The sequence below is a fragment of the Brevibacillus sp. M2.1A genome (assembly GCF_013284355.2).
In the GTDB taxonomy this organism is placed as follows: domain Bacteria; phylum Bacillota; class Bacilli; order Brevibacillales; family Brevibacillaceae; genus Brevibacillus.
The window spans coordinates 4,053,601-4,111,271 of the sequence record NZ_JABSUY020000001.1 but is presented as its reverse complement, the minus strand read 5'-3'; the positions used below and the strand labels follow the sequence as shown (position 1 = coordinate 4,111,271).

Sequence of the window (57,671 nt, the reverse complement as noted above, 5' to 3'; positions counted from 1 at the left end):
TCGAGACCGTCGTTGCAGCAGTCGAGCAATTATTGGAAAAGGTGTAATCGTTTCAACCGCCTGTAGCCAGTCGAAGGGAAGACTGGCTTTTTCTTTTTCTTAAAACCGAATTCAAAATAATTAGACAATTTGTACAAAATAAGAGTCTATACACGATCTGTTTTTCGCCATACCGTCTGATTTGTTTCGTCTGCACTTGCGTTATCATGGTAGTGTGATAAAGCAAAGGCGTTTCCTGGTGTATGGAATCGAATGGAATCAAAGGGGATGGTCTCGATGAGAAAGAGGATAAGCTTTATTTTGAGCAGTTTCTTATTACTTCAAGTTTTAGCGGGATGTAGTACAAGTGAAACGGGGGTAACGAACAAACCGAATGAGCAGGCATCTCAACCAACGAAGCCAACGGGAAAAGAGATGGTATTGAATTGGAATGCTGACGGTGGAGAGCCTCCGACAGCAGATCCCGGACTAGCTTCCGATGGCACTTCCTTTGATGTGATTACTGCCTGTTTTGAAGGACTGACTCGCTATGGACCGGATGGGAAAATAGCCAACGCGATTGCCGACAGTTATACGGTATCCGAGGATTTGACGACGTACACGTTCAAATTGAAAACTAATGCGCAATGGAGCAACGGAGATTCGGTAACCGCCCATGACTTTGAGTTCGCCTGGAAAAGAAATCTCGACCCCAAGACAGCGTCCGAATATGCCTATATGCTTTATTTCATTAAAGGGGCAGAGGAGTTTAACACTGGGAAAGGATCACATGAAGACGTAGGGGTAAAAGCACTAGACGATTTTACATTAGAGGTCAAGCTCAATTCGCCAGCTCCGTTTTTTTACGAGCTGACGGCTTTCCCGACACTGTTTCCTTTACATAAAAAGACCTTGGAGGCACATCCGAACTGGGCAGCTTCTCCAGACAACTACGTAGGCAACGGCCCATTCAAAATGGAGCTGTGGGAGCATAAAAACAAAATGGTCCTTGTGAAAAACGAGAAGTATCATGACAAAGATGCCGTGAAGCTCGACAAGATCGTCTGGAGCATGATTACTGATACCAACACCGCTCAAGCGTTGTTTGATTCTGGTGATTTGGATTGGGGAGGGCATCCTACCTACGTGTTGCCCGTCGATGTGATCCCTGCTTTGCAGGAGGAAGGAAAAATCGTGATGGCACCATATCCGAACACGGTTGCAGTTACCTTTAACACAACGGTGTCCCCTTTTACGAATAAAAAGATTCGACAAGCCTTCTCGTATTCGATCCAACGGCAGCCTCTTGTAGATGGAATCGTGCAGACAGGGGTGCCTGCGGCTTTTGCGTGGGTTCCGCCCTCGATGCAACTCAGCGGAAATGACTATTTTCAAGAGGATGTAGACAAAGCCAAGCAGTTGTTGGCTGAAGGGTTAAAGGAGCTGGGGCTTTCGACATTGCCTGACGTGACCTACACATATGGTTCGGGTGACGATCGTCAGAAAAAACTGGCTGAAGCTCTTCAGGATCAATGGAAAAGAAACCTGGGTGTAGATGTGAAAATCAGTGGCTTGGAGGAAAAAGTTTTTTTACAAAACAAGCGCTCCAAAAACTATCAATTTGCCTACCGAAATTGGGGTGCTGATTTTAACGACCCTATCAATTTCCTGGAAATTTTCAAGGATAAAACAGTGGGCACGAACGACGCTGCTTGGGAAAACGACAGATATAGAGAGCTAATCGTCCAAAGTTACTTGGAAAAAGACCCGGCGAAGCGTAATGCGATCATGCGTGAGGCAGAGAACATCTTAATGGAGGAAATGCCGATTGCCCCTGTGTATTATGGTGCAAGACCGTATATAAAAAACGACAAAGTCAAAGGATTCTTGATCAACCCGTTTGGTGGTAGAGACTTTAAATATACTACCATCGAACAATAAAAAAGAGTCTTGCCGTATCCGGAAACTTGGAGAGCGGCAAGGCTTTTTTTGGTTCCGTTCGGTTGACTCACTTGTGTGTAATTCAGACCCGCCAATGAAATACTATAGCTATCCAACATAGGGGAAAAGAGGGATGGATATGATCTCGGCCAAAGAGCGAGAACGCATTCTCAATCAAATGAAACGGGATGAGAGCAAGATTGTCAACATCGTCCTAAACGATTCCAATCAGGTTGCGGGCGAAATTGAAAAAGCCAACCACCAAGGCATTTTCCTGGTGGATGGCCGGTACTACGGGTACGAGGACATCAAAGAAATCAATGGCTCGTAATGGTTACAGGCGTGGAGGCGGGAAGAAATAACGCAAGGCGTCAGGCAGCTCTTTTTGCCACAAACCCCAGACGTGATTCCCTGGTTTTTCTCGATACGACAAGGTTGCTTGCTTGTCCTCAAGAATCTGTTTTGCCTTGCGATTCCATTGAACGAAGTCGAAGGTACCCGCACTTGTTTCTACAGATGTCTCATCGAGGCCAACGACCATCCAAATTCGCAGCCAAGATAGACTAGACTGATCCAAAAGCGGGTCGAGTGTCGTTTGGAAAAACGCCCCGGACAGCGCGAGTACTTGTGGAAAAAGGTTTGGGTTTTCTAATGCGAGATGCAAAGAAACGGTTCCACCCAAAGAGTCTCCTGCCAGCACACGTGAAGCAGGATCACGGCGCACAGGATAACGCTCCTCTATGTAAGGAATCAGCTCTTCGGTGAAAAAACGCTGATAGGCTGCGTTTCTCGACCCAGATGGAGAATACTCGCTCGTGCGTTTGTTACGGTCGACGGAAACACCGACGACGATATAGGGTTCGATACCTTCTTCCAGAATCAATTGATTGGAGATGGTCGCGATTCGCCCCATCGTAAAAAAGTCGTTCCCATCCTGGCAATACACAACAGGGTAAGAAAGAAGCTCATTGTACCCCGGCGGCAGGTATACTTTGACCGAGCGGGGAGTGTCCACGTGGATGCTGGGCACTTCTTCTTTTATGATGGTTCGCTTTACATAGTCAGACATCGATTCACACTCCCTGTATGCTCAAATGAAAAACTAAGCCTTGAAAAAAACTGATACAGCTTATATAGTAAATGATAACAGAGAGGAAATAAACCCTGTAATATCAATACTGTAACACATTAAACAGGTATTTTGACTGCAATATAACAGGGTGTTGCAAACGGCGCTGTAAGCCCTTTCTTGCACCATGCAACTTTCTTCTGGTTTTTATCAGGGCCACTTCCGCCGCGAATGGCATTCGTCGCTCATCGAGCAGATGCTCAGATAGAGGCGACAAAGAGCAACGCGGAAAAAGGAAGTCCCTTATTCTAGTGACGAGGTGAATGTGATGAGCGTATCCACTGCTGTTGAACAAACAGAGAACAACGCCCCGCTGCAAATTCTTGCCCCGGATGGTACGGTTGTTCGTCCTGACTTGATGCCTAAGCTCTCCGATGATGAATTACGTGAACTGATGCGTAAAATGGTATTTACCCGTGTGTGGGACCAACGCGCAATCAGCTTGAACCGCCAAGGTCGTCTTGGTTTCTATGCACCAGTAGCTGGTCAAGAAGCAAGCATGATCGGTTCCGAGGCTGCTCTTTCCAAAGAAGACTTTGTCCTGCCTAGCTACCGTGATATTCCACAAATGGTGTGGCATGGTTACCCTATGCACAAAGCATTCCTGTATTCCCGCGGACACATCGAGGGCGGCAAAATTCCTGAAGGTGTAAACGTATTGATGCCACAAATCATCATTGCGGCTCAATGTACACAAGCAACAGGTGTTGCAATGGGTTACAAGCTGCGCGGTGAAAAGAAAGTGGCGATCAACTACTTTGGTGACGGTGCGACTTCCCAAGGTGATTTCTACGAGGGTATGAACTTTGCAGGTGTATACAAGCTGCCTGTTATCTTCTTCTCCCAAAACAACGGTTATGCGATCTCTCTGCCGTTCGAAAAACAAACGGCTTCTGAAAATATCGCAGTTAAAGCAGTTGCGGCTGGTATTGCTAGCGAACGCGTTGACGGTATGGACATTCTCGCCGTTTACTACGCAGTTCAGCAAGCAAAAGAGCGCGGCGTGAATGGCGAAGGTGCGACTCTGATCGAAGCAATGACATACCGTTATGGACCTCACACCATGGCTGGTGACGACCCAACTCGCTACCGTACAGGTGAAGAGCAAAGCGAGTGGGAACTGCGCGATCCACTGATCCGCTTCCGCAAGTTCCTCGAAGCAAAAGGCCTCTGGAGCGAAAAAGACGAAGAAGCTGTGATCGAAGAAGCGAAAGCAGCTGTTGCGGACGCAATCAAGAAAGCGGACGAAACACCTAAGATGAAAGTTAGCGAACTGATCGATGTAATGTTTGAGACACTGCCGCCTGCACTCGAAGAGCAAAAGGCAGAATTCCTGGCGAAGGAGTCGAAATAAGCCATGGCACAAATGACAATGGTTCAAGCCATTACGGATGCAATGCGCGTAGAGTTGAAGCGCGATGAAACCGTTCTTGTCTTCGGTGAAGACGTAGGTAACAACGGCGGGGTGTTCCGTGCAACAGAAGGTCTGCAAGCTGAGTTCGGCGAGCAACGCGTTTTCGATACGCCGCTCGCTGAGTCCGGAATCGGCGGTTTGGCTGTTGGTCTTTCCGTAAACGGCTTCCGTCCAGTAGCAGAAATTCAGTTCTTTGGTTTCGTTTTTGAAACGTTCGATGCAATCGCATCTCAAGCTACTCGTATGCGTTACCGTTCCGGCGGTCGCTTCACGAGCCCAGTTACATTCCGCTCCCCATTTGGTGGCGGTGTGAAAACGCCTGAGCTGCATGCTGACTCTTTGGAAGGCTTGATGATGCAAACTCCGGGTCTGAAAGTGGTTATCCCTTCCAACCCATATGATGCAAAAGGACTGTTGATCTCCGCGATTCGCGACAACGATCCGGTTGTATTCCTTGAGCACATGAAGCTGTACCGTTCCTTCCGTCAAGAAGTTCCAGAAGGCGAGTACACGATTCCACTCGGCAAAGCAAACGTAGTAAAAGAAGGTAGCGATGTTACCATCATCACCTATGGTGCGATGGTACATACCAGCCTGAAAGCAGCAGAAGAAATCGAGAAAGCGCGTGGAGCAAAAGTAGAAGTAATCGACCTGCGCACCATCAGCCCACTCGATATCGATACGATCGTGGATTCTGTGAAGAAAACAAATCGTGCGATTGTGGTTCAAGAAGCACAAAAAACGTCTGGTGTTGCGGCAGAAATTATCACGCAAATCAACGAACGTGCGATCTTGCACCTCGAAGCACCAGTGCTGCGTATTACAGCACCAGATACCGTTTACCCGTTTGCACAAGCAGAAGATGTATGGCTGCCTGACGTAAAACGCGTAGTAGATGGTCTGACTCAAGTCCTCGATTTTTAATTGAGAAACGGACATAATGGCGGAAAAGTTGAAAGCTTTCCGCCTTCTTTTGGGAAATATAGGCTTACTACTATGGCGAAGTGTTATAAGGAGGAGATACTGTGAGTCGTTTTACATTCAGACTCCCGGAGCTCGGCGAGGGTATCCATGAAGGCGAAATCGTCAAATGGCACGTACAGCCCGGAGATTCCGTAGAAGAAGACCAAGTCATTATGGAAGTACAAAATGACAAGGCGGTTGTAGAAGTACCGTCGCCTGTTAAAGGGAAAGTTATCGATCTGAAAGTAACCGAGGGTACGGTTTCTGTAGTCGGCGATCCACTGATCGAGTTTGACGTAGAAGGCGAAATTCCGAACCTGCCAGACCATGGGCATGGCGATTCCCACGCTGCTGAAGCGGCACCAGCGCCTCAAGCTGCAGACAAAATGGAGCCAGGCTGCGACATCGGTTCCCAAGTGAGTGCAAATGCGAACCAAACTCTTGAAACGCCAATGGCACAAGCAACTGCAACAGCAGTAGCGGCACCAATTGACCGTAAGCATGTGTTGGCTACACCTTCCGTTCGTAAATACGCTCGCGAAAAAGGCGTTCAATTGGCTAATGTACCTGGTACAGGCAAATTGGGTCGCATCACACGCGAAGACGTAGATCGCTTCGTATCTGGCGGAGCAGCAGCGCCAACTGCACAAGCAGTGGCAGCTACAGAAGTAACAGAGGCACCTGCAGCAGCTACAGGTGTAGCACAAGCAGCAGCGGCTCCAACCGTTCACCACACACCTCAAGCAGGCGAGCTGGAAGAGCGCGTTCCGCTGAAAGGTATGCGTAAAGCAATCGCGAAAGCAATGGTGAAATCTGCTTACACAGCACCACATGTAACAATCTTTGACGAAGTGGATGTTACAGCGCTTGTTGCTATGCGTAAAGATGCGAAGCCACTTGCTGAAGAGCGTGGTGTGAAGCTGACTTACCTGCCTATGATCGTGAAAGCTGTTGTAGCTGGTCTGAAGAAATTCCCAGAACTCAACGCTTCTATCGACGATGAAAAACAAGAAATCATCTTTAAAAAGTACTATAACATCGGTATCGCTACCTCGACAGAAGACGGCTTGCTCGTTCCAGTTGTGAAATCCGCTGACAGCAAATCCATCTTCCAAATCGCAGGCGAAATCGGCGAGCTGGCGAAGAAAGCACGCGACCGCAAAGCAACTGCTGATGAGTTGAAAGGTTCTACTTTCAGCATCACAAACATCGGTTCTGCGGGCGGTATGTTCTTCACGCCTATCATTAACTATCCAGAAGTAGCTATTCTGGGTGTTGGTCGCATTAGCGAAAAGCCGATTGTGAAAAATGGTGAAATCGCGGTAGGTCAAATGTTGCACCTGTCTTTGAGCTTTGACCACCGCTTGGTTGATGGCGAACCTGCACAGCGTTTCGTCAACTACGTGAAGCAGCTCCTCGAAAACCCAACGCTGCTCGTCATGGAGGGATAAGAGACAATGGTAGTAGGTGAATTTACTACAGAGGTTGACGTACTCGTAATCGGTGCCGGTCCAGGTGGATATGTTGCAGCAATTCGTGCCGCTCAACTTGGTAAAACAGTAGCTGTCGTGGAAAAAGCTGAGCTGGGTGGCGTGTGCCTGAACGTAGGTTGCATTCCTTCCAAAGCGATGATCCACGCTGCACACACATATGAGCACACGCAACATACAGAATCCATGGGTATCACCATGGAAAATGTAAAAGTGGATTTTGCCAAAGTACAAGAGTGGAAGAGCGGCATCGTGAAGCAACTGACTGGTGGCGTTGGCTCCCTTTTCAAAGGCCACAAAATCCAGGTAATCCCTGGTGAAGCGCTGTTCGTAAGTGAAAATGAAGTACGCGTGTTCCACGGTTATGATGTCAACCGTTATCGTTTCCAGCATTGCATCATTGCAACTGGTTCCCGTCCAATTGAGTTGCCTGCATTCCCGTTTGGCAAACGCGTAATGTCTTCTACTGAAGCGTTGTCCTTGACTGAACTGCCGAAGAGCCTCGTGGTAATCGGCGGTGGATACATCGGGATCGAGCTTGGTACAGTGTTCGCGAAGTTTGGTACAAAAGTTACAATTTTGGAAGGTTCCGATCAAATCTTGCCAGGATTTGAGCCAGACATGCCACGTTTGGTGGAACGCAAGCTGAAAAAGCTCGACGTTACCATCCATACAAAAGCATTGGCACAAGGAATGGAAGAGACAGAAAACGGCGTGATCGTGACTGCTGAAGTAAAAGGCGAGCAACAAAAAATCGAGGCGGAATACGTACTCGTTACTGTTGGACGCCGTCCGAATACAGATGAACTCGGTATTCGCGATATCGGCATGAACATGACTGACCGTGGGTTGATCGTTGTCGACAAACAAGGCCGCACGAGCATTCCTAACGTATACGCGATCGGGGATATCGTAGCAGGTCCTGCGCTGGCTCACAAAGCTTCCTACGAAGGTAAGGTTGCTGCTGAGGCGATTGCTGGTCATCCAGCAGAAGTGGACTACAAGGCGATTCCAGCGGTTGTCTTCTGCGATCCAGAAATCGCAAGCGTTGGAATCAATGAGAAAGAAGCAAAAGAAAAAGGCATCGATTACATTGTAGGTCGTTTCCCATTCGCAGCAAACGGTCGCGCTCTGTCTGTAAATGCAGGCGAAGGCTACGTGAAGCTGATTGCAGAAAAAGAAACGAATCTCGTATTGGGTGCGCAAATCGTTGGTCCTGAAGCTTCCAACATCATCGCTGAGATCGGATTGGCGATCGAAATGGGCGCAACACTCGAAGATATCGAGCTGACCATCCACGCACATCCAACACTGGGTGAAGTAACAATGGAAGCTGCTGAATTGGCTCTGGGTCGTCCGATCCACGTCATGAAATAGGAAGCGGGAAAAGCCTTGTGCCAGAAATGGGTACAAGGCTTTTTCTTCCACATCTTACCCTTTCCACCTGTTCTTAAATAATGTAAAATAGTGGGAGACAACGTTAGGTGGGGGCCTGCAGCATGGAAACAATGAGTAAGATGATTGATGACTTGCGACTAAGGCTGGAGCGCGCAGCGAAAGATTCAGGTTACAATTTTCTTGACCCTGAAATCGTGAGAATCAGCCAACAATTAGATAAATTAATTGTCGCACATATGCAACATGAAAAACGCCCTTCATGAGGGCGTTTTTGGTTGAGTGGGTACTCCCGAGATGGAATAAAGCAAATGAGCATTCCAGCCTTTTTTCGTAAGCACGGGTTCTTGGGCATAATAATAGCTCGGATAAAGAATGAGATGCTGTGCATCATAGCTAGGACCATTACTCGGACAGGTAAGCTGGTGAGTTTTCGTATCGTAGGTAATGGCGGGAGAAATGGATTGCAGATAGGTAGTAAGGGATTCGATTCCTTGTAAAGAGTAATAAATCCGTTCTGCTTCACGAACAAATTTTGGAGCAATCGCCTCCCAATTCGCCTCAAAAAATAGCTGCCAATAAGATGAAACGAACAGGCTGAAACGGCCTTTCACATAATCGGCATCCTCTTCTAAATCGAGAGCAACTGCAGGAGAATCGTGATGCAATATCCACTCCTCCAAGATCGGTTTGATGCTACGCAAAAAATGATCAGTGGGAAGTGTTACGAAGTACTCATATTGATCATCGACAGCCATCACGCCTTTTGTATGTAGGGGGTCAAATGAGTCAGGGATCCCATATCGAAAGAGGGGGACCAAATAGCCCCATTCTTTTAAAAGACGGGCAGACTCAAACTGCTCTAATTTTTCTTCGGTCCAAAAAGCAAATCGCTCGGGAGGTGTCTCTTGGGCGAGTGTATACAAACTGGCAGCCATCTCGTACAGCGGCGAAACACTATAGCTGATCAAATTGGAAAGAGGGCTATGGTTGCCCGGAAGTGGAATGGTGATCATCTTCACTTAACCTCCATCAAGGATACTAAATTTATCATAGTTCATCCTTGTGGGACAATTCAATCTTTTTCGATGTAAAAAAAAGGAAGAGTAAAGACACCCGACTGCAATGGAGCCGGGTGTCATTCATTATCCTTCTCGTGTTCGAATAGCGCGCGAATGATTTTGCTGCTTCACTTTTTTAGAGCCGGACTGGGGTTCGCCGGTCTGTTCCAGCGGTTGAGCTACATTATTGTAAGTTTGATGCGGATTTTCATCAAGAATATGGTCCTTTTCCATAAAATCAACTCCTTCTTTACCTAGTTTGGCGTAAACACATGATGACGAACCATAGGAAATGCTGGTATTCTATAATGAGGTTGTTCCAAACTGGTATGGTGAGGAAGCATGTCCACATTTAGAAGGAATTGATATGTTGTCAAAACTACAGAATGGCACGATACTGTTTATAGAACATAATATTTATTATGTAAACAATAAACGAGCTCTGCTGGTCTGGAAGGAGCGAGAACTATGCCGGTCTTAATCGCCCCCGTATTCAATTCAACAACAGCACAGCCCGTTCGGATCGATTTGCCTAATTCGTACACGCTCATATCAGGCGCAAAGAGGCCATATGAGATCGCGTCTCGTTTCTTGCGCAATGAGATGGACGAGAACAAGCGAACCTTTGATTTGCGTGTAGATCCCAGCAGTTTATTTTTAGTTGGGGATCACGAAGAGATGAAAGTAACGGATGATCGGGTGTGGATTGAAGAAATCGAAAGTAAGCTGAATCTAGCGTCCACAACAGGGACTTGTTCGATTCCTTACATCATCACAGTCAGTGGCAATATGTATGGCATTACGTATTTGAAACGATCACTTGATGGTGATAAGTACACATTTGATGATGAAACGGCTGACATTTTTTCTTCTTTAGTTGAACAGAAGCTGCCATCCCTTGCCTTTCGTCGCTATGCGCTCTCACTGGAGAAGAAAAACTACGAGGATCAGCTGTTGGATCTGTGGATTGCATTAGAATCATTGTTCGTTCCCGATGGCAAAAAAGGCGAGATTACCTATAAATTGCGTGTCCGAATGGCGTACTATTTTGGAGAAACCGCCTTGCAGCGTGAACGGATTGCACAGTTTGTAAAAAAATCGTACAATCATCGCTCAGAGATTGTGCATAGCGGCAAGCTGTTCGGTGACAAGCTGGCTACAGAAGTCACGATTCTGAGGGCGTTGACAAGAGCCGCAATTTTGAACATCGCCGGGGAAAGTGTCAACCTTCAAGAAATGCGTGTCCGGCTGGACGAATTGGTATTTACGGGCGAATCTTATGTGGCAAGGTACGCGCCTACTTTTTTTGAAAGAATTTTGTTGTAAGCCTCATAGAGGAAACAGATCAGGAGGAAGAATAGAGCATGAGTGTTTTGATTGTAGAGAATTTGTCCCATGGTTTTGGGGACCGTGTTTTGTTTCGTGATGTTTCTTTCCGTTTGCAACCGAATGACCGTGTAGGACTGGTAGGCGCAAATGGTACCGGAAAATCAACGATGATGGGAATTTTGACAGGCCAAAATTTGCCTGATAACGGTCGTGTTGAATGGATGCCCAAAATCGAATACGGATATTTGGATCAGCATACCAAGCTGCAAGCTGGTAAAACGATTCGCGACGTACTTAAGGACGCTTTCCTGCCGCTGTTAGAGCAAGAAGCTGAATTGATGACGATTGGTGAAAAGATGGCCGAGGCATCTCCAGAGGAACTGGAAGAATTACTGGAACGCATGGGCGAAATTCAAGACAAGCTGGAAACAAGCGGCTTTTATTTGATCGATGCAAAAGTAGATGAAATTGCCAACGCTTTGGGCTTGAGTGCAATCGGTTTGGAGCGCGATGTTGCCTCCCTCTCTGGTGGCCAGCGTACCAAGGTTCTTTTGGCAAAATTGCTGCTGGAAAAACCAACCGTTCTTTTGTTGGATGAGCCGACAAACTACTTGGATGAAGAGCATATCGTATGGCTAAAAAACTACTTGAAGGAATATCCATATGCCTTCATGCTGATTTCCCATGACACGACCTTCATGAACGAAGTTGTGAATGTGATTTATCATTTGGAATTTACCAAGTTGAATCGTTACACAGGGAACTACGAATCCTTCTTGGCACAGTCTGAGATGAAACGCAGTCAGCACTTTGACGCATTTGAGAAGCAACAGGAAGAAATCGCAAAAATGGAAGACTTTATTGCGCGCAATAAGGCACGTGCGTCTACTACCGGCCGCGCGAAGAGCCGTCAAAAGCAACTCGATAAAATGGATCGCATTGACAAGCCGGAATCAGCAGCGAAACCTTCGTTTATCTTTAAGGAATCCCGGGCAAGTAGCCGTTTTGTCATCGAAGCTGAAAACTTGGAGATCGGATATTCACATCCTTTGCTGCCAAAGCTTAGTGTGAAGCTGGAGCGCGGTGAAAAAGTAGCGATTGTCGGCATGAACGGTGTCGGTAAGTCTACACTGCTGAAAACGTTGCTGGGCGTAATTCCTCCGCTGGGTGGAAAGCTGGAGAAAGGCGATTTCCTCCATCCGGCTTACTTCGAGCAAGAAGTAAAGGCGAAGCCAATTACTGCACTCGATGATGTCTGGAATGAATTCCCTTCCATGAATAACCATGAAGTTCGCGGGGCGCTGGCACGTTGTGGCTTGAAAAATGAGCATATCAATCGTAACCTGAACGCTCTGTCCGGGGGCGAGCAAGCAAAAGTTCGTCTCTGTAAATTACTGCAGCGTGAGAGCAACTGGTTGGTATTTGACGAGCCGACGAACCACTTGGATGTCGTTGCCAAGGAAGAGTTGAAACGCTCTTTGAAGGAATTCAAAGGAACCGTCCTTCTCGTATGCCACGAACCTGAATTTTATGAGGATTGGGTTACACAGACGTGGGATGTTGAGAAATGGAGTTTGGAGCAGGCAAAAACTCCGATTAAATTGTAAAAGCAAAAACAGGCAGCCACCCATTGGGAGACTGCCTGTTTTATTATGTGAGCGACGCATTTCGCATACGGATCACGGAAAAGTGCAGACTGAAGCTGAAAATTCGCAATGGCTGGGTCTTCACTATAGTGAAACAATTTGTCCAAGAATCTGAAACCTCCTCAAAATCACCCTAGCCGTTCTCTAAAAAACAGCCCACGCATTTGGCAAATAGCGGCCTCGATGATAGGGAGAAGACGTCTTCGTAATGGCCTCACCATTGTGCAGCATCATGGAACTGGAACCACCGTCCATGGCCATTGCTGTAATTACACCCCGCTCAGCCAGTATTTCCGCCATGTCGTTCATGCTTGCCCCGATGGAATGCCCGGGTTGGCGACCATCAATGACTGCAAATACAATCGTCCCGTCTTCTTTTTGTCCAATCGCGGTACGCGGTTGAATGCCCCAGCTTTTGGCAGGCTTTCCTTCAAACATATTTTTCCCGTTTACAATCAACTGCGGACGGAAGCTCACAGCGTCACGCACGCCCATTTTTACGAGTTGTTCAGCCGAGTAGCTGCCCGTAATCAGTTTACCGTCATAGGTAAGCCCTAGTGCGGTTTCTCCGCTTCTCGGGTTGTAGCCTTGCAAAATCTTTCCGTCGTGGATGACGACGCCGTAAGCTCGCGCTCCTTTGCCGTAACCGTCTGGGTCGGCGAATCCACTCGCATTGACGATCCCGATGGCTCCTGTTTTCTTTACAAACTCATCGAGCAAATCTCCACGGTCCTTGCGATTCGTGACGACGAGCCGTACTCTGCTCGGGTCGCTAATGTACATGATTTTTCCTTTAAAGTAATAACTGCCTTTCGAGACGTCAATTTCCTCAATCTCGATCAGCTCCTTTGGTTTCTCCGGAAGTGTGACGGTTACCAGATTCGATTTCGGCGGAATAGCAGGTCCTGTCGTGGCTGAACCTGTATCTTCAGAGTTGATAACGGTAGGATGTGTAATTTGCTCCTTTAGTTCTTTCAGTTTTTCATCGGGCAAAAATGTATAGGGGGCCCAGTAATCGTGCTGGGTTGTCAGCAAAGTACCTGCCGCCCATTCACGTAATTCTACTCCATTTTTCGTTCCAAATAAAAAAATAATTCCCAGTAGAGCTAAGGTTGTACAGGTTAAGGCAGTGCCGAGGATCCATTTCTTAACCCAACGCCATGGTCTTTTGCGCTTGGCTCGCTTGCGTGTGCGAGTGCGCGACAACGTCTCCATTCACTATTCACATCCATCTAACAAATTGTACTAGGGTTGTCATTCCTATATGAAGAGACGCATTACCGGGAAAAAGGTTTCAGGAAAATAATATGTGATCAGCCTGGTCAAAATAAGAACAGGAGGTGATAGGTGTGCGTGACTATGATGAGGCGTTTCAAAAGGAAGTAGAGGAGTACATGGAAAGTCCAAAAGGGACACGTAACCAAACCACCAGCCGGGACCGTCAAGACCAAGGTGAGAAGCAGGAAACCCGTTTCGATTCGAATAACGGGTAGAAGGAAGGTCAGGCGAAGTCCAATGCGGATTTCGCCTATTTTTATCTTTTTCTAAATGGACCTTACCCCACGAGGACTGGCTTACCTCTGTATTCTACCTGCAAAGTGTGGTAAGCTTACCCAATGCACGACTTTATGCCAGGAGGGTTTTTGTGAGCACCACGTTTGCAGATTTACAAATTAGCGCACCGCTGTTGACTATATTGCGAGAGCGAAAAATGGAAACACCGACACCTGTACAAAGTGAAGCCATCCCGTTGATTATGGCTGGTCGAGATGCCTTGATTGAATCACCGACAGGGACAGGCAAGACGTTTGCTTATTTACTGCCGATTTTATCGAAAATCAATATGGAGCAAAAAGATGTACAGGCCATTGTACTCGCACCGACGCATGAGCTCGTTGTTCAGATTGCGCGGGAAGCAGAAAGCCTTCTGCCAGGCAAGGACACGGCCGTGATGTCCATTATTGGCGGTGTCGATGTAAAACGCCAAATCGAGAGACTGAAAAAGAAGCCTGTATTGATTGTAGCAACACCAGGAAGACTGCTGGAGCTGATTGATCAGCGCAAGCTAAAGGTCCATGAAGTGAAGACGGTTGTTGTTGATGAGGCAGACCGTATGCTGGATGCGGGCTTTGGCAAGCCAGTCCAAGAGGTCATGAAAAAAACGCTTCGTGATACACAACGACTGTTATTCTCAGCGACAATCGCAGAGGAAGTCGTACATACGGCTGAAATTTTCACAAAAGATGCTGCCGTTATTCGCGCAGCAGCACCAGAAGGAGCTGCAGGGGTAGCACACATGTATTTGGTGACCGATCCACGTAAAAAGGTGGATACGCTCCGTCGTTTGCTGCGCCTCGTCAATGTTCGCTCCTCGATTGTTTTTGTCAATCAAATCGAAAAAGTGGACGAGATTGTTTCGAAGCTCAACTACCACCATTTGCCGTGCAGACTCCTGCACCGTGATGCTACGAAAGAAGAGCGTGCCCGCACCCTCCAACAATTCCGGGATGGGGCATTCCCGGTGCTGATTACGACAGATGTATCCGCACGTGGCATTGATATTCCAGGTGTGGAATGTATTGTGCATTACGATCCTGCATCGGATGCTGACACGTATATTCATCGCAGTGGCCGAACTGGGCGTATGGGGCGTGCCGGACTGGTATTTTCGATCATTACGACACAGGAACGATTCATTATTCAAAAATTTTCCAAGCAAACAGGCTTGCCGATTGCTGAAAAATTCATGACGCACGGAGCACTGGAAGATCCGCGTCCTGCAAGAAAGCCCGCACCAGCACAAAAGTCAGGAGCTCCAGCCAAAAATGCGAGCCCTGCCAAACGGAATCAAAATCGTGCACATAAGAAGGGCAGCTTTGGAACAAAGTAGGACAAGAAGTACACAACTTGTCTGCAGGAGGTTTCCATGCGCAAAGATCGGTTATATGAAGAGGATTTACTGGTAAATGGAACTGTTGGTGGAGAAGTTCTGACGAAACACGAACGACAAGTGCTGCGCCGGGAAGCAGGGGAACTGAAGGAAAAGATGGAACAGGCGAAACAAGAGCCGATTTCAGAATGAAGAAGAGCAGGGAGAATCCGTGAAGTCTACGGATGCCCTGCTCTTTTTTCCTGGTAGTGGATCAAATAGCGATCCAGCTCTTCTAGCCAATCCTGTACGCTTTTATAAGGGGCGTCCATTTGTAACAAACGGCGAATCATCATGCGAATGGAAGGAGATAAAGAAAGCTCTTCTTCCCAGCTTTTTTCAGGTGCGTCTGGTTCCGATTCATATCCGGAATAGAGCAAGAATAAAAAGAAATGTCCCAAAGCGTACAAATCACTGGAAGGAGCGACTTCTCGCTTCAATTGTTTTTCAGACGGGTAGGCGGAAAGAGCATCAGCCGTGTAAGTCGGGCGATCACCTACGAACCGAGCGAGGCCAAAATCAATCAAGTAAGGCTTGTCCTCTTTCCAGATGACGTTGGGGATCCGTACGTCACGGTGAATCACATTTTGTTCATGGAGGTAGGCCACGAGTTCTCCGATTTGGCGCATCCATTCGGCGCATTTTTTCTCGTCAGCCACGATGTTATGATCAAACAACATGTCTTCGAGTGTGGGACCTGCAATATAAGTCATGACCATAAACGAGTCTTGCCGATATGTGAAAGAATCCAGACAGCGAGGGATTTGCGGATGCGAGAGGGATATCAGCACCTTTTTTTCGTACGCTTGCATGGCTTCTCCTTTTGGTGTGTGACGCAGGCTTGGTTTCACTTGCTTCAGCACAACCTGATTACCTGTAGGGTTGTGCGTGGCGAGATAGGCAATCCCGTAGCTTCCCATCCCTAGTACTTTTGTTATTTCATACTGTCCTGCCAGGTGGCCGGGCCGATATGGTTTATCGCGTATTGTTTCGTTCCACCATGACTTCATACGAGTCCACATTGTCTGATTTTCCCCTCCTCCTTTCATTTTATCATGATTTGAAAAAGCTGACCTTTTTTTCAATAGGTTTGCTATAATCAGTTCGTTACATGCAGACAGGAGCGAAGGGTATGAATTTTACAATTGACTGGTTATCCTTTTATCTGATGGAACAGCCTGAAGAAGAGGATGGCATAAAACAAGTGCGAATGACGCGCTATTTGGGCCATGATGAATATCAGAAGAGCGAGCTGAAAGATTTTCTCGATGGGGAATTCGCCCGGATTGCGAAAAGAAAAGTCGAGATGAATCCAAAGACAGAAGGCACGCCGACAAAACTGGGTCAATTTGTGCTGGAGCCTGGACATCCATTGGACTCGAACCCCAACTATGCCCTCTTGAATCGATTGTTGGCAGCGGAAACGCCAGGGGAGAGCAAGGAGCCCTGTCAGGAGTTGATTCAGTCGTATTTGCGAACCTCTCAGGTGAGAGGCGGGGTTATGATTGTAGTGCGGACGAGGCTCGATCTGATTGATGAGCGCTATGTCTTTATTTTAAAATGCGATTTCGAACAAAAAACAGCAGTCATCACAGATGAGAAGAGCCTCATATCGAATGTGCGCATGGCGATCAATGCCAAAAACATGAAATCGCTGATGTACCCGTATATGATCGAATCGGGGATGAATGATCCCTATCACGTGAAAATTCATCAGTTCTCCCACGCACGGTATTTCGAGGAGTTTCTGCGTTTTATCGAGTATCCGCAAACGATGACGCAGATCGTCTCTGAAGAAGTTATTTCATTGGCGAGACAGCACATCGAATATACGTACCCTGAAGCATCCGAAGAGCGGGTACGGGAAGAGGAAGCCATTGAACTCATTGCTGCAAGTCCTAAGCGGGAGCTCGCAGAAAAATGGGAGCATGAGACCGTGATGGAAGCGATGCAAATTATTACAGATCGCCAACCAGAGGTCGAACTGAAGTTCAAGCTGGATCATATGCAGATCCGTACATTATTGGCCGATTACGGTACCAACCTGCATATCGCGAAAGTAAACGGGCGTTATTTGGTATTATTAGAAGGCGAGCAGCTACAGTTCGAGCGTGGCATGTCTCCTGTTGAGTTTTTAAAGCCAAAAGCGTTGACGGACATCGTGAAAGAAATCGAAGAGCGAAGCCAAAACGTTGCGTATACACCGATGAGCACGCCAACGGAGGACGACGATAATCCACCTTGGTAATAAATGATGAAGGGAGTGATGGAGTTGGATCGACAACTGAAAGTAACCGGCCAAGAGCCTAACATTTATCCGGTATTGCGCCATGCCTCGATGATCAACAAGTACCCGGAGCGGTGGGTTGTGAAGGAACATACAGCAGATACGTATGTACTGTACGCACTGGATCAAGGGGAAGGCTACGCATTGATTGAGAAGCGGATGCTAGAAGAAGCAGGCTGGACGAGCGAGCAGCTTCATTCATACGCGATGGAAAACTTGCGAAAGCTCCCCTTTTCAGTAAAGTCACAAGAGGTAGGAGGTCAGCGCATCCATTTTATTAGTCCGACAGACGGCTATGCAGCAAGCCGAATTTTGCTGGATTCATTTCTGGCGGAGATGGATCAGAAAAAGCAAGGAGACGCGCTTGGTGTCGCGATTCCGCATCAGGATGTGCTGATTGTGGCGGATATGGCAGGAGAGGCTGGAGCGCATCTGTTAGCGCGTCTCACGTATGATTTTGCATCGAAAGGGCAAGTTCCGATTTCTGTCTTGCCTTTTTATTGGGAAGAAGGGGAATTGACCCCATTTCTCGTGGTGACGCACGACTCCGGTACGAAAATTGAAAGAAAGTAGAGCAAACGCGGGAACAGGCTTCCCGCGTTTGCTCTACTGTGCGAAAATCGGAGGAAACCCTCGAATGAAAAATTTCATGATTGGTCAATATGGAGGCTTTGATCAGGGAAAATATGAACGAGATTTTAAGGAGGGCTTTTACGGAATCGAGGCATGCTTGTTTGATTCAGAGGAGGATATCCAACAACTACAGCGTGAATCTCAAGCAAAAGGATTTGCGATTGGTGTTCATTTTCCGCTGCGTGCAGGTCAGTTCGAGCTGCGGGATGCATTATTCATGGATGCTCATGATCAGACAAGAGCCGAGGCATTTGAAAGGATAGAGAGGGAACTGGCGTTTATGTCATTCATTCAGCCAACCTATGTCTTATTCCATTATCCGAAGCCTGTCATTTTAGACGATCGCGTCGACTGGAATGTGTGGCGTTTTCATGATTGTCGAGATTATGTATGGGAGCAAGCCTACTCGGAAGAAGAATTTCACTATCGTAGTGAGCAGGTCTTTGCGTGGTTGGCTGAGAAAGGCAAGGAGTATCACTTCACGCCAGTCCTTGAATTCGATGCGCTCAATCGATATGTGTATGAGACAGAATTTTTAGAGTCCTTGCTCCGGAAATATCCAACGATCAAGCTCTGTCTCGATACCGGCCGATTGTTCCTGCAAGAAAAAATCGACCCGTTTTTCAATGCGCGTGACGTCATTCAAACGTATACGAAATATGCGTGGAGCATTCATTTGAAGAGTATGAAGGTGACTGCTGACAAGGTTGAATTCGTTCACTTTCCCGTTCTTCCTGAATGTAAACCGGAAGAAGGGTGGGCTCCGATTGAAGACTACCTGACGATCATCAGAAAGGAGAACCCACATGTAAAGATTATGTTCGAGCATCGTTCCGACCTAGTAACAGACGAGCAACTGGAGCGTTGCTATCGTTGGGTAGAGCAACTCTTATCTGAACCTGATGATTCCACGTCCAGTAATAATTCAATATAGCGTCCGGCATCTTGAATGAGCCAGTACGGGTACCTGGGGCCGTGTATGTACAAGTCTGTGGCCGTCACGAGCATGGTCTTCACCCGTGTTTTATCGCCCATCATTTGCGCGCATACCCCCATCGTCATCCAAGGGTATAAATCACCAGTCTGAAACGTATCAAAATGCGGGAAAGCGTCTGTGATCCTTTGGTAAAGCAGCGAGGCCGTGTTGGCATCTGTCATGCTGTAGACAATCGGAAACGCTTGGGAAGTGACGTCCGGGTACCATTTTCGCCAGCCGGGGTATGTACGATCATACATGGCATACGACTTGCGAATTCGACTGTACATCCCACTGATACCGAGCTCACAGGCTTTCGCACGTGAAGCCGCTTCCTCGGCAGCATTCACATCACCGATTAACGAAAATAAATACGAAGCATCTGCCAGCCCCTTGGCCACCTCGCAATTGTCCATCAAATATTTAACCCGATACGAATGCTTTGCCCAAGTCAAACCGTCTTTCTGTTGAAGGCGGGCAACTGCTTGGAGTAGGGACAAGAGTGTAGCGTGGTTGGCATGCAGCCAATCTATACGCCCCGTTGCCCGTATCCATTCTGCAAGCAGGCTGAAATAAGTCGTGTGGTAGCTATCTTCGCTATCATTTGTGCCGGTATCGATTTCTCTGCCCTGTTCAAGACGAAAATCATTGATGTAGCCGTTCGCATTCAGGTTTTGCAAATACCAATCGAGATGACCGCGAACAGCCTCTACCTCCTTCATTCGGATGAGGGAAATAACACCCAGGTTGGTAAAGTAAGGATTGATTTGATCACGTTGGGGGCCGAGGCGAAAGGTACCGCTCGGCAATTGGCAGGATAGCAAAAAACTTGTTTGATTCAACGCCATTTCTTGCATCCATTTTTCCATGGGACTGATCTCCTCTCTAAGCTACGTGATTGCTGAGACGAGTTTGACTCCGTATTCGATCCATTGCAGTGAACGCACATAAGAATCACTGTCGATGGTTGGCAGTGAAGCGGGTTCTTTCACGACCTGGTGCCATTTTTCATCTCGAAACCAATCTACCCCATCTGCCGGATCGTGTCCATAATCAGCCCATGCATCTTGAAGACGTGGACTGTATATCCGCGGACTTCCTTCTAGCAACTCATGTCCATCTAAGCGTAGTTGGTACTCACCTTCAGTGGTGGAAGGTGGATGATGAGGTGTGAACAAATGCGGCCAATAATCTGCTCGTGAGCCTGTATGAGGAATACGAGAGCAGTAGGATAGTATTTTCTCGAAGCGAAAACGCTCCCCAAACAATTGGTGGTACAACGTCTTTCCGACCTGAATGCGGTTTCTGACATCGGGAAAATGATGAACATTCAACCCGATCAAGCTGAGTCGGCGGTCAGTAGGGTGCGCTTTATAAGGAATGAGCACTTGATTCATCGAGAGAGCAGATTGGGCGACGAAAGCAAACGAAGCAAAAATATGATTCAGGGTAAACGGCTTCTGTACGACGCGCTGTTCGATATATTGCTGCTCATTGACGATGAGTGCATGTGTAAGGTTCGCACTGTCTTTGGATACGAGGAACTCTTGCCAATACGGTTGCATAAAGACTGAAACACCAAGTGGCGCCAAAAGGTTGGTTAAATCTGTCCCCGTTCGTTTCATCTCCGCATACAGAAGTAATTGCGGATAGGCATCGTGAAAAATCAGCCAGTTGCATCTTTCCAAAAACCAAAAAAACGGCTCGATTGCTTGTGCATCCATGATAAGCGGTAGCCATTCTCCTTTTAAATCGGTCATGTTCCACCCGCCATTTCGTGAGACCAGATGGGCCAATAATGCCCAGTGAACCTCTTGGTGCTCGAGATAAAAGGCGAGGTATGCTTGTGTGCGGGTCACATTGTTGCGATTGGCTTTGGCTGTTGCTTGTCTGATTTGAGCAACCAAGTGCTGCTCGGCTATTTTCGTTGCTGTCTTATCTGTCATCGGTATGGGTGCTCCTTGTTGTTTTTCACATGGAAAAAAGCAGGTCTACTGGGCGACCCGCTTTTTATTCAACCAATCATTTCTAGTACGAGAAGCCGAACGAGTAGTTTTTCCTTGGCTTCCTCCCACGTATTCGCAAAAATGACAACGTGCTCCGATTGGAACTCCGTTTCCGCGACAAAAATCCCATCTTGTTCGTAGATATTCATAGATGATCGTCCTTTCTGCTGCCTTTCAAGCATTGTATGCTATCATGTAAGAGATGATGCATCCAGCATGCTGGAAAATCATGAGAAGGGTGGCACCAAATATGATAGTAAAAGTGACAAAAGAAGCAGTAGAACGCATAGCCAGTACGGACAAGCCCATTCGGATCAACGGTGAGCTAGTCGGTGGCTGCGGGATGAATGTAGAGTATGCGCTGTGGTGGGATACCCAAGGTCCAGAAGATGAAGTCTACCAGGTCGATTCTTTGACGTTTCTGATAGATCGCGAAACGATCACCTATATCGGGTCTGATGTGCTTACGATTGATTATCGTGCGCAGCAAGGCTTCCGGATGGTCACGCCACAGCAAATTTTGGCTTATGGCCTTCAACTGAAAGATCGCTGGACCTAATCACTTCGGGAGAAATTGCAAAATAAAGGCGAGAATCCCTGCTGCAATTAAAGGACCGACTGCAACACCGCGGAAAAAAGTGACACCAGCGATTGTCCCTAGCAGAAGGCCAGTCACGATCAATGGATTTTGGGTCATCAAGGCCGTTCCTTTTCCCGCCAGGTAAGCCACAAACATACCGATGGCGACAGCCAGTAACGAATGCCAATTCGTAAAAATCTCCAAGATGGACGAAGGATTGATCTTGCCGCTTGCCAACGGGGTCATGATGCCAATCGTCAATATAATAATCCCGAGCTGTAATCCATGCTGCTCGAGCAGAGGGAAATATCGTTCCAATGACAGGAGCCTCATTAAGAGAAGAATCGCAACTGCAATGGAGACGGTGGCGTTGTTGCCGACGACACCGAGCGCCAGTAATACCAAAAGGATGATAGAAATCCAGTCCATAAGCGGGTTGGCTCACTTTCGTTTTTTTTAGTATATCCATACTGCTGCGGCATGTGCCCGGGCAAGAAAAAAGAGATCGGCATGCACAAGAGTGCGAGTGCCGATCTCTTTTTTCTAGTCGAACCACAGTTCCAGCATTCCTACTGGAAAACCCGTCTGTTCATCCGAATCAGGGAAACGTCCCCAAGCAAAGACGCCGTTGAAATAGTCGATTGTAAATGGCTGATCATAATCAGGCACGCTGTATTTGCTGCCGATTCGGAACTCACCCGTTCCTAAATAGTACGATTTCGCCATAAAGTACTTTTGTGTAATGATCGCAAGCTGTGAGTGATCACCAAGCTCCTTTTTCTCTTTCGCTTCTACGTGCAGGCGCTCCATTTCCTCCTGCAGCTCGGCGAGTGTCATCTGACTGTACAAACGCAACGGACTGCCCCCTTTCCATACATGTATATTGTAGCAAAAGACAAGGGAAAAGGCGATGGATGCAGAATCCTCTAAGGAAACGAAAGGGGGAGTCGTTTCGAAAATGACACGTTTTGATTTGCATGGAAAAAAAGCAATCATCACAGGTGCGGGCAGAGGAATTGGGAAGGCACTTGCGTTGGGAATCGCAGAAGCGGGTGCACAGGTTGCGGTGGTCTCGCGAACAGCTTCCGACTTGCAAGAGGTGGTATCGGAGATTGAAGCAAAAGGCGGACTGGCTGTTCCTGTCGAGGCTGACTAGACTGTGTCTGATGCAGCGGACCATGTTGTGAAGCAGGCAGTCGAAGGACTAGGGGGTGTTCATATCCTGATCAACAATGCAGGAATGAATATTCGCAAAAAAGCTCATGAGGTAACGGAAGAAGAGTGGGACAGGGTAGTGGATTTGAATTTGAAAGCAGCGTTTTTTATGAGTCAAGCTGCAGGCAAGATCATGTGCGAGCAGCGCTATGGAAGAATCGTCAATATTGCTTCGGTCGCAGGTGTAGTAGCACTTCGTACGGGTGTCGCGTATGGTGCCAGCAAAGCAGGGCTCATCCAGATGACGCGGGTGCTGGCATTAGAATGGAGCAAGTTTGGGGTCAACGTAAATGCGATCGCGCCGTGGTATTTTCGTACGCCATTAACGGAGAGCTTGCTTAGTGACGAAGCGTTCGTCCAAGAGGTATTGCAGAGAACGCCAAGTGGCCGCATCGGGGATGTCGAGGACTTGGTAGGACCAGCGATTTTCTTGTCCTCTGATGCCGCTTCCTACATATCCGGTCAAACGCTTTCGGTTGATGGCGGTATGTCTATATACGGATTTTAATAAAAAAAGGGGCATTCCCACGTTGGGAATGCCTAATTATTGGGGGCGATTGAGAAAAAGAACGACTGATTGTTCTATGACTGGTTTGCTCTCACCCAAAACAGTCAATCAATCAAAGCTATTAGCGTAGGCATACTCAGATTGAATAAACGATCTAAACATGCTTACGTTAAAAAGTCATCCAAAGAAGATAATCGAACTTTTTCTCAATGCGTTGAAAAAGTGCTTACACCTACAACATAGCAAGCAAAAGTAAAACATCCATTAAATAAAAATAAAGTATTATTAAATCTTTTTCGGGAAGTAGCGCGTTAACGAGCAAAACGATGGTTACCGATCTCAACCGTTACAGGACGTGACCAAATCCACTTGGAAGTAGCCGTATCCGGGTTAAAGAAGTACAGGGAACCGTTGCTTGGATCCTTTCCATTGACCGCGTCCTGGACCGCTTTTCTCGTACTCTCATTTAATTTATGTGTCAAATTGCCGTCATGGACAGGCGAAAACGCATTGGGAGCATAAATAACCTCCCGTACCGTATTTGGAAAATCATCTGAAGCAACCCGATTCAATACAACGGCAGCAATCGCTACCTGTCCTTCATACGGTTCTCCCCGGCCTTCCGCATACACTAACCGGGCGAGCAGTTCCATATCCCTCTCCGAAACTTTCACTTTTCCATTCCGAACCACTTTTGGACGACTATCACGACTAACCTGCACAGACTTGCGTTTTACTGCTGCAGCAGATGTGGTTGGTGTCTTTTCCTTCTTCGAAACTTGTTCCGATGGCGCCGTTGCACTATCGAGAACAGGGAGGATTTGTATTGGTTGTGGCGCCATTGCACTTGTCGGTGTGACAAATAAGCATAACAGCATCAAGCCAAAACTGTTCAAAAAGAAGAAAAAGCGCGTTGGCGCTTCACGTGTCAACATGGTGTGAACCACTCCTTTTCGCTCTTTGCGTTTTGATTGCGGAAGCGAATCAGGTCTTTTGCAAGTCTAGCGGTCTGATCGGAATGGTTCAAGAGGTAATTGGTACCATAGAACTATTTACAAAATGATTCGATTCATGAAAGTGTTTTCATAAACAGATGTTTCCTCGATAAAAAAAGCCACTTTCCTGTTGAGAAAGTGGCTTTCGTGTGCAGTTTGAGCTTATTTTTCCGTAATCGTAATGGTTTTAATGGTAATCGTTTGCTCAGGAACACTTGGTTCACCCGTTTGTGGGTTTTTCTTTACTTTTGTTCCGGCAATTTTTTGAACGATATCCATACCACCCGTGACTTTTCCGAAAATCGTGTAGTTCGGAGAGTTGTCCAATCCTGTCACGTCAGGTCCAGAACCAATGAAGAATTGGCTACCATTCGTGTTTTTACCAGAATTCGCCATGGCAACTACGCCTGGTTCGTATTTATGACCATTTTTCAATTCGTCTTCAAACGTGTAGCCAGGGCCACCCATGCCATTACCCAATGGATCACCTGTTTGAATCATGAAGTCTTTCATAACGCGGTGGAACGTGATGCCGTCATAGAACTTGTCCTTTGCGAGGAAAACGAAGTTATTGACAGCAATTGGAGCGTCTTTTTCAAACAGATCGATTGTGATGTCTCCCATGGAAGTAGAGATTTTCGCTTGATAGTCCTTTGCTTTGTCAATCTGCATAGCCGGAGCCTTCTCGTATTTCTTCTCTCCGGTTGGACCCGGTGGGTTAGCTGGCTCTTTGGATGCTGGTTTCTCTGCTGGCGTAGTCGGCTGATTAGGAGCGGCTTCATTGCTTCCTGTAGAACAACCCGTAACCAAGGCGATTGCCGTCAGACATGTGAACAGAGTTGTCATCATCTTTCTCATCTTATGCACCTTCCTTTGTTTCATACTGTTGGGTGGTTCGGTTTCGAATTATAACACAAATAGTCGAGCTTTTGCCAATCCGCTAGTTTCCTTTCCAATCTCGCGTGGTATGATTGGGAGAAAAGGGTGATCAATGTGGCAGAGCGATTTGAGACCAAAACGGTACATATCGGACATGATCCTTTGCGGGGAGTAAAGAGCAAAACGACACCGATTTTTCAAACCTCTGTTTTTGCCTTCGAAGGCTTGGAAGAAGTAGAAGCGTACTACGTCGGCGAAGGAGAATATTTGTACACCCGAAATGGCAATCCGAACCAAGCTGAGCTGGCTCATGCTATCGCTGTTTTAGAAGGTGCAGAAGCAGGTGTCAGTGCTGCCTCCGGTATGGGAGCGATCATGGCTGGTTTACTTGCTGTTCTTTCCCCTGGGGATCACGTGCTGGCTTCCCATGAAATTTATGGCGGTACCTACGCTCTTCTGCACAAGGAGCTGTCGCGATTTGGGATCGAGCTTGAGTGCATCCAGCTTGGTCGAATGACAAAGCTTGCTGATCATGTTCGCCCAACGACGCGGCTGTTTTTCGTGGAGACTATCACCAATCCGCTATTGACTGTGGTAGATCTACCTTACTGGATCAAGGAAGCAAAAAGTCTTGGCTTAACCGTCATGGTGGATAATACGTTCGCGACTCCGTATTTGGTACAACCCGTATCATTTGGAGCAGATCTCGTGGTACATAGTGGAACCAAATACATTGGGGGACATAGCGATGTGACGTCAGGTGTTCTGGTTGGATCACAGGCGACGATCAAGCGTGCCACTGAGATCGTAGCCAATTACGGTGCATCGCTCAGTCCTTTTGAGGCCTGGTTGACATCGCGCGGTTTGAAAACATTGGCAGTGAGAATGGAGCGTCAATGCGATAATGCCAGCCAGATCGCTGCGTTTCTTCGTGCTCATCCTGCAGTTGGACGAGTGCATTACCCAAGTCCTACAGATACCTTCTTTTTTTCAATGCAAAAACAGGGAGCAATGGTATCCTTTGTTCTGGCAGAAGAGACGAAGATTTACGACTTTTACCGGGCGCTTGACTGGATCAAGCTGGCTCCGTCTCTTGCAGGTGTGGAGACGAGTGTATCTCATCCAGTTACGACGTCCCACCGTGCTTTTTCTGAAGAGCAGCGCAAGGAAACGGGAATCACGATGGGACTGGTACGGTTATCGGTCGGAATTGAAGCTGTTCAAGACATTCAGATAGCATTAGATGCCGCATTAGGGAAATAATTCAAAAAACTTTGCCACATTATGAAACTTTCTTCCTAAGTAATACGTATTACTTAGTTAGAGTAGTCTCAGAATGTAGTGGAGAAAGTCCATTCTGAGAACATGCTTCAGTCTGGAAGAAACCGAGGAAAACGCAAATGGGAATGGCTATGAAGCAACCGTCGGGGCCATCATCCGGAGATTATTATGAATCTCGTCCATTTACGGAACTGTATGACGAATATTTTGATCGCGTCAACCGGTATTTACGATGCCGGGTTCAAAGTACGTGGGATGCCGATGATTTGACCACCGTGGTCTTTTTAAAAGCACTAGAAAAATTCGAGCAATATAGCAGAACAAGTCCATTCGCATCATGGATTTTTCGTATTGCTCACAATACATATGTGGATTTTATGCGGAAAAACAGGGAGTTACCTGTTGACCAGGAAGATTTTCTAGGAGCAGAACCGGATGACACATGGCAGCCAGAGCGACAGGCGCTGACGAATGAAGAGATTCGTCTGCTTCGTGATCGTCTGGACTTGTTGTCTCAGGATCAACGTGACGTGTTGATGCTCCGGTACTTTGCTGACCTCAAAATCAGTCAGGTAGCTGAGGTGCTCGGCAAAACAGAATCGAGTATCAAAATGATTTCTTATCGCGGATTACAAAAACTTCAGAAGATGTATGAGAGGGGGGACTCCGAATGAGAGAAGAGGAGAAACACCCCCAGGATCATCAATCGGATGATCAGACCGTAACCCAACTCCTAGCCCATTTGAAGCAGATGCGCGGATCGGTTCCAGTCAATTATCAGCTAAAATCAGACCTGAAAAAGCAATTGCTCCAGAAAATGAGAGATCTCGAGGCCAAACAGACAAAGGCTCCAAATGACGCACCCAAAAAGCTTGGGAAGTTAGTTTGGAGCGGAATCGCTGCTGCTGCGCTCACCCTTGCCATAGGCGGATTTGTGTGGTGGAACAATACCTCTCTTGCCGTTCGAGAGCATGAAGTCCTTAAACTGCCAGCACAAGCAGCCGTGGAGCTTGTTGACATTGATCGCAAAGCCACTCAGCTAGCTTATATCAATAACAATACAGAGCTGAAAACCATTCCAATCGACGAGGAATTAAAGCCAGTCACGATCAAATTGCCGCCAACAGAAGGCAAATACACCGGGGTAGCATGGTCTAATTCTGGAAAGCAAATCGCTGTCGTCGAGCAGGATAAAAAATTATCGCGGATATGGATTGTGGAGATGCCGACGGCTTACAGCATGGGAAGCAGCCGATTGCTGAAGGAAGAAGAAGGAGTATTATACGCTTCACCAAGCTGGTCTGAACATGATGATTCGCTTGCCTTTACCCGCTCGAAAAATGGCGTCGAAGAAATTTGGGTGAGCAGCACAGTTTCGTTCCAAGAATGGAAGCTTGTAGAAGGCTCTCAGCCTGAATGGTCGCCAGATGGAAGCTTGCTTGCCTTCAATAAAGCAGGTGAAGTACAGCTGATGGAAATGCGAACGGGGAAAGTTACCCCGCTTGCAGTGGGACAGTGGGCATCGTGGAGCTCCGATACGAAATTGACCTATACACACCCAAACGGAACGCTGATGGAAGTAAACGTGGGTGTAGAGCCTTTTGTGACACGCGAGCTACCATTGCGAAACCAGTCATCTGAAGAGCTGATCAAAGGAAACTGGGCAAACCAAGGTAAGCACTTACTGCTTATCTCACGCCATGATCAGCTGCAACAACTGGTTATCTCTTTGGCGTCACGAAAATGAGCGGAGGAACAAGCATGAGATGGAAATGGATGTTAATCTTTGTCATCACATGGCTTAGCTTTTCGATACGCCCAGCTATGGCAGAGAGCAACATAGACATACAATTCGAAATACCTTTAAGTGGGATCGTCAAATATGAATCATGGATGAGACTAAACGTTAAGGTAACCAGCCAGGAACAGAATTTCACAGGGGCCGTAGAGTTATCGCAGCGACAAGTCAAAAAAAATAATGAATTTAAGCTTCGGCGTCCAATAAAACTCGAGCAAGGAAAGAGCACAACCGTTTACTTTGATATGCCTTCCCAAATATTGCTCGATGATTGGTACGTCCAGGTAACGCAAAACGGTCAAGTTCTCAAAAGTGAAAAGCTGCGAATCTCATATCCAACAGACGGCCGCACCATTGGGGTGATTAGTGAGGAGGGCAATGCGTTTCACTTCCTTGCCGTCAATCAGTCACAATCCAAAATGAATCGCCCCTTGTCCGTACAAAATCTCACGGAACAAATGTTGCCTGACCAATCGTGGATTTACGAAAACATAGACATGTTAGCGCTGGCAGGCAATAGCGGCTCCACAATAAATGATCAACAGATGGCAGCGATCAAGGAGTGGATCCAGCTGGGAGGGATCGTGGTTGTTTCGGCAGGTCCCAATCAAGATGGGATGATCCAGCGGTTTGCTGATATTCTCCCTGTGGAAGCCGGAAAAGCCGGTAATATTGATCTGCAGCAAGCACTTAGTGAGTATGACATTGCAAAAGTCGCGCCAAATGGCAGTATCGGTGTATACAACCGTGACATGCCCTTATTTGTGTCAAAATCGTACGGCAGAGGGTTGCTGCTATTTGTCAACTATGATGTGACAGCAGAGCCGTTGGCATCGTGGCAGTTCAATCCACAACTGTGGCAGAATGCAATGACCCAGCATGGCGCCAAGAAGATTTTTGAAGAGAAGCCTTTTATGGATCAAATGACCCGGCCTTTTCTTGATTTGAGCAAGAAGATTCCTGAAGTACAAACGCCCCCGCCGATCTGGATGGTGGCGTTGTGGGGCGGATATGTAATTGTACTCGCACCATTGACATACTTCGTTCTAAAAAGAATGAGAAAACCTGAATGGGCGTGGGGAGTCATCCCAGCAGGAGGAATTTTCTTGACCGTTGCTATATTCGCGGTTGGAAAGCCTGCTGTTGTGAAAACGAGTACCAGCTATGCCGTAACCAAGATCGACATATTAGATGAGTCACTGGCTCATGTTCGCTCAGCCACTACGTTTTTAGGGGTGGATCAGAACGAATACGATGTTCAGCTCGAACCTTCGATCGCTGCCCTGCCTTTGACAGTCGGGCGAAATGATTATCGACCAGAGGGGTTAATGGTTGGTGAAGAGGTTCTCTCTTTCCGTAATCTCCCCTATTTGACACCGAAACAAGCAATTGCTATCGGCGTAAAGCACGACATGGGGGCTTTTGATGCTTCCTTGCGAATTAATGAAAATCGGCTGCAAGGGAAAGTGAAAAACAATACAGAGTTTGCTTACGATCAAACTTATATTGAAATTGGTTTTCAACGAATTCCGCTTGGGCCATTGAAAAAGGGCGAAGAAAAGCAGGTTGACAGTGTGCTTGAACCCCTTTTTATGCCAAGAAAACCAAAGGCAACAAACGAATTGCAAACAATAGAAGAACGAATCAAGGAAATGCAGGAAAGAGTCGTTGATTATGAAGAGGGGAATCAGGTAAGTATCATCGGTACAACGAAAGAGCCTCTTCCTCTGATGACAATGCAGGTGCCTCACCAAGCGAATTACTGGAATGTCATTCAGCAGTCTATTCAATTCCAGCCGAATGAACAAGGTCTAGTGACTTTTCCTTATGGTTTGCTAGATGCCGAAATGTATGAAGTGGTAGGAGACTTCGACAATACCGGATACATTTGGCAGCTTGGAAAGGGTAGCATTACATTTGAGCTGCGGTCAGACAAAGCTGCCATCAATATGAAGCGGATAACGGTACCATTGAATCACAGTTCATTCAAGCCTTTTAGAATCGAATATTTCCACCAAAAGAGCGGTAGGTGGATACCTGTTGAACGCGGGACGAGACTTGTCCTCGATAATGAACTCCAGCAAGTCTTGACGCCAAATCAATCGTTATTGCTTCGTTTTTCCCACAATGGAACGTCGCGATTAGCTCTACCAGAGCCAATTTTCCAGGTAGAGGGGGTGCGGAAATGGTAATTGAAACCGTTCATTTAGGAAAAAGATACGGCAATTTGCAAGCGTTGACGGATTTGAACCTTTCCATTGAGCCAGGAAAGGTGTTCGGTTTCATTGGTCCAAATGGCGCCGGAAAATCTACCACGATGCTCATCTTGTCCACCCTTTTGGAACAGAGTGAAGGGGAAGCCTTTGTCTGTGGCTACAATGTACGAAAAGACCCTGCAAGTGTGCGCCAGTCTGTTGGCTACATGCCCGATTTTTTTGGTGTATATGACAATTTGACAGCGGTGGAGTATTTGGAGTTTTATGCTGGAGCATACAAAATTCCTGCCTCGAAAAGACGGGCACTCGTCGGTGATCTTTTAGAACTGGTGAATTTGTCTCACAAAGCAGACGCTTTCGTCGATTCTTTGTCTCGAGGCATGCAACAGCGTCTGGGGTTAGCGCGTTGTCTCGTACATGATCCGGCCGTGCTGATTTTGGATGAACCCGCATCAGGACTGGACCCGCGAGCTCGTATCGAGTTGCGCGAAATTATGAAACAGCTACGCGAAATGGGCAAGACGATTATTATCAGCTCCCATGTTTTGCCGGAGCTAGCCGAGCTGTGTGATGATATTGGTGTCATTGAAAAAGGCAGATTAATTGCGTATGGGTCTGTGCATGAGGTCAGCAATCGGGATACAGGGCAAAGCCGGATGCAACTGAGAGCCCTGCGGAATTTGGACAAAGCCGGACTTCTATTAGCGAGCTCTCCGTATGTCCATCAATTGACAGACTATATGGGAGGCTTTCGCTTCTACTTTCAAGGGACGGAGCAACAAAAAGCTGAATTGCTTCAAGAACTGCTGGATGAGCAGGTCGCAGTCGTCTACTATGGCGATTCCAAGAAAGATTTAGAAGACGTCTTCTTAGCGATTACGGAAGGAGTCGGTATGGAGTGAGCGACTTCTTGTTCAATCCACTTTTGGTAAAAGAAATGCGGGAAAGATTCCGCTCGAGAAAGACCATGCTCATATTAGCGATTTACTTATTTGTCATGGGGGGAATACCGATGGGCTTTTTGCTCATGGACCCCCTGAAGGCCGAATCGTTAGGGGATAACCAGGATCTGTTTCTGATATCTGCGGGGATACACTACGCGATGGTTTGCTTTGTGGCACCTGCCCTGACTGCTGGAGCGATCAGTGGGGAGAGAGAACGCCAGACCTTGCATATTTTGCTGACGACCCAATTGTCGACGCGCACGATTATTTTGAGCAAGCTCATTACGTCTTTGGCGTTCTCCACGCTGCTTTTGATTGCCTCGATGCCTTTGTACAGTATCGTAATGCTGTACGGGAGCGTCTCCCCGGAACAAATGGCCCAACTCGTCCTTTTTCTCGCGGTGAATATGTTTTTTCTCGGGTCGTTGGGATTGTTCTGCTCCACTTGGATTAAACGAACGTCGATTTCGACGGTCACCACATACGGCATTGCCTTCTTTTTTGTAGTAGGTACTGGCTTGTTGTTCTTTTTTATCGGGGAGTCCTTGCAACAGGCGCATCCGGAACGGTACATCAATTCCAATGTTTGGAGCATGTATGAGCTACAGATGCTGGCAGGGATGAACCCTATTATCGTGTTGTTCGATATTTTAGGCGAGTCTTTCGATCAATCCGATGACATCACTTTTGCACCGTGGTTGTTTTTCTCATGTGTGTACTTCGTTCTTTCCTTTATCCTCATCATCTGGAGCGCTTATTTGTTAAAACCAATTCGCCGAAAATGGTGGAGTTGGAAGAAACGACCTGTTCGTGTACAATGAAAAAGGTGCATGGGAAAAGGGAGGTTTTTATGTGAGCGATGAACAAGTGCAGATCATTGATTTTGAAGAGCTGCTTCGTGCGATTGAGAGCCGTCTGGCATCTGCTGGGATGTACGTCAAACGCGAAGCGATCGTGACGATTCTTCAGGCAGAAGAAGCGTTTTTGCTTGAAAAAGGTGTTCTTCAAGAGTATAGTGAGTAATCAGCTAACAACCTGCCTTACGCGGTAGGTTGTTTTTCATGGACAGGCAAGGCACAGAGTTATTCGCCTGTTTGCTTCTCCCGGAAAAAAACGGTATGATGGAACAGAATACGAATATCTGCATAAGGACGTGAACACATTGACAGAAGAGAACAAAGACCTCGAGTTGGGCGATATCATTACATTGGACGATGAAAATGGTGAACCGTTGGGGGATTTCGAAGTATTGGCTATGTTCGACCTGAACGGTAAAGAATATATTGCCTTGGCTGAAGCTGTGGAAGATGAAGAAAGCGAAGAAGATGAAGAAGTAGATATCTTCGTATTCCAAGTGGACGGCGGCGAAATGGTACCATTGGAAGAAGATGAGGAAAGCACTGTTTACGCGAAGCTGAACGAAGTGCTGGAAGGCATCGAACTCATTAAAGAAGACAAGTAATCCCGGTAAGAATGAAACAAGCCACTGCTGGCGTTAGAAACCGAGCAGTGGCTTTTTCTTGCGGTCATCAGTCATTCATTTTAATAATGTTATCCTTAAGGTCTCGTACAACGAGAAGGCATGTATAGTCGGTTTCTTGCAGTTCCCGAACCAATGCCGAGCACTCGTCTTTCGTAAGACCTAGCTTTTCGAGACGGGTACGCAATTCTTCACCGCCATTGTCAAAGAAATGCGCCATGCTGTCAATGTGACCGACGGCACTTTCAAAGTGGGTGCTGTATTTATAAAAATTGTTTCGTTGATTGGAGTGATTTTTATCTGGATTCCATTTCAAAACCCAGATGTCATCACTGTTGTATCCGGCGGAATTTAACGCATGAACGTCAGAAGCTAGCTCAGCATCATACTTATGGAATTTGACAAACGGCTTGGTAGCACTGATCAAATGTAGTCCCCCCTTTTTCGCCTCAGGAATCGATGCCTTTTTAGGATGTCCAAAGCCAAAGAGCGAATGAATGGAAATACCTGAGGCACGTTTGTGAACGCTACATAAGAACCAATTGACATATTTTCCTTGATAGTAGCAGGATTTACGCAGTGGGGGAAGAAATAGAGAAAGGGAAACAAATGTTTTGGTTTTTCATTTTGACCAATCTTCACCAATAGTGCTACACTAATTAATGGAATAAGCTTGTCATGTACAGAACGAATGAGAACGAGGAATACTGAGAAGAATCGGCCATCTCGCTAGGGGCGAGGTGGCTTTTTTGCCCCATTTTGCTACTGGCGTTGAATACTATGGGAACCATACGGTACAATAGCGATTAAGTGTTCGCTTTTATTAGGAAAACGTTCCTCTCAATGGTGATTGAATCATCTCGGCGTTTTTCAAAAAAGGTGAATACGACGCTAGCCATCAGTAAAAAAGGCATGATCGTTTTTCTACGTGTCCGAAGAGTAGAGGGGAGAGCGCGATTGAAGGAAACAGAAACACAGCAAACATTAACGTATACGGAAGAAGATATTCAGGTCTTAGAAGGCTTGATTGCCGTTCGAAAGCGCCCTGGAATGTACATAGGCTCCACGGGCTCGCGTGGCCTGCATCATCTGCTGTGGGAAATTGTAGATAATGCCAAAGACGAGGCGCTTGCCGGCGTTAATGATAGCATCATCGTCACTTTGTACAAGGATGGAAGTGTCAGTGTAGAGGACCATGGGCGCGGAATTCCAACGGGTATGCACAAGACTGGCCGACCTGTACCAGAAGTCATTTTTACGACGCTCCATGCCGGTGGTAAATTCGGCGGTGGCGGATATAAAAAAAGTGGTGGCTTGCACGGAGTAGGTTCCAGTGTTGTTGTGGCCTTGTCCAAATGGCTTGAGGTTGAAATCCATCGGGAAGGCAAAATTCATAAGCAACGCTTTGAATATGTTGTAGATGCAAATGGAACTGAGCATGTTGGTAAACCGGTTACCGGTCTTGAAATCACAGGGAACACCAAACGCACTGGAACAACGGTACGTTTTCTCCCGGATGACGCGGTGTTTGGCAACGCTCGCTTTGATTATGAGACCATTCGTGATCGATTCCGTGAGACGGCATTCCTTTTGAAAAAGCTGCGCATGGTTTTGAATGACGAGCGTGGTCCTGAAAAGAAACGGGAAGAGTTTTATTTCGAAGATGGCTTGAAATCATACGTTTCTTATTTGAACGAGGGGAAAAATACGCTCCATCCGATCGTTTACTTCGAAGGGGAAAAGGACAATATCTACGTTGAACTGGCTTTTCAGTACAATGACGGCTATGCAGAGACACTGGTGTCCTATGTCAACTCCATTGTAACAGCGGACGGTGGAACTCATGTTACGGGCTTCCGCAACGGTACAACCCGGATCTTTAACGAATTTGCCCGGAAAAAAGGGTACTTGAAAGAAAAGGACCCGAACTTAACTGGAAACGATTTGCGGGAAGGTTTCCTCGGTGTATTGTCATTGCAAATGGCTGACGTCCAGTTTGAGTCCCAAACAAAAGACAAGCTGGGGAACGAAGAAGCACGGGCAATCGTAGAACAGATTGTTTCCGAAAAGCTAGGCTTCTTCCTCGAGGAAAATCCGGAAATAGGCAAGCTGCTGATTGACAAGGCATTGCGTTCTGCTGAGATTCGCGAAGAGCTGCGCAAACAACGCGAAGCCCTGCGCGGCGACAAGAAAGGCAAAACCGCGAAAAAGCGCAAATCGATTTCGGAAAAGTTCACTCCGCCGCAATACAGAGACTCCAAGCGCAACGAGCTCTTCCTCGTCGAGGGGGATTCTGCGGGTGGCTCTGCAAAGCAGGCGCGTAATTCAGAGTTCCAAGCTTTGTTCAGCCTGCGCGGGAAGCCGTTGAACACAGAAAAAGCAAAGCTATCCGAGGTATTGGCGAATGAAGAGTTCCGCACGATCCTCGAGGTGCTTGAAACCGATATTGGCGAAGAGTTTTCCATCGAAAACTGTGCATTTGACAAAGTCATCATCATGTCTGACGCGGACGTTGACGGCTCGCACATTCAAACGCTGCTCTTGACCTTCTTCTTCCGCTACATGCGCCCGATGATTGCAGCTGGTCACTTGTATATTGCGCAACCACCTTTGTATCAGGTGAAAAAGCAGAGCAAGGGCAAGCAGACAGAGGCAATCTATTGTTGGAGCGATTACGAGCTGGAACAGGCATTGAAAAAGGCTGGACGCGGTGCTGAAGTGCAGCGCTACAAAGGTTTGGGTGAGATGAACGCCGATCAGCTCTGGGAAACAACCATGGACCCTGAGACGCGCAAGCTCATTAAGGTTGAACTGGAAGACCTCGCTCACTGTGAGAAGCTGGTAACCGTTTTGATGGGTGACAAAGTCCCACCACGGCGTGAGTGGATCGAGAACCACGTCACCTTTGAAGTGGGGGAGGATGAATAAGCATGCTGTCCAATCAAATTATTAAGCAGAGCTTCGCGGAGATTATGGGAAAGCGCTTTGGGGACTATGCCAATCTGGTTATTCTCTCACGCGCGATCCCAGATGCTCGCGATGGACTAAAACCGGTACAGCGCCGGATTTTGTATGCCATGTACCAAGAAGGCAACACGAACGATAAACCATACCGTAAATCAGCGAAAACGGTCGGGTACGTGATGGGTACCTATCACCCGCACGGTGACTCGGCGATTTACGAAACGATGGTGCGGATGGCGCAGTGGTGGAAAATGCGCCAAGTGCTCATTCAAGGCCATGGAAACTTTGGTAGCTTGGATGCAGACCCGCCAGCCGCTATGCGTTATACCGAATCCAGACTGTCGGCATTGGCCAATGAGCTTTTGCGCGATATTGAAAAGGATACGGTTACATTTATCCCGAACTACGACAACTCCGCTCAACAACCGGCAGTATTGCCTTCACGGTTTCCCAATCTTCTCGTGAATGGCGCTGCCGGGATCGCGGTTGGTTTTGCAACTGATATCCCTACGCACAATTTGGGCGAAGTCATTGATGCGGCTGTTGCACAAATGAAGAACCCAAATATCTCGCTGGATGAACTGATGCAGCATGTCAAAGGCCCAGATTTTCCGACAGGCGGCATTGTTCAAGGGCTGTCCGGGATTCGCAAGGCTTTTGAGACAGGACGCGGCCAATTCATCATTCGCGGGAAGACGCATATAGAGGAGCCAAAAGGCGGCAAGATCAAAAAAATCGTCATTTCCGAAATCCCTTACGAAGTGGTCAAGTCGAAGCTCGTCGCCCAAATCGATGAGCTCGTGATGGAGCGCAAAATCGAGGGGGCACTGGCGGTTCGCGATGAAACCGGACGCAAAGAGGCCGAACAGAAAAAAGTTCGCATCGTAGTGGATATTCGCAAGGAAGCGGATGAGCAGGCGATTCTCAACTACCTGTACAAAAATACGGATCTGCAAATCTATTACAATTACAACATGAACGTGATTCATGAGGGGACCATCCGTCAGATGGGACTTAAGGCTTTATTGGGGGCGTACATCGACCACCAAAAAGAAGTCGTCACGAATCGCTGCCAATATGATCTGGATCGAAAGCAAAGCCGAGAGCATATCGTGGAAGGCTTGATTCGTGCCAAGTCCATTTTGCGTCAAATCGTCGATACGATTATGGATTCGGAAGACCGTGCAGATGCCAAGAAAAACATCATGGAGAAATACGGCTTCACCGAAAATCAGGCAGATGCGATCTTGAGCATTCAGCTCGCTTCCTTGACACGTTTGGATATCGTCAAGCTGGAAAAAGAATTGGCTACATTGGCAAAAGAAATCGAGGAACTGAAATCGATTTTGGCAAGCGAGAAAAAGCTGATTCAAGTCATTACAGGCGAGCTGAACGAGATCAAGAAAAAATACGCAGAAGAGCGCCTGACAGAAATCCAGGGCGAGATCGAGGAAATCAAAATCGATATCGCAATGCAAATCAATGCCGAGGATTGCATCGTAACCCTGACAAACGAAGGATATATCAAGCGGACGAGCCCGCGCTCCTTCAAATCAGTAGGGGGAACGCTGGAAACATGTGGGGTAAAAGAAGGAGACCGTGTCCGTTATTTCATGGAGACGAATACGTCTCACACCGCTCTCTTCTTTACCCAGGACGGTAAATACTTCGCCACACTGGTCAATGCCTTCCCGGACGATAAGTGGAAGGATATCGGTTCGGCCCTCGTCAATATTATCCCGTTGGAGAAGAATCAGCGGATTGTTGGCTTTACGATCGTAGAAAACTTCAAACAACCGCTGTATGTATACCATGTAAGCAAAAAGGGTTTGATGAAAAAGACGGCGTTGTCCGAATACGAAACAAATCGTTCCAGTGCGTTGGTAGCTGCAAAGATAAAAGGCGACGATGACGAGTTTGTGAATGTATTTGTGGCGGACGAAGCTGGCGCGATACTCGGTGCGACGAAAGATGGCATGGGCATCCGATTCCAGCGCAGTGAAGTCAGCGCTACTGGTAGAGCGTCGAGTGGGGTAAAAGCAATCGCACTTGCTCCTGGCGACGTTGTGATCACGATGCTTCCGATTGAGGAAGTCGATTCTCGTGCCTTTAGTTTGTTGACCGCTGAAGGGGTTGTCAAACGCACAGCCATTGCTGCGATCCCACTCCAGGCTCGTGCAGGCAAAGGCGTACAGTTGATTCGTAAACGAAAAAATAACCCGCATGAGCTTGTTGCGATGTTCATCGAGGAAACGGTTTATGCGTGGACGTCGCAGAACGAATGGACCCTTGTTGAGACAGAGCAAGTGATCGTCAACGAGCAAGGTGGTATTGGGCGACAACTGGTGGAGGGTGGAGTAAAATCAGTTGCTTTTGAAACCATTTTGCCGACAGATGAACCGAAGGACGAAGCGACGGCAAAAGGTTCGGGAGACGGAGCTGGTACAGCAGGACAACAGAAGACACCTAATGTCCAGTCTAGCCTGTTCGATGGAAATCATCGTGAATAAAAGGAATGATGAATAGATGGCGTTTGAAGCCTTTGTTTCACCGCTAAGCTGGCAGCAGGTTTCTCTGCTCCTCGATACCGTGCAATATTTCGAAGATGCGCCGAAACTTCTCTCTCTTCCACAAGAGCAAGGAGCAAGTGTGCCTGTGCCGATTACGTTAGACACATTAAAGACGATGCTTGCTTGTCTGGACGAAGAGGAAGCATTTAGCCGCAAAGCTTTTGCATTGAGATGGGAAGCAGCTGAGGACGAAGGAAGTGGCTATCTCGTTGTCGAACTTCCGAATGGAGACACAGTGAGACAGCCAGCCGTTCTGTCCGCTTTTTCTCCGGTTTAACAAATAAACGCTTTGGTGACGCGCTTGCATCCATGACAGGATGTGAATCGTTTTGCCAAAGCGTTTTTTTGCATACAAAAAGATTGCCAGCAAAATGGAATATGTGATACAGTTTGAACACGAGTTGTTGTGTAATAAAGTTAGTAACTTACTAAATTCGCATACTTATTACTGGAGGATGGAATCATGGAAAAAGTTATCGATCAAAAGGCTTTTATGGACGTCATTCGGGAGCGTCGTTCCGTACGTCATTACGATCCAGCAGCAAAAATCTCGCAGGATGAACTAAAGGAAATGCTGAAGGAAGCGACCTTGGCACCTTCCAGCTCCAACCTCCAGCCATGGCGGTTTTTGATTATCGATGAACAGCCATTGAAAGAGAAGCTGCTCCCCATCGCATTTAACCAAAAGCAGGTGGTAGAGGCTGCGGCGGTTATTGCAGTCCTGGCTGATTATGAGGGCTACAAACAAGCAGGGAGCATTTACAACAAAGCGGTTGAAGCAGGCTATATGACCGAGGAAGTAAAGGCTACACTCATCGACAACATCAACAAGCGTTATGAGAATCGGGATCGAGCAAGCATCAAGGAAATTGCTTTGGTAGACGGAGGTCTCGTCTCGATGCAATTGATGCTCATTGCCAAGGCGAGAGGGTATGACACGGTGCCAATGGGAGGCTATAACAGCGAGAAATTCAAGGAAGCTTTCCAAATTCCGGATCAATATGAAACAGTCATGTTGATTGCAGTCGGCAAAGCGGCAGAACCTGGTCATCCGACTACTCGCCTGGATGTAGAAGAGATTACGTTCTGGAATGAGATGCCGAGTAAATAAGCATAGAGAAATGGAATAGCCTTGGCCTGATAGGATTTTGGGCCTGGGCTTTTTCACGTTTGCAAGCTTTTGAGAGGTAGACATGCTGGCAATCAGGTGAAATGGGGCGTACAATAGGGAGACATGACAGTATCTGAGAGAAGCTGCAGACGAGCGAAAGAAGGGTGTAGGATGAAAAGATTGTTGGCAATCAGCGATATTCATGGGGAACTAGAGAAACTGGAATCGTTGATGGAGCAAATTCAGTACGATCCACAAAACGATCAATTGATCCTGCTAGGTGATTATGTAGACCGTGGTCCAGAATCGAAGGGCGTCGTCGACAAGGTAAAACAGCTCCATGCAGAAGGGGCAATTGTGTTGATGGGCAACCATGATCATATGATGGTTAAATCATTCGAGCAAGATCCAGTCTTTATTGAACGATGGTTCCGAAACGGTGCACAAAAGACGTTGGCGAGCTATGGGCATGCTGCAGCAGATACGGAGTCTGGCGCACCAGAGGCCTTGGAAATCACCTCTTCCGTCAAAGAACATCTGGAATTTTTGGCTGGCTTGGACTGCTATTATGAAACCGATGATTATATTTTTGTTCACGGGGGTGTACATCCCGAGACTCCTGTCGCAGAGACTGATCCGTATCTGCTGATGTGGATACGTGAAGAGTTCCATAAAGGCTACCAGGGGGAGAAGACCGTTGTTTTTGGTCACACGCCGACCAGTTATTTGCACGGTAAACATGATGTGTATTACGGAGAAAATAAAATTATCGGCATTGACGGAGGTGCCGTATACGGCGGCCGTCTGCATTGCTTGGAGCTGCCAAGCCGAAAGGTTTACTCGGTAGAGTGATCGACTAAAAACAAAAGGCTTTCACCTCTCTTTACAAAGAGTAGGTGAAAGCCTTTTTGATATCGTCAAGATAAGTTCAGAGTAATATTGTAATGAATTTTTATTTAAATAAATTGCAAAAATTAATAATTAAAGGCTTGTCTTCTAATATTTGGGATAGTAAAATATTCCCAACTCACTCATATTCTTATAGTTTACCATCATATTAGTCCACGTGAATATTAGCAAATTAATGACCAATTTCCCCTGCCATACTCGTTGTAATGTGACCGTTACTCTAATCGTCGTGTTTATTCCACTACTAGAAAAGACAAAAGAACTAGCCATTTAAGAAGTACCATCTCATTTTGGCGATGGTTTCTTGTTGTGTATCACTTCAATAAAAATCAATTAAAGGGAATATAAGTAAAAACGTGTATCGGTCGCTTTTTCTTCCGGGTAAGTGGTGTTTCCGGATAAAGGTTCCTAATATTCAGAATGGGGAGCTGTTTTCTCATTCCGCGTACCAGCCTGCGTCTACCCGGAAAAGAAAGCAGGAGACAGGCGATTCGTAAAACGAGTTATAGCTTGGGGAAATTCACTTCTCTTGTATCACGTGGGTAGAACAAAGAAGGGCTCTATCGGTTTTACAAATGCAAGAGGGAGCATTTGGAGTGGTTATGCTCACCAGGCAAGCTAGAAACTATCAAACACGGGACAAGGGAGGAACAACGCTTTGCATTTTGTTCAGACATTAGTAGAAGCACTAGAATTGTGGAAGAACGAGGACCATAAAGGCGTTACCTTCATTTTGGGAGACCAGAATGAGGTGTTTGTTTCTTATAAAGAACTGTATGAAGAAGCCCTCGGCTATTTATTTGTCCTCCAAAAAAGTGGAATCAAGCCTGGTGATGAGGTCGTTTTTCAAATTGAGGATAGTAATCTTCGAACTTTTGTCTGCCTTTTTTGGGCATGCTTACTCGGTGGAATGATTGCTGTTCCTATCTCCGTTGGGGATAACGAAGAGCATCGTCTTAAGCTGTTAAAGGTTTGGCGGACATTAATCAATCCATATCTCATTACGACGGACAGCGTGTGGAAACGACTGGAGGATTTCTTTCGTAAACACAACTACCTGACGGAAATGGAATCGTTGAAGTCGAAGTCCTTCCTGCTTGATGAGACCGGGAAAAGAGAAGAGAAGGGCACAATCTATTATCCTTCTGCTGATCATGTGGCCTTTATTCAATTTTCATCCGGGTCTACAGGAGATCCAAAAGGGGTTACCCTGACGCATGAAAACCTTGTCCATAATGTGCTTGCGATTAATAACAGACTTGGAACGACTGAGTCTGATTCATTTCTAAGCTGGATGCCCTTAACTCATGACATGGGGATGATCGGGTTCCATTTATCCCCGTTGTATGCAGGAGTTCAGCATTATTTTATTCATACCTCACTGTTTATCAGGCGGCCTACTCTATGGCTGAAGAAGGTAAGCGAGCACAAGGCGACAATTTCTTCTTCTCCGAACTTTGGATATAAATATGTGTTGTCCAGATTTAAACCGGAAGTGGCAGAGGGGTGGGATTTGTCCACGCTTCGCACGATTTTAAATGGAGCCGAACCTATTGCTTCCGAATTAATCCATCAGTTTTTGGATCAAATGAGTCCATATGGATTGAAGAAAACAAGCATGCTCCCGTGCTATGGATTGGCTGAAGCCTCTGTGGGAGTATCGATACCCGATCAGAACCTGCATTTTACAACGCTTTCTCTGGATCGTAGGTTTATTCAGGTAGGAAAGCCAATCAAGATGACGGATCAAACAAATCCAGAAGCACTCACCTTGGTAGAAGTCGGTTACCCCATCGATTTTTGCGAGGTAAGAATATGTGATGACGAGGATCGCGAGCTGCCAAGCGATACGGTTGGCCATATCCAGATTAGAGGGAAGAATGTAACTGCTGGATATTACAACAACCCTGCTGCTACCGCTAATGTAATGACGGATGATGGATGGCTCCGAACCGGGGATTTGGGTTTTATGCGAAATGAACGTCTTGTCATTACTGGGCGTGCGAAAGACATCATTTTCGTGAATGGTCAAAACGTTTACCCGCATGATATTGAGCGGATTGCTGAAGAAGTCGAAGGAGTCGAGCTTGGGAAGGTCGTTGCTTGCGGGGTATTCAACGAGGAAAGCAAAGAAGAAGACATTCTTGTGTTTATCCTTCACCGGAAAAGTGTAGAAGAGTTCATAGAGCTTTCCAAGAAAGTGAAAACGCATTTGAACGAGCGAACCGGATGGAGAATAAGCGAGGTCTTGCCGATTCAGCGCATCCCCAAAACAACGAGTGGAAAAGTGGAACGATATAGAGTGGCAAGGGAGTATCAGTCTGGAGCATTTCGAGATGTTTCCGAGGAAATGCGACGCCGAACCACTGAAGAGGTAAAAGAGGAGAGAGCTGATCAATCACCTCAGTCACGTGAAGAATTAGAGAAGCAAATGCTTGCCATTTGCCGCGAGGTGCTTCAATCAGACAGATTGGGACTAAACGACAGTTATTTTGACGTAGGCGCGTCCTCTATGCAGTTGACCCAGTTAGCAGGGCGGATAGAAGAGGAGATGGGGATCACGTTGGCGGTAACCGATTTGTTCGCCTATCCGACGATCGCCAGGCTTGCCCGCAGTCTCGTCCCTGAGGAAAAAACGGCTGATCATATTAAACAGACAGATACGCCTGAACAGAAACAAAAGGATATCGCAATTATCGGGATTTCTTGTAAGTTCCCGCAGTCTCGGGATGTTGATCAATTTTGGCAAAACATCCGGGAAGGAAAGGATTGCATTCATGAGCTTCAAGGTCAGAGACGAAAGGACACAGAACAATATGTATCGCTGGTTAGAGGCGAGCAGGGCAATCCAACCCTTGTAGAAGGTGGTTATTTAGAGGAGATTGACAAATTTGATTATTCATTCTTCTCTATTACCCCAAAAGAAGCGAAGCTAATGGACCCCAACCAAAGGCTGTTCCTTCAAAATGCTTGGAATACGCTAGAGGATGCAGGCTATGGAGGGCACAAGCTTTCAGGGGAAAAAGTAGGGGTGTATGTCGGCTTCTCCAAGCTGGGATACGATTACGAACGCCTTTTGTCAGTGGTAAGTCCCAAGGATTTGCCTTCTTATGTAGTAGGCAACCTTCCTTCCATAATTGCAAGTCGCATTTCACACTTGCTTGATTTGCGTGGCCCTGCTGTCACCGTGGATACGGCCTGCTCGTCTTCCCTGGTTGCCGTTCATATGGCGTGCAAGGCTATCCAAAGCGGTGATTGTGAGATGGCATTGGCAGGGGGAGTCAAAACCATCCTGCTGGCGCAGAAGGCTGGAATTGGAATGGAATCCGCTGACAACCGTTCAAGGGCGTTTGACGATCAATCTGATGGAACGGGTTGGGGTGAAGGCGTAGCTTCTGTTTTGTTAAAACCTTTGGAAAAAGCCATCGAGGACGGGGATCACATCTATGCCGTGATAAAGGGAAGCGCAGTTAATCAAGACGGTGTTACAGTCGGGATTACCGCACCGAACTCACAGGCCCAGGCAGAATTAATTGTAGACGCTTGGGAGGATGCCCAAGTCGACCCTGAAACGATTAGCTATATAGAGACGCATGGAACGGGTACAAAGCTCGGGGACCCCGTTGAGCTGGATGGAATTCAGAGAGCTTTCCGACAATATACACAGAAGAAACAGTTTTGTGGAATCGGCACTGTCAAAGCGAATATTGGACATTTATATGAAGCAGCGGGAATCGCTGGATTGATTAAGGCTGCTTTGCAGTTAAAGCACAAAGAGCTCCCAGCCCTCGTCCATTTCCAGAAACCCAATCGGAATTTCGCATTTGAAAAGTCCCCAGTCTATGTGCAAAACAGACTGGAAAAATGGGAAACAGATGGACATCCAAGGAGATGCGGGGTTAGCTCGTTTGGGTTTAGCGGTACCAATAGCCACATTATTTTAGAAGAATATGTGACGGTAAATGAAGCGGAAATGACAGTCTCAGATGAGGTGCAAGTGTTTACCTTGTCAGCCAAATCCGAGTCAGCCCTTCAACGTCTGATTCAAAATTATCGGGAGTTTCTATCTTCCCGTGGACCGCTTTCTTTGTCTGATTTGTGCTATACAGCAAACACCGGGAGAGAAACGCTTCCCTATCGGATTGCGCTCATTTTGCATAGCCGCAGCGATTTCGAACAAAAGCTCGACCGATTGGCGGTCCGGCTTGAAAATGATCGAGACGTTTTCGTCTACTCGCCTGGTAAAAAGCACGTTCCAGAGGAAACCGTTCATCTATTGAGTCAATCCGTACGGGATGTGCAGGAAAAGTACCACACGGCTAGTGCAGAGATGAAGTATTCGTATGCAACGACATTATGCGATTTGTATGTACAGGGAGCTACGGTTGACTGGGATGCGTTCTACAGAGATGGCAAAAAGAGAAGAAAAATGCCATTGCCAGTCTATCCTTTCGATCAGCATCGCTCTTGGATTACAGATGATGTGATCAGTATCGTTCCAGAACAGACGAATACTATTAGCGGAAATAGAGGTGCTACTGTGTCAGAGATAGGAACTGCGCCAATCGCAAAAGTTCTGAAAGAGTTGGTTCATCATGCTTCAGGTTTTGCTGTAGAAGAAATTGATCCATCCCTCCATTTCTTGGAGCTAGGCTTGGATTCTATTATGCTCGTACAAATCAATCGTGAAATTCAGGAAAAGTTTGGAGTGGTCATTCCGGCCCAAGAGCTGTTTGAAACCATCACCAGCGTTGATATGTTAGCAGCGCACATCGCTCAGGAGTTATCCAGTAGCCCGGCTGTGGCTTCTGCCAAACAAATGGAATGGATGGCAATCGAGCAACCGCAAGCAAACGTAGTGGTTGAACAGAATGACGTTCAACGAATTCAACAAGCAGAGCCGAGTGAGCAATCCGCGAAAATGCCAGTCCCGATAAGATCAGGAGCGGTTGAAACCATTATCGAAAAGCAGATTTCGCTCTTATCTGACCATCAAAACCAAATGGCTACGTTGTTACAAAAGCAATTGGAGCTGTTGAATCAGGAACAAAGCTTTGTGTCAAAACAACACGTCGAATCTGTGACTGTTGCTCCCGAGATCAAAAAACTTGAGGCAAAACCATCGGTCAAGGTCAAAGGGAATGAAGAGGAACGCCAGAAGCCTTTTATACCGTATCAGCCACTGATGATCGGTGAACGAGGCAATTTTACGCCAACACAAAGAGAGTATCTGAACGCATTCATTCAAAGCTATACGGAAAAGACAAAGCAATCCAAGAAGTATACGCAAGAGCACCGATTTGTTCATGCCAACAATCGCAATGTGTCTGGATTCCGTTCCTATTGGAAGGAAATGGTATACCCGATTATTACGCAAGCATCAGTTGGCTCCAAAATGTGGGATCTGGATGGGAATGAATACGTCGATCTGACGATGGGTTTCGGTGTAAACCTGCTCGGTCATAATCCCGCATTTATCATGAAAAAGCTCGAGGAGCAGATTCAATCAGATCTACCTCCGCTGGGTCCTATGTCGGATGTAGCTGGAAGGGTAGCGGAGTTAATCAGCGAGCTAACCGGAGTGGAGCGTGTTGCCTTTTACAATTCGGGGACCGAGGCAGTAATGGTGGCACTGCGCCTGGCCAGAGCTGTTACAGGCCGTTCAAAAATCGCCTTGTTCTCCGGCTCCTATCACGGTACATTTGACGGCATTCTGACAGTTGCTGATCCTGAGTCCCAGGACGGGAAGGCCATACCGATGGCACCAGGTATTACCCAGCATACGGTGGATGACGTCCTGGTCTTGAACTACAACCATCCAAAATCAATCGAGCTGATCAAAAAACATGCCCATGAACTGGCCGCAGTATTGGTCGAGCCTGTTCAAAGCCGCCGTCCAGATCTACAGCCGGTGGAATTTTTGAAGGAAGTCAGAGAGATTACTAGCCAATCAGGAACTGCCCTTATTTTTGACGAGATCATTACGGGATTCCGCATACATCTTGGTGGCGCACAGGCATGGTATGGAATAGAAGCAGACCTCGTTACGTATGGGAAAGTTCCGGGTGGCGGCATGCCGATCGGTGTTGTAGCCGGGAAAGCCGCGTTCATGGATGCAGTTGATGGGGGAATTTGGAATTTTGGAGATCAGTCTTACCCGGTAAATGCGGAGAAAAAGACGTTTGTGGGCGGAACGTTCTGCACGCATCCACTCACGATGCATGCCGCCATCGCCACACTGGAATATTTGAAGGAACAGGGTCCCAAGCTTCAGGAAGCGTTGACTCAAAAGACCCTCTACTTGGTAGAAACACTTAACGCATACTTTAAAAACGAGCAGATTCCAATCCAGATGATCAATTGCGGTTCCTTGTTCCGCTTCGTATCGTTTACCGATATAGAATTGTTCTTCTATCATCTGATCAGCAAGGGCATTTATATATGGGAGGGCAGGAATTGCTTCCTTTCCACTGCTCATTCTGATGAGGATATCGAGAGACTGATCCAAGCGGTGAAGGAAAGTATTGATGATCTGCGCCGAGGAGGTTTTTTGCCGGAGCCACCCCCAACTTCTCCAAATGGAGGACGCAAACAAAATCAAGTCGTCGAATTGACAAACTTTACGAGACGGGATGGGCAAAAGCCAGAGGCAACGCTTGTGGAAAGGGTGGGGGAAGAACTGAGGCTTCCCCTTAGCCCCGAACAGAAACAAATGTGGTTTGCAGTCAAATATCGCGTGGAAGCATCCGCTGCTTTTAACGAGACCGCCACACTTCAGGTCGAGGGTGAGCTTGATATCCCTGTGTTTGAGCAGGCTGTCCAAGCCATGGTGGATCGCCATGAAGCGTTGCGAACCATCATTGATCCCAACGGAGAGTATCAGGTAGTTCTTCCCAAGAGGGACATACGTGTTCGAATCGTGGATTTGAGCCACCTTTCGTCTGAGGAACAGGAAGAAAAAAAGAATCAGCTGTTGGATGAACAAACAGGCACGCCATTTGAGCTGTCCTCTGAGGACCCGCTGTTTCGGGTAAGTGTCATCAAGCTGGCTCCTGCCAAATTCCTGACTTCCTACACCTTCCATCACATGATTGCGGATGGATGGTCCATGGCTGTGTTTATCAAAGAGCTGGATGATATCTACTCGGCCCTTACACAGAAACGCCCCATATCGCTCGAGCCTTCTACACCGTTTTCTGCTTACCGAAACTGGCAAGAAGATCAGATGCAGAAACCGGCGTTTCAGGAAGCGCTCGCGTACTGGAACGAAAAATTCGCAGATCCAATCCCCAAGCTCGTTTTTCCTTTAGGGCAACGAGAAACGGGAAAACCATCTTTTACAGGCGAGAGAATCACTTTCAAGATCGACAGTAGCATCACAAGAAAGGCAAGAAAAAGAAGCATTCAAAACAAGAACAGCCTGTTTATAACCTTGTTGGCTTCTTTTAACCTCTTCCTTCATCGCCTTCTTGGAAATAGAAAAATGGTGGTTGCGATTCCTACTGCGGGTCAGTCCCATATCGGTAAAATGTCCTTGATCGGAAACTGCGTCAATCTTTTGCCAATTTGCACGGAAATTGACGGAGATGATACGGCTGCGGATTATTTGTTCCGAGTGAAACAGGCGGTTGCGGAGATGGAAAAGCATCAAGCTTACTCCTTTGCTGCATTGGCTGAGAATTTGCCGCCTCAAAACTTGCCGGAGCTTTCAGTGTTGTTCAATATGGATCGACCTCTTCACAACCTGACTTTCGCTCAAATGAAGGCTACGCTGCTGCCCAATCGGATCATTTACAGCAAGTACGATCTTTTTGTAAACGTGACAGAAGTGGGCGGAGAGCTTGTTGTAGATGTGGATGCACGAAGCGGGGTAGTAACCACGGAGATTCTTCGCCAGTGGGGCGTCTACTTTGCCAATCTTTTGAACCGTATTGCAGAAGACGATCAGGAAAGAATTCGTGCCCTATCACTTTTACAGCCCGACGAGATGGAAAAAATGAAACGCGAATCCGGTGGCAACCTGGGCAAATATACTGCAGAATGGACAGAGCTTTTGCAGGAAATGCCAGATGATCAGGTAGGACGAGCTTCCCTCTATGTCCTGGATCAGTATGAGCAACTGGCTCCTGTGGGTGCGGTCGGACAGGTGTATCTGGCTGATGAAGGACTCGAGCATGCAGATCCGTCACATTGGCAGCGAACAACGAAATCTGCTGTTCCGCTAGGAGATGGAGAAATCCAGATAATCCATTCAACCGATCGGCTTGCCGGACAAAGAAGCATGAGCGGCAGAGAATCAGAGCCGGCTGGAACGGCGACCGAAGAGACTATCAGAGTCATTTGGCAGGAAATCTTGGGAAGCTCCCCAATGTATCTGGATGATAATTTTTTTGAACAAGGCGGGAACTCCTTACAAGCGACTGTCATGCTCAGCAGAATTTACAAGGAATGCCACGTGCAAATTCCTTTGCATCAAATTTTTCAATCGCAGACGATACGTGAATTAGCCAAATATGTAGACTCATCAAAGCATCAAACTTTTACACCCATTCGTTCATGCGAGTTGCAGCCATACTATCAGTCTTCTTCCGCACAGAAAAGGATGTACATCCTCCAAGGTCTGGATGGAGGAACCGCCTATAACCTATCCGGCTATTTACAATTGGATGGGGAAGTGGAACTTGATCGTCTGATTCACTCTTTGCAACAGGTTGTCCAGAGACATGATTCTTTCCGGACCAACTTTGTCATTAGGGATAATGAAGTCGTGCAAGTTCTACATGATGATCTGTCATTTGATATTGAGGTCCAACACTTGTCTGAAGAGGATGTAAATGAGGCAATTCGCACCTTTATCCAGCCATTTGATCTCAGCAAAGCACCGCTTATAAGGGCGAAAATCTTCCAAGTGTCAGCCAAGCGCTTCATTGTGGCAGTGGACATGCACCACATTATTTCGGACGGCTATTCGGTTTCTCTGTTTATCCGTGAGCTGCTCCATACGTATAGAGGAGAATCACTGCCTGAGCTCAGCGTGACGTATAAAGATTTCGTGGCATGGGAGCAAGAGAGGGAGCAGTCAGAACAGCTCTCGGCTCAAAAGGAGTACTGGCTTGAGCAATTTGGCCAAGGAGAGCTCCCAGTACTGAAGCTCCCCGTTGATTACCAAAGACCGCCGGTTCAATCCTTTGAAGGTGACCGCTTGTTGATGGGAATCAGTGAGGAAGTCAGGAAGCAGTTACTCCAATTGGCTAGGGAAACTGACACGACCTTGTATATGGTCTTGCTTGCTGCTTACAATGTACTGCTTTACCGATACACCGGGCAAGAGGAGCTGATTGTCGGTTCTGCTGTGGCGGGAAGACAACACCCTGATTTGGAACGAATGATCGGTATGTTTGTAAATACATTGGCGATCCGTAACTATCCTACAGGAAGCAAGACCTTTAAGGATTTCCTGAAAGAAGTGAAAAATCAAGCCATCCTTGCCTTTGAAAATCAGGAGTACCCATTTGAAAAGCTTGTTGATGCTCTTCAATTAAACAAAGATTTGAGCCGGAATCCTTTATTTGATACCATGTTTGATTACCATTATGAATCCTTTGACGACGTGGCCTCAGATGATTTTAAAGTCACGATGTATGAATATCCAAAAGGCGTGTCTCTTTTTGATCTCAGTCTTGATGTCCATGACGATGGGACAACGCTCACTTGCCAATTTGATTACAGCACGCATCTGTTTAAACGCGATACGGTTGAGCGAATGGCTAATCATTTTGCCAAGATACTTCACTCCATTGTGCAGTCTAATGAGAGTTGCCTAGCGGATCTGGAGTACTTGTCCAGCGAAGACATCAAGCAGGTGGTTGCCGACTTTAATCAAGCGAGAAAGCAAATCCCCGCTCCTCTCTATCCAACTTTCTATGAATGGTTTGAGGCAGAAGCAATACGCCATGCAGAGCAAGTCGCTGTCTCTTACGGGGAAGAGCAGATCAGCTATCAGGAACTCAATGCGAAAGCAAACCGTCTGGCCCGGACACTGCGTGATCAGGGTGTAAGGCCAAACAGCTCTGTTGCGATTTTGGCAGAGCGCTCGATTAACATGGTCGTCGCTGTTCTGGCGGTCATGAAGGCGGGTGGTGCCTATGTTCCGATTGATCCTCAGTATCCGAAGGACCGCATTTCGTTCATGCTGGAAGACAGTCAGGCAACGGTCATGCTGGTCAATCAAAATGGACAGAGCGGAGTAGAATTCAGCGGCGCCGTGATCGATCTGGACGCCGAGGCCAGTTACAGGGAGGATTCGTCCAATCTCGATGCCATCTCCGGACCGAGCGATCTCGCTTATATCATCTATACATCCGGCACTACTGGCAAGCCAAAAGGGGTCATGATCGAGCATCGCAACCTGGTGAGTGTAGCCAATACATGGCGGTACGAGTACGAACTCGAACAGATGAATGTGAATCTTTTGCAGATGGCTAGTTTCTCATTTGACGTGTTTGCAGGGGATTTATGCAGAGCTCTTTTGCATGGTGGACATTTGGTGATTTGTCCGAGTGATGTAAGGATTGATCTTCCGGCTCTTTATCAGTGGTTGACCCGGTACGAAATTTCCTTGTTTGAATCGACACCTGCTCTTGTTCTTCCTTTTATGGAGTACATTTATCAAAATGGATTGCCGCTCGATCATCTGAAACTGCTAATTCTTGGTTCAGATACATGCCAAAGCGAAGCGTTTGTCCGCTTGGTCGAGCGTTTCGGGCAGATCAAAATCATCAATAGCTATGGGGTCACGGAGGCTGCTATTGATTCCAGCTACTTCGAAATGGCTGGCGATACCGAAATGACGACCGGAAATGTTCCGATCGGAAAACCGCTGCAAAACACAGAATTTTATGTGCTGGATTCCCAATTGCGGCCACAGCCGGTAGGTGTGTACGGTGAACTATATATCGGCGGAGCAGGTGTTGCGCGGGGGTATCTGAACCGAGAGGAATTAACCCGTGAGCGCTTTATCCCAAATCCTTTCCGTCCTGGTGAGTCCATGTATAAAACCGGCGATATTGTGCGCTGGATGGCAGATGGAAATATGGAGTTTGTTGGTCGTTCGGACTACCAATTGAAGATTCGTGGATACCGTGTGGAGCTGGGTGAAGTCGAAAATCAGCTGTTACGTCATGAAAAGGTTCGCAATGCCATTGTGCTCCCAAAGACAAAGGGAGATGAATCCGTTGTATTGTGCGCATATTACACGACGGATGAGAGAGTAAGTCCATCCGAAATCAAGGGATTTTTAGCCGATTCCTTGCCTGAGTTCATGGTTCCGACCTTTATCATCCCATTGGCAGAGTTGCCTGTGACGCCAAACGGCAAAATCGATCGGAATGCTTTGCCTGAACCTGATCTGTCTAAGCTGGTATCCGAGGAATACGTAGCGCCAGCGACAGAAAATGAGAGAAAACTTGCAGAAATATGGCAAGAGGTCTTGGGGATCGAGCGAGTCGGCGTTCTGGATCGATTCTTTGAAATCGGTGGACATTCGCTACATGCTGCCATTCTCCTTGCCAAAGTGAACAAGGAGTGGCAGGTAGAAATTCCGCTGCGAGCCGTTTTCCAAAATCCTACCGTCAGGAGTTTTGCCCACGTCATTTCCGAAGCGACTCAAGCAGAAATGCCGTTGATTCAGTCGGTTGGAAAACAAGAGCATTATGAGCTCTCTCCTTCACAAAAAAGGATTTTCACCGTTCAATCACTCGATGAAACGAGTGTGGCCTATAACATGGCAGGCGCTTTGGTTCTTTCCGGACAGCTCGATTCTGTGGCATTGGAAAACGCATTCCAGTCCCTTATCCAAAGGCATGAGGCGTTCCGTACTTCCTTCGACTACGTAAATGGTGAACCGAAACAATTTGTCCATGACTCTGTCCGTTTTACCATCGATCATGATCACGCAGAGGACAGTCCGGAAAGTATAGAAAATCTCATTCGGACGTTCATTCAGCCGTTCGAACTGAACCTGGCACCATTAATGCGCGTCAAGCTGGTCAAACTGGTGGAGGACAAGCATTTACTCCTGATCGACATGCACCACATCATTGCAGATGGAACATCGGTGAGCATCGTCATTGATGAGTTAAATCAACTGTACAACGGGCAAAATCCAGAACCACTCATCGTCCAGTACAAGGACTATTCAGCTTGGCTGAAACAGATCAAGACGACCAGGCAGTCGCATAGGCAGGAGCAGTTCTGGATAGATGAATTCAGCGGGGAACTACCTGTCATGAATTTGCCTACGGACTATCCGCGACCCCAGCTTCAAAGTTTTGAAGGGGGTACGGTCGAAAGCGAGATTGAGGCGGATGTATCCCGTAGATTGCACGCTGTGGCGAAGGAAGCAAACGTAACAGTCTTTTCGATTCTATTGGCGGCGTACAACGTTTTGTTGTCCAAATATACTGGGCAAGAGGACATTGTCGTAGGGACTCCGGTGGCAGGACGAAACCACACCGATGTTCAAAATGTAGTGGGAATGTTTGTAAATACGCTTGCCCTGCGAAACTATCCAGCAGGCACCAAAACGTTCCGCGAGTTTGTCCAAGAACTAAGTGAGAAGTCACTGTTGGCGTTTGAACATCAGGATTATCCATTGGAAGACCTGGTAGAAAAGCTACAGGTTCGACGCGACCCAAGCAGGAATCCGTTGTTTGACACCATGTTCTCCTTTGACAATGTGGCAGATACGGCCTTTGACTGGAACGGGGTAGACGTCAGGCTTTATCCATTCCAAACGAAAATATCCAAGTTAGACATCGTCATGAATGTCGAGACGAGAGATGATAGATTTTTTGTGGAGTGCGAATATAGCACCAGCCTATTTAAGCCTGAAACGATGGCGCGTTTTATCAACCATTTTACCAACGTACTGAGTCAGGTAGCGGCGAACATGGATATTCTTGTGGGCGAGATTGACCTCATGTCTCCGGAAGAAGTGCAGATTTTGGAGAAGCTCAGCAATGATACGAAGCGAGAGTATCCGGTGGTACAACCGATCCATATAGCTATCGAGGAATCAGCCAGACTTTATCCGAATCGAATTGCCGTTTCTTACCAAGGCTCGACAATCACTTACCAACAACTGAACGAAAAAGCCAACGCAGTCGCATCTGATCTGCTGAAACGCGGTATAGGAAAAGGCAAGTACGTACCTGTGCTTATGGAAAGAAGTCTGGAATTGGTCGTATCGTTATTGGGTGTAATGAAGACGGGAGCTGCGTTTTCACCATTGGACATTCAGTGGCCTGTCGATCGACTCCAGTCTGTTATTGCCGAGCTGGGTAGCGAGTTCGTATTCGTAGAATCTGGACATGCCTTTACGGAAACGGATCTGGGAGCGAAATTGGTCGAGATTGATCTGGGGCAATTGACAACGGAAGTGGAAAATCCTAATTTGTCCGTATCGCCGGAAGACCCCATCTATGTCATTTTTACTTCTGGTTCAACAGGCAAACCAAAAGGAGTCGTCGTACCGCATAGAGGGATCGTCAACCGCTTTAACTGGATGGATGATTACTTTGGACAAGAAGCAGCGCAATCTGTCCTTCAGACTACCAACCATGTATATGACAGTGCCATTTGGCAATTCTTCTGGCCGCTGACCAATGGCGGAAAAACAGTACTGCCTACTACAGGAATGACTGTTTCGGCTGATTACATGGCTGGAATCATTGAAGATGAACAAATTACCTTAACTGATTTCGTCCCATCTGTTTTTAATGTGATCGTGAATCAGTTAGCTGAAAATCTCGAACTGCAGGGCAAATTACAATCGCTCAAAAAGATCATTATCGGCGGCGAGGAAATTGTTCCGTCTACTGTTTCCAAATTCCTGAAAATATTCCAGTATGTATCTCCGACAAATTTGTATGGTCCGACAGAAGCAAGTATCGGATGCATTGCCTATCAAATTACGGGAGAAGAAGATCGCATCCCGATTGGAAAACCGATTTTCAACACGAAAATCCTTCTACTCGATGCGTATGGAAAACGAGTGCCGATAGGAGTACCTGGAGAAATCCACATTTCAGGCATGCCGCTTGGATTAGGTTATTTGCATAACGAGCAGCTAACGAGACAGAGCTTTGTCGATAATCCATATGCGGAACCGGGTTACGAAAAAATGTATAAGACAGGAGACCTGGCAGTCTATTTACCGGATGGGAACATCCACTTCCTGGGCAGGAAGGATTTCCAAATCAAAATCAGGGGATATCGAATCGAGCCAGGGGAAATTGAAAGCAAGCTCCTTTCGCTGGAACAGGTAAAAGAAGCAATCGTTATCGCCAGAGAAGAAGAAAATGGAAGCAAGTACTTATGCGCGTATATTGTGACTGAGCATGAGCTTTCAGCTGACGAGTGGAGAGACCTGCTCGCGAAAGATTTGCCCGATTACATGATCCCGTCTTTCTTCGTCCGACTAGACGCTATGCCGATTACCGCAGTTGGAAAAGTGGATCGGAAAAAACTCCCTCTGCCTGATCGCTCTCTCTTGGTGGAAGAGTTCATCGTCGAGCCGTCCGATGAACAGGAACAAATCATGGTCACTATCTGGAAGGATGTGCTGGGGCTTGCACAAGTAAGTGTGACCCACAACTTCTTTGAGCTTGGGGGAGACTCCATTAAAGCTCTTCAGATGATAGCGAGATTGAGGAGTCATGGGTATGAGCTCCGATTGAAAGACTTGTTCCAAAACCCGCGTATTCGCAATGCAGCCAGATATCTCCAGCCGCTGACCAGACAAATTGATCAAGGGCCTGTAATGGGAGCAGTAGCATTGACACCGATCCAGATGAACTTCTTTGAGCAAAACCATCAGAACCCTCATCATTACAATCAATCTGTCATGTTGTACAGAGAAGCTGGCTTCGATCCAGAGTTAGTTCAACAAGCATTTACGAAGCTGATTGAGCATCATGATGCGTTGCGAATGAAATTCCAAATGAATGAGTCAAACATTGTCCAACAACATCGGAACCTGGACGAGTGTCTCGTTCCCATCATGATCAGGGAGTTTTCGTCTCAAAGCGTAGAGGAGATGGAGCAAGCTGCACAGCTTATTCAGGAAGGAATCGATTTGACGGATACTGCGTTGGTAAATCTCGGTCTTTTCCGAACAGAAGCTGGAGATCACTTGTTAATTGTGATTCATCATCTCGTTGTCGATGGTGTCTCATGGCGGATTCTCTTGGAAGATTTCCATACCGTGTATGACGCCTTGCTGCAGGAAGAAGAGCCTGTCTTGCCTATGAAAACCGATTCCTATCAAACATGGTCAGAAGAATTGCAAAAATATGCGCAGGGAAGCGAGATTCAACAGGAAATCAGTTATTGGAAGCAGGTAGAGGAAACGCCATTCTCTCCTCTGGCAAAGGCGGAAACGGTTGGGGCACCGCTTATGCAAGATACAACAGATGTCACCATCGAGCTTGATGAAGCTTACACAGAAAAGCTGCTTAAGCATAGTCACCAGGCTTATAACACGGAAGTGAATGATTTGTTGCTTACGGCGTTGGGTTCGGCGGTAAAAGAGTGGGCTGGGATAGAGCATGTGCTCGTCAATCTGGAGGGACATGGCAGAGAAGAGATCGTGAAGGGCATCGATATTTCACGCACGGTCGGTTGGTTTACAGCCCAGTATCCATTCGTACTGGATATGAGCCGATCAGAATCGCTTGGCTACCAGATCAAAATGGTGAAAGACAGCCTGCGACGTGTGCCGAACAAAGGTATTGGATACAGTATTTTACAGTATCTGTCTGCGAGACAAACCGATGTTCCGTTAACGTTCCAGGTAAAGCCCGAGATCAGTTTTAACTACTTGGGTCAGTTCGATACAGACTTGGAATCAGAGAGCATGACGACTTCCTCCCTCTCTCCTGGCCGAGAAATCAGTCCGACCGCCATTCGTTCCTTTGCGCTTGATGTGAATGGAATGGTCGTGAATCGCAAGCTGACACTTACTTTTACTTATCATCGTGAAGAGTTTGAAGAAGGAACCATTCAGCGCCTCGTGGATGCCTACCGAGATAAAATCGTAGAAATCATTACGCACTGCTTATCGAAAGAGTCAGTCGAGCAAAGCCCAACAGATTTCACATACGATGAGCTGTCCATTGAGGAGTTAGATCATCTTTCTCAACTGCTGGGTGAAAAAATTCAATGATAGATGGTGATGAGGTTTGAATGGTGTTCAGATAAAAAATATATACCGCTTGACACCTATGCAAGAAGGCATGCTGTATCACTTTATCCTTCATCCTGAATCAGAGGTTCACTTCGAACAAACGGTGATTACGATGGAGGAGTCGTTGCGGCTTGATCTCCTTGATCAGAGCTTTCGCGACCTCGTCGAAAGATTCGATATCCTGCGAACAGTCTTTCACTATAAAGAAAGTAAAAAGCCGCTGCAAATCGTGTTGAAGCAAAGAGAAGCAGCTATTCAGATCGAGGACATCTCTGACCTGAATCTGGATGAACAAGAAGCATTCGTAGAGCAATTTCTTGTAAGGGATCGGCGCAAGAGATTTGATCTGGAGAAAGATCTGTTGTTTCGGATGACCGTTATGAAATTGAGTGAAACAAAATACAAGATGGTGTGGAGCTTCCACCATATTATTATGGATGGCTGGTGCTTGGGGATTGTCGCAAAAGACTTTTTCCATATCTATCGCTCTTATCTTCAAAATAAGAAGGCTGAGCTGGCTCCACCTTATTCCTTCAGTAGCTATATCACTTGGCTTGGCAAGCAAAATAAACAAGAAGGACTCTCGTTCTGGCGCGATAGCCTGGATGGATTTGATCAACAATCTCCTTTACCGGTTGAATATATTTCAACCGGTAAGGGGTACCAACGAGAATCGATCGTGTTCCGCATTGATCGGGAAACGACTGCCCGTTTGGAGCAAATAGCGAGAGCAAATGATGTGACACTGAGCATCGTCTTTCATTCCCTCTGGGGATTGTTGCTGCAACGATACAATT

General features: G+C 46.9%; 45 protein-coding genes and 1 pseudogene (2 of these 46 only partly in view). 33 read left to right on the top strand and 13 right to left on the bottom strand.

Going from position 1 to position 57,671, the window contains the following annotated elements; all coding sequences use genetic code 11:
* The 3 genes from ltaE to HP567_RS19570 form a co-directional block, all read left to right on the top strand.
* Nucleotides 1-47 carry the final stretch of a low-specificity L-threonine aldolase gene (ltaE, locus tag HP567_RS19580; RefSeq protein WP_173607901.1) on the top strand. 979 nt of this gene lie to the left of the window's left edge, so only the last 47 of its 1,026 coding nucleotides appear in the window; its start codon lies off the left edge, out of view; the stop codon is at nucleotides 45-47.
* Nucleotides 48-276: 229 nt separating this feature from the next.
* Complete coding sequence (locus tag HP567_RS19575) at nucleotides 277-1,920, top strand: peptide ABC transporter substrate-binding protein (RefSeq protein ID WP_173607900.1); 1,644 nt, start codon at nucleotides 277-279, stop codon at nucleotides 1,918-1,920.
* A 133-nt stretch (nucleotides 1,921-2,053) separates the two neighbouring features.
* Entirely contained in the window at nucleotides 2,054-2,251 is a 198-nt protein-coding gene (locus HP567_RS19570) for a hypothetical protein (RefSeq protein WP_047067647.1), read from the top strand.
* 3 nt (nucleotides 2,252-2,254) lie between these two features.
* Here HP567_RS19570 and HP567_RS19565 read toward each other — a convergent pair whose 3' ends face one another.
* Nucleotides 2,255-2,989, bottom strand: coding sequence for an alpha/beta hydrolase (locus tag HP567_RS19565; protein WP_173607899.1), 735 nt, complete (start codon nucleotides 2,987-2,989; stop codon nucleotides 2,255-2,257).
* A gap of 328 nt (nucleotides 2,990-3,317) precedes the next feature.
* Between HP567_RS19565 and pdhA the strand changes: the two genes are divergently transcribed.
* The 5 genes from pdhA to HP567_RS19540 all read left to right on the top strand — a co-directional run bounded on the left by pdhA (nucleotide 3,318) and on the right by HP567_RS19540 (nucleotide 8,577).
* Nucleotides 3,318-4,403 carry a pyruvate dehydrogenase (acetyl-transferring) E1 component subunit alpha gene (pdhA, locus tag HP567_RS19560; protein ID WP_015891588.1) on the top strand — a complete coding sequence of 362 codons (1,086 nt, stop codon included), beginning with the start codon at nucleotides 3,318-3,320 and terminating at the stop codon, nucleotides 4,401-4,403.
* Between the two features lie 3 nt (nucleotides 4,404-4,406).
* Nucleotides 4,407-5,387: an alpha-ketoacid dehydrogenase subunit beta gene (locus tag HP567_RS19555; RefSeq protein WP_047067643.1), complete on the top strand. Its 981-nt coding sequence runs from the start codon at nucleotides 4,407-4,409 to the stop codon at nucleotides 5,385-5,387.
* 101 nt (nucleotides 5,388-5,488) lie between these two features.
* Nucleotides 5,489-6,877: a dihydrolipoamide acetyltransferase family protein gene (locus tag HP567_RS19550; protein ID WP_173607898.1), complete on the top strand. Its 1,389-nt coding sequence runs from the start codon at nucleotides 5,489-5,491 to the stop codon at nucleotides 6,875-6,877.
* A 6-nt stretch (nucleotides 6,878-6,883) separates the two neighbouring features.
* The gene (gene lpdA / locus HP567_RS19545) at nucleotides 6,884-8,293 is read left to right on the top strand and encodes a dihydrolipoyl dehydrogenase (protein WP_016743458.1); all 1,410 of its coding nucleotides are present in this window, start codon (nucleotides 6,884-6,886) and stop codon (nucleotides 8,291-8,293) included.
* A 122-nt stretch (nucleotides 8,294-8,415) separates the two neighbouring features.
* Nucleotides 8,416-8,577: an aspartyl-phosphate phosphatase Spo0E family protein gene (locus HP567_RS19540; RefSeq protein ID WP_173607897.1), complete on the top strand. Its 162-nt coding sequence runs from the start codon at nucleotides 8,416-8,418 to the stop codon at nucleotides 8,575-8,577.
* Here the strand turns inward: HP567_RS19540 and HP567_RS19535 are convergent.
* Complete coding sequence (locus HP567_RS19535; protein ID WP_173607896.1) at nucleotides 8,572-9,327, bottom strand: hypothetical protein; 756 nt, start codon at nucleotides 9,325-9,327, stop codon at nucleotides 8,572-8,574. The genes HP567_RS19540 and HP567_RS19535 overlap by 6 nt on opposite strands.
* 129 nt (nucleotides 9,328-9,456) lie before the next feature.
* Entirely contained in the window at nucleotides 9,457-9,606 is a 150-nt protein-coding gene (locus tag HP567_RS19530; RefSeq protein ID WP_173607895.1) for a small acid-soluble spore protein P, read from the bottom strand.
* A gap of 234 nt (nucleotides 9,607-9,840) precedes the next feature.
* Between HP567_RS19530 and HP567_RS19525 the strand changes: the two genes are divergently transcribed.
* Both HP567_RS19525 and HP567_RS19520 read left to right on the top strand, forming a co-directional pair.
* Complete coding sequence (locus tag HP567_RS19525; protein ID WP_173607894.1) at nucleotides 9,841-10,698, top strand: HEPN domain-containing protein; 858 nt, start codon at nucleotides 9,841-9,843, stop codon at nucleotides 10,696-10,698.
* Nucleotides 10,699-10,736: 38 nt separating this feature from the next.
* On the top strand, nucleotides 10,737-12,308 hold the full coding sequence (locus HP567_RS19520; protein WP_173607893.1) for an ABC-F family ATP-binding cassette domain-containing protein: 1,572 nt from the start codon (nucleotides 10,737-10,739) through the stop codon (nucleotides 12,306-12,308).
* A gap of 183 nt (nucleotides 12,309-12,491) precedes the next feature.
* Here the strand turns inward: HP567_RS19520 and HP567_RS19515 are convergent, their stop codons facing one another.
* Complete coding sequence (locus HP567_RS19515; protein ID WP_173607892.1) at nucleotides 12,492-13,562, bottom strand: phosphodiester glycosidase family protein; 1,071 nt, start codon at nucleotides 13,560-13,562, stop codon at nucleotides 12,492-12,494.
* Between the two features lie 134 nt (nucleotides 13,563-13,696).
* On the opposite strand from HP567_RS19515, the gene HP567_RS19510 reads away from it, so the two are divergent.
* The 3 genes from HP567_RS19510 (at nucleotide 13,697) to HP567_RS19500 (ending at nucleotide 15,429) form a co-directional block, all read left to right on the top strand.
* Nucleotides 13,697-13,840 carry a hypothetical protein gene (locus HP567_RS19510; protein WP_162837736.1) on the top strand — a complete coding sequence of 48 codons (144 nt, stop codon included), beginning with the start codon at nucleotides 13,697-13,699 and terminating at the stop codon, nucleotides 13,838-13,840.
* Between the two features lie 152 nt (nucleotides 13,841-13,992).
* Nucleotides 13,993-15,237, top strand: coding sequence for a DEAD/DEAH box helicase (locus tag HP567_RS19505; RefSeq protein ID WP_173607891.1), 1,245 nt, complete (start codon nucleotides 13,993-13,995; stop codon nucleotides 15,235-15,237).
* Between the two features lie 36 nt (nucleotides 15,238-15,273).
* Nucleotides 15,274-15,429, top strand: a complete 156-nt coding sequence (locus HP567_RS19500; protein WP_173607890.1) for a hypothetical protein — start codon at nucleotides 15,274-15,276, stop codon at nucleotides 15,427-15,429.
* A gap of 26 nt (nucleotides 15,430-15,455) precedes the next feature.
* Here the strand turns inward: HP567_RS19500 and HP567_RS19495 are convergent, their stop codons facing one another.
* On the bottom strand, nucleotides 15,456-16,286 hold the full coding sequence (locus HP567_RS19495) for a serine/threonine protein kinase (RefSeq protein WP_229088081.1): 831 nt from the start codon (nucleotides 16,284-16,286) through the stop codon (nucleotides 15,456-15,458).
* A gap of 122 nt (nucleotides 16,287-16,408) precedes the next feature.
* Between HP567_RS19495 and HP567_RS19490 the strand changes: the two genes are divergently transcribed.
* From HP567_RS19490 to HP567_RS19480, 3 genes are all read left to right on the top strand, one after another.
* Nucleotides 16,409-17,524 (top strand): DUF3900 domain-containing protein, encoded by a 1,116-nt coding sequence (locus HP567_RS19490; protein WP_172142372.1) that lies wholly within the window; start codon nucleotides 16,409-16,411, stop codon nucleotides 17,522-17,524.
* A gap of 18 nt (nucleotides 17,525-17,542) precedes the next feature.
* Nucleotides 17,543-18,136, top strand: coding sequence for a DUF1444 family protein (locus tag HP567_RS19485; protein ID WP_173607888.1), 594 nt, complete (start codon nucleotides 17,543-17,545; stop codon nucleotides 18,134-18,136).
* Between the two features lie 64 nt (nucleotides 18,137-18,200).
* Nucleotides 18,201-19,130 (top strand): sugar phosphate isomerase/epimerase family protein, encoded by a 930-nt coding sequence (locus tag HP567_RS19480; RefSeq protein ID WP_173607887.1) that lies wholly within the window; start codon nucleotides 18,201-18,203, stop codon nucleotides 19,128-19,130.
* Here the strand turns inward: HP567_RS19480 and HP567_RS19475 are convergent.
* The 3 genes from HP567_RS19475 to HP567_RS19465 form a co-directional block, all read right to left on the bottom strand.
* Nucleotides 19,064-20,041, bottom strand: coding sequence for a hypothetical protein (locus HP567_RS19475; RefSeq protein WP_173607886.1), 978 nt, complete (start codon nucleotides 20,039-20,041; stop codon nucleotides 19,064-19,066). The two genes, HP567_RS19480 and HP567_RS19475, sit on opposite strands and share 67 nt — an antisense overlap.
* 21 nt (nucleotides 20,042-20,062) lie before the next feature.
* Nucleotides 20,063-21,118, bottom strand: a complete 1,056-nt coding sequence (locus HP567_RS19470; RefSeq protein ID WP_173607885.1) for a DUF2515 family protein — start codon at nucleotides 21,116-21,118, stop codon at nucleotides 20,063-20,065.
* Nucleotides 21,119-21,186: 68 nt separating this feature from the next.
* Complete coding sequence (locus tag HP567_RS19465; protein WP_007718846.1) at nucleotides 21,187-21,327, bottom strand: hypothetical protein; 141 nt, start codon at nucleotides 21,325-21,327, stop codon at nucleotides 21,187-21,189.
* A gap of 101 nt (nucleotides 21,328-21,428) precedes the next feature.
* Here HP567_RS19465 and HP567_RS19460 point away from each other — a divergent pair, with 101 nt between their 5' ends.
* A complete protein-coding gene (locus tag HP567_RS19460; RefSeq protein WP_229088080.1) occupies nucleotides 21,429-21,737 on the top strand; it encodes an iron-sulfur cluster biosynthesis family protein in 309 nt (102 codons plus the stop codon).
* Here the strand turns inward: HP567_RS19460 and HP567_RS19455 are convergent, their stop codons facing one another.
* Nucleotides 21,738-22,187, bottom strand: a complete 450-nt coding sequence (locus tag HP567_RS19455) for a DUF441 domain-containing protein (RefSeq protein ID WP_173607883.1) — start codon at nucleotides 22,185-22,187, stop codon at nucleotides 21,738-21,740.
* Between the two features lie 114 nt (nucleotides 22,188-22,301).
* Nucleotides 22,302-22,613: a YfhH family protein gene (locus HP567_RS19450; protein ID WP_047067608.1), complete on the bottom strand. Its 312-nt coding sequence runs from the start codon at nucleotides 22,611-22,613 to the stop codon at nucleotides 22,302-22,304.
* Between the two features lie 103 nt (nucleotides 22,614-22,716).
* Here HP567_RS19450 and HP567_RS19445 point away from each other — a divergent pair.
* Nucleotides 22,717-23,481 (top strand): annotated as a pseudogene (locus HP567_RS19445) (SDR family NAD(P)-dependent oxidoreductase).
* A gap of 311 nt (nucleotides 23,482-23,792) precedes the next feature.
* Here HP567_RS19445 and HP567_RS19440 read toward each other — a convergent pair.
* A complete protein-coding gene (locus tag HP567_RS19440; protein WP_173607882.1) occupies nucleotides 23,793-24,416 on the bottom strand; it encodes a cell wall hydrolase in 624 nt (207 codons plus the stop codon).
* A gap of 222 nt (nucleotides 24,417-24,638) precedes the next feature.
* Nucleotides 24,639-25,334, bottom strand: coding sequence for a peptidylprolyl isomerase (locus HP567_RS19435; protein ID WP_173607881.1), 696 nt, complete (start codon nucleotides 25,332-25,334; stop codon nucleotides 24,639-24,641).
* A gap of 126 nt (nucleotides 25,335-25,460) precedes the next feature.
* Here HP567_RS19435 and HP567_RS19430 point away from each other — a divergent pair, with 126 nt between their 5' ends.
* The 8 genes from HP567_RS19430 (at nucleotide 25,461) to HP567_RS19395 (ending at nucleotide 33,056) form a co-directional block, all read left to right on the top strand.
* Complete coding sequence (locus HP567_RS19430) at nucleotides 25,461-26,618, top strand: trans-sulfuration enzyme family protein (RefSeq protein ID WP_173607880.1); 1,158 nt, start codon at nucleotides 25,461-25,463, stop codon at nucleotides 26,616-26,618.
* Between the two features lie 137 nt (nucleotides 26,619-26,755).
* Complete coding sequence (locus tag HP567_RS19425; protein WP_047067599.1) at nucleotides 26,756-27,310, top strand: RNA polymerase sigma factor; 555 nt, start codon at nucleotides 26,756-26,758, stop codon at nucleotides 27,308-27,310.
* Nucleotides 27,307-28,383 carry a TolB family protein gene (locus HP567_RS19420; protein WP_173607879.1) on the top strand — a complete coding sequence of 359 codons (1,077 nt, stop codon included), beginning with the start codon at nucleotides 27,307-27,309 and terminating at the stop codon, nucleotides 28,381-28,383. The genes HP567_RS19425 and HP567_RS19420 overlap by 4 nt, the downstream gene beginning before the upstream one ends.
* Nucleotides 28,384-28,397: 14 nt before the next feature.
* Nucleotides 28,398-30,626 (top strand): hypothetical protein, encoded by a 2,229-nt coding sequence (locus HP567_RS19415; protein WP_173607878.1) that lies wholly within the window; start codon nucleotides 28,398-28,400, stop codon nucleotides 30,624-30,626.
* A complete protein-coding gene (locus HP567_RS19410) occupies nucleotides 30,620-31,552 on the top strand; it encodes an ABC transporter ATP-binding protein (protein WP_173607877.1) in 933 nt (310 codons plus the stop codon). The genes HP567_RS19415 and HP567_RS19410 overlap by 7 nt, the downstream gene beginning before the upstream one ends.
* Nucleotides 31,549-32,415 (top strand): ABC transporter permease, encoded by an 867-nt coding sequence (locus tag HP567_RS19405; RefSeq protein ID WP_173607876.1) that lies wholly within the window; start codon nucleotides 31,549-31,551, stop codon nucleotides 32,413-32,415. The genes HP567_RS19410 and HP567_RS19405 overlap by 4 nt, the downstream gene beginning before the upstream one ends.
* A 31-nt stretch (nucleotides 32,416-32,446) precedes the next feature.
* Complete coding sequence (locus HP567_RS19400; RefSeq protein WP_370646634.1) at nucleotides 32,447-32,617, top strand: hypothetical protein; 171 nt, start codon at nucleotides 32,447-32,449, stop codon at nucleotides 32,615-32,617.
* 139 nt (nucleotides 32,618-32,756) lie between these two features.
* Entirely contained in the window at nucleotides 32,757-33,056 is a 300-nt protein-coding gene (locus HP567_RS19395; RefSeq protein WP_007718819.1) for a DUF1292 domain-containing protein, read from the top strand.
* Nucleotides 33,057-33,123: 67 nt separating this feature from the next.
* On the opposite strand, the gene HP567_RS19390 is transcribed toward HP567_RS19395, so the two are convergent.
* Nucleotides 33,124-33,501, bottom strand: a complete 378-nt coding sequence (locus HP567_RS19390; RefSeq protein WP_173607874.1) for a general stress protein — start codon at nucleotides 33,499-33,501, stop codon at nucleotides 33,124-33,126.
* Nucleotides 33,502-34,031: 530 nt separating this feature from the next.
* Between HP567_RS19390 and HP567_RS19385 the strand changes: the two genes are divergently transcribed.
* From HP567_RS19385 to HP567_RS19355, 7 genes are all read left to right on the top strand, one after another.
* Nucleotides 34,032-36,002: a DNA gyrase/topoisomerase IV subunit B gene (locus HP567_RS19385; RefSeq protein WP_173607873.1), complete on the top strand. Its 1,971-nt coding sequence runs from the start codon at nucleotides 34,032-34,034 to the stop codon at nucleotides 36,000-36,002.
* A 2-nt stretch (nucleotides 36,003-36,004) separates the two neighbouring features.
* Nucleotides 36,005-38,548, top strand: a complete 2,544-nt coding sequence (gene parC, locus HP567_RS19380; RefSeq protein WP_173607872.1) for a DNA topoisomerase IV subunit A — start codon at nucleotides 36,005-36,007, stop codon at nucleotides 38,546-38,548.
* A 16-nt stretch (nucleotides 38,549-38,564) separates the two neighbouring features.
* The gene (locus HP567_RS19375) at nucleotides 38,565-38,885 is read left to right on the top strand and encodes a hypothetical protein (RefSeq protein WP_173607871.1); all 321 of its coding nucleotides are present in this window, start codon (nucleotides 38,565-38,567) and stop codon (nucleotides 38,883-38,885) included.
* 186 nt (nucleotides 38,886-39,071) lie between these two features.
* Nucleotides 39,072-39,719: a nitroreductase family protein gene (locus HP567_RS19370; protein WP_173607870.1), complete on the top strand. Its 648-nt coding sequence runs from the start codon at nucleotides 39,072-39,074 to the stop codon at nucleotides 39,717-39,719.
* A 171-nt stretch (nucleotides 39,720-39,890) separates the two neighbouring features.
* Nucleotides 39,891-40,571 (top strand): metallophosphoesterase family protein, encoded by a 681-nt coding sequence (locus HP567_RS19365; RefSeq protein ID WP_173607869.1) that lies wholly within the window; start codon nucleotides 39,891-39,893, stop codon nucleotides 40,569-40,571.
* A 715-nt stretch (nucleotides 40,572-41,286) separates the two neighbouring features.
* Nucleotides 41,287-56,853, top strand: coding sequence for a non-ribosomal peptide synthetase/type I polyketide synthase (locus tag HP567_RS19360; protein WP_173607868.1), 15,567 nt, complete (start codon nucleotides 41,287-41,289; stop codon nucleotides 56,851-56,853).
* A gap of 16 nt (nucleotides 56,854-56,869) precedes the next feature.
* A protein-coding gene (locus HP567_RS19355; RefSeq protein ID WP_173607867.1) for a non-ribosomal peptide synthetase crosses the window boundary here: on the top strand, nucleotides 56,870-57,671 show its beginning. 3,923 nt of this gene lie beyond the right edge of the window; the window shows 802 of its 4,725 coding nt (coding positions 1-802); it begins with the start codon at nucleotides 56,870-56,872; the stop codon falls past the right edge of the window.

Excerpts from the sequence above, each read along its gene's own strand:
- HP567_RS19370 (WP_173607870.1), top strand. The coding sequence starts at position 39,072 with ATGGAAAAAGTTATCGATCAAAAGGCTTTTATGGACGTCATTCGGGAG.
- HP567_RS19520 (WP_173607893.1), top strand. The coding sequence starts at position 10,737 with ATGAGTGTTTTGATTGTAGAGAATTTGTCCCATGGTTTTGGGGACCGT.
- HP567_RS19540 (WP_173607897.1), top strand. The coding sequence starts at position 8,416 with ATGGAAACAATGAGTAAGATGATTGATGACTTGCGACTAAGGCTGGAG.
- lpdA (WP_016743458.1), top strand. The coding sequence starts at position 6,884 with ATGGTAGTAGGTGAATTTACTACAGAGGTTGACGTACTCGTAATCGGT.
- HP567_RS19475 (WP_173607886.1), bottom strand. The coding sequence starts at position 20,041 with ATGGAAAAATGGATGCAAGAAATGGCGTTGAATCAAACAAGTTTTTTG.
- HP567_RS19470 (WP_173607885.1), bottom strand. The coding sequence starts at position 21,118 with ATGACAGATAAGACAGCAACGAAAATAGCCGAGCAGCACTTGGTTGCT.
- HP567_RS19500 (WP_173607890.1), top strand. The coding sequence starts at position 15,274 with ATGCGCAAAGATCGGTTATATGAAGAGGATTTACTGGTAAATGGAACT.
- HP567_RS19570 (WP_047067647.1), top strand. The coding sequence starts at position 2,054 with ATGGATATGATCTCGGCCAAAGAGCGAGAACGCATTCTCAATCAAATG.
- HP567_RS19575 (WP_173607900.1), top strand. The coding sequence starts at position 277 with ATGAGAAAGAGGATAAGCTTTATTTTGAGCAGTTTCTTATTACTTCAA.
- HP567_RS19425 (WP_047067599.1), top strand. The coding sequence starts at position 26,756 with ATGGGAATGGCTATGAAGCAACCGTCGGGGCCATCATCCGGAGATTAT.
- HP567_RS19375 (WP_173607871.1), top strand. The coding sequence starts at position 38,565 with ATGGCGTTTGAAGCCTTTGTTTCACCGCTAAGCTGGCAGCAGGTTTCT.
- HP567_RS19415 (WP_173607878.1), top strand. The coding sequence starts at position 28,398 with ATGAGATGGAAATGGATGTTAATCTTTGTCATCACATGGCTTAGCTTT.
- HP567_RS19565 (WP_173607899.1), bottom strand. The coding sequence starts at position 2,989 with ATGTCTGACTATGTAAAGCGAACCATCATAAAAGAAGAAGTGCCCAGC.
- HP567_RS19535 (WP_173607896.1), bottom strand. The coding sequence starts at position 9,327 with ATGATCACCATTCCACTTCCGGGCAACCATAGCCCTCTTTCCAATTTG.
- HP567_RS19555 (WP_047067643.1), top strand. The coding sequence starts at position 4,407 with ATGGCACAAATGACAATGGTTCAAGCCATTACGGATGCAATGCGCGTA.
- HP567_RS19460 (WP_229088080.1), top strand. The coding sequence starts at position 21,429 with ATGATAGTAAAAGTGACAAAAGAAGCAGTAGAACGCATAGCCAGTACG.
- HP567_RS19490 (WP_172142372.1), top strand. The coding sequence starts at position 16,409 with ATGAATTTTACAATTGACTGGTTATCCTTTTATCTGATGGAACAGCCT.
- HP567_RS19365 (WP_173607869.1), top strand. The coding sequence starts at position 39,891 with ATGAAAAGATTGTTGGCAATCAGCGATATTCATGGGGAACTAGAGAAA.
- HP567_RS19485 (WP_173607888.1), top strand. The coding sequence starts at position 17,543 with ATGGAGTTGGATCGACAACTGAAAGTAACCGGCCAAGAGCCTAACATT.
- HP567_RS19440 (WP_173607882.1), bottom strand. The coding sequence starts at position 24,416 with ATGTTGACACGTGAAGCGCCAACGCGCTTTTTCTTCTTTTTGAACAGT.
- HP567_RS19410 (WP_173607877.1), top strand. The coding sequence starts at position 30,620 with ATGGTAATTGAAACCGTTCATTTAGGAAAAAGATACGGCAATTTGCAA.
- HP567_RS19525 (WP_173607894.1), top strand. The coding sequence starts at position 9,841 with ATGCCGGTCTTAATCGCCCCCGTATTCAATTCAACAACAGCACAGCCC.
- HP567_RS19465 (WP_007718846.1), bottom strand. The coding sequence starts at position 21,327 with ATGAATATCTACGAACAAGATGGGATTTTTGTCGCGGAAACGGAGTTC.
- HP567_RS19515 (WP_173607892.1), bottom strand. The coding sequence starts at position 13,562 with ATGGAGACGTTGTCGCGCACTCGCACACGCAAGCGAGCCAAGCGCAAA.
- HP567_RS19530 (WP_173607895.1), bottom strand. The coding sequence starts at position 9,606 with ATGGAAAAGGACCATATTCTTGATGAAAATCCGCATCAAACTTACAAT.
- HP567_RS19480 (WP_173607887.1), top strand. The coding sequence starts at position 18,201 with ATGAAAAATTTCATGATTGGTCAATATGGAGGCTTTGATCAGGGAAAA.
- HP567_RS19435 (WP_173607881.1), bottom strand. The coding sequence starts at position 25,334 with ATGAGAAAGATGATGACAACTCTGTTCACATGTCTGACGGCAATCGCC.
- parC (WP_173607872.1), top strand. The coding sequence starts at position 36,005 with ATGCTGTCCAATCAAATTATTAAGCAGAGCTTCGCGGAGATTATGGGA.
- HP567_RS19420 (WP_173607879.1), top strand. The coding sequence starts at position 27,307 with ATGAGAGAAGAGGAGAAACACCCCCAGGATCATCAATCGGATGATCAG.
- pdhA (WP_015891588.1), top strand. The coding sequence starts at position 3,318 with ATGAGCGTATCCACTGCTGTTGAACAAACAGAGAACAACGCCCCGCTG.
- HP567_RS19455 (WP_173607883.1), bottom strand. The coding sequence starts at position 22,187 with ATGGACTGGATTTCTATCATCCTTTTGGTATTACTGGCGCTCGGTGTC.
- HP567_RS19495 (WP_229088081.1), bottom strand. The coding sequence starts at position 16,286 with ATGAAGTCATGGTGGAACGAAACAATACGCGATAAACCATATCGGCCC.